The following is a 55399-nucleotide window of genomic DNA, read 5'->3' on the forward strand; positions in this document are numbered from 1 at the left end:
GAACTCACCGATTTCAGCACGAACCCTAGCGTGGATGGCAAGCCGGTCGCCAATCGCGTCGAAGGTGGAAAGCGCCCGCGCTCATCCATGGCGCCAACGATTGTCTTCAATGACAAGGGTGAAGTCGTACTCGTCATCGGTGCAGCTGGCGGGCCGACAATCCCTGTACAGGTTGCGCGTTCTGTTGTGGGGGTCCTCGATTTCGGCATGACCGCTGAGGAAGCGGTGGGCTTGCCTTTGCTGATGGCCTTTGGATCGGTTGCAATCACCGAAGAAGGCAGCGTCGTCGCTGGCATGGTCGATGAACTTAAAGCGCTTGGCCATGAACAAATCCGAGTGATCGCGCCGCGCGGAAAAACCAATGCTCTGCGGCGGATTGAGGGAGGCTGGGAAGCGGCCGGCGACCCGCGCATTGCCGACCTTCTGTCCTATGTTCCAGCCGAAGAAGGTCCGCAAGAAAGCGGAGCAAACGCGCCTTGAGCAAACGCACCATGCCTTGCCGCGCTACCTTGTCGTGGTGCCAATCATCGCTTATTTCGGATTTTGAGAGAGAATTGAGCGTTTCGCCCTAGTATTTCCAATACTTTGTCGCGGCGCTGCTGAGAGGAGCAAAATTCTGTGAACGCACCCTATGCGCCGCCAGTCGTTGATCCCAATGACGATCCGATCTTGCAAGACATTGATCAGGCAAAAAACCTTGTCGAACTGTTCCTGAAACGCGCCGATGAAAAAGGCGACGCGCCGTTTCTTGCCCAAAAAGTCGGCGGCGAATGGACCACGCAAAGCTGGAGCGAGGTGGCAGATGCAATGTGTTTGCTCGCTGAGAGCCTTCGCCGGATTGGCCTGAAACCCGGCGACCGGGTGGCGCTGGTTTCGGAAAATCGCCCTGAATGGTGCATTGCAGATATTGCGATCATGGCAGCAGGGTGCATTTCCGTCCCAACCTACATCACCAATACACAGCGCGACCACGCACACATCCTCGACAATTCCGGTGCACGCGCGGTGATTGTTTCTAATGAGAAGCTGCTTGCTCCATTGGTCGGCGCGATTGCAGAGACCGGGAACACCGACTTTGTCATCGGGATTGATGATCTCAAACGCAAACAAGCCAGCAGCTTTGAATACCATAGTTGGGAAGACTTGGCTGCGGGCGACGCCCGAGCAGCCCGCAAGGCTGTGGATGCGCGTATCGCGAATATTGGCCGCAACGACACCGCCTGCCTGATCTACACCAGTGGCACCGGCGGCGCGCCGCGCGGAGTGATGCAGCATCACGGCGCGATTCTTTGCAATATATCGGGCGCGGGCGAGATTCTGCTGACCGATTTTGGCATCACAGACGAACGCTTTCTATCCTTCCTTCCGCTCAGTCACGCTTACGAACATTCGGCAGGACAATATCTGCCTATCGGTGTCGGAGCGCAGATTTACTATGCCGAAGGCTTGGAGAAGCTCGCATCCAACATCGAAGAGACTCAGCCCACCATCATGGTCGTGGTCCCGCGCCTGTTCGAAGTTTTGCGCACTCGGATTATGAAACAGGTGGAAAAGCAAGGCCGCGCCGCCAATTTCATGATGGATAGCGCGATTAAGATCACGGAGAAGGCGCGCAAAGGCAAAAAGCGCCTGCGTGACCGGCCGCTTGATCTGGTGGTTGAGAAGGCCCTCCGCCCCAAAATTCGCGCAAAGTTTGGCGGGCGCTTGAAAGCTATGGTCTCTGGCGGCGCGCCGCTGAACCCGGAAGTCGGCAATTTCTTCCAAGCGATGGGTCTTACCATGCTGCAAGGATACGGTCAGACTGAGGCTGGACCTATTATGAGCTGCAACCGCCCCAAAACGGGCCTGCGCATGGACACGGTTGGCCCGCCGATGCGCGGGGTTGAGATCAAGATTGCCGAGGATGGTGAGATCCTGTGCGCGGGCGAGCTCGTGATGCATGGCTATTGGCGCAACAAGGCAGAAACCGCGCGCACTATCCAAGACGGCTGGCTCCACACAGGCGATATCGGCCTGATCGATGAAGGTGGCCGGATCAAAATCACCGACCGCAAGAAAGACATGATCGTCAACGACAAGGGCGACAATGTCGCCCCGCAAAAGGTAGAGGGCATGATGACCCTGCAACCTGAAATTGCTCAGGCGATGGTGAGCGGTGATAACCGCCCCTATGTGGTCGGCCTGATCGTGCCGGATGCCGAATGGGCATTGGAATGGGCGCGGGCAAATGATGAGAAATTTGACCTAAAGGCGCTGCAAGACCTGCCTGCGTTCAAAAACGCAGTGCGCGCGGCGGTTGATCGGACGAACAAAGACCTCTCCGTGGTCGAAAAGGTCAAGAGCTTCGCCTTTGCGGACGAGGCCTTCTCAATCGAGAACGAAGAGATGACGCCGAGTATGAAAATCCGGCGCCATAAGATTCGTGATCGCTATCAAGAGCGGATTGATGGAATGTACCGGAGGTAGTAGGCAAGAGGATGCCTGTTGGTAAAGTTGTGATCCTGAACGGTGTCTCAAGTTCAGGAAAATCCTCGCTTGCTTTTGAAATTCAGAGGATCTCGCGCGTTCCTTTTCTGAGGTGCTCGCTAGATGCCTTCTGGGATATGACCCCTGCGAACATTCCCGCTGGATCTCACAGCTTCCCGCGAATGAAAGAAGCAATGGCGAAGTCCGTCGCCGCTCTGGCATTGACCGACTGCAATGTGGTGGTCGACGTCATCCTTCGAGGAAGGGGCGATTGCGACGCATTCCTTGCGCATCTCAACGCTATCGACTTGATGTTAGTGAAGGTCAAATGCAACCGTGAAGAACTGGCGCGACGCGAGATTGCTCGTGGTGACCGCAAACACGGATTGGCCCTTTCACAGCTTGCAACGACACACCAAGGTGTTGACTACAACCTTATAGTCGACACCGCTTCAACCAGCCCTCACATGGGAGCGCAGAGTATCCTTGCGTCGCTAAATGCGTAGCGGGCTCAAGCCACCTCAACATCTTTGACATATTCGGACATCAATCTTTGACCTCAAGCGAGGCGATCTACGCTCCTGCGCAATTGACCCAATTGTTGAGAAAGTGATGCAAAGCTGTGCTGCAACTCCTCCTCAAACATATGAGCCTCTTGCCTGTCGAGCACCCAACTTTCTTCAATCGGGGCATTGGCTTTGAAGCGGGTGAGATCAAAACGCGCATGCCAATTGCTCCGTGGATCAAGAAGCGTCGTTAGCTCACCATGCGCCAGAAAAGCACGTTTTGGCTCGATATCGCACCAATCCTTGATCGTCTTTGCGGCTGCCTTGTGCTGCTTCTCAGTGCCAGACATGGTGTCAAACAAGGTCTGTGCTTCGCGCAAACGCGGGCCCGCCATCGGGCTCAGCTTAACCAGGTGATCACACTTCAAGGCCTCTTGCAATGTCTTTGAAACGGCGCGCTCGCCTCTGGCGCAAAGATCAATACAGCGTCCGCGCCACGCATCGATTTCATCGCGGGCGAAGGAATGTGGGTTTGCTAGTTCAGGATTGTGCGCGTTCACGCCGCCTCAACATCCTCGACATATTCCGGCATAAAGTTCGGCTGACGCTCTGACCATGCGGGGGCTGTGGCTGCGGCTTCGCTCAAGGATTGCAACAGCAGTTTGCGGTGATCCGGGCGGATGAGTGGCAATGCCGCTGCGGCGCAGAATACGCTTGGCAGATAGGGGCGCACTTCGGCACCTAGCAAGCGCTCATAGAGGAAACGGAAAGCAGAAAAGCTCTCGATCCGTTCTTGACCAAGATCAAAGGCCGCGATGCGGATGCATTTGCCGACAAAGCGTTCAATCTCGCCAATGCCGCTGTCTTGGGGGATTAACCCGCGCAAAGAACGAAGGTCCTGATAAGCGACATATTGCCGGCGGATCGCGACGTTCTCATCCTCGCTGCGGCCCCACAGGCGGAACGCATCACAGCGCGAAAGCCCGATATCGAGGCTGCGCTTGATGTAACGCTGCTCGCTGGGGGTGAACCCGGCAAATTCGCGCATTTCGCCAATGGTCAAGGTCGAGGTGCTGGCAAGTGTCATTCATCGTCTCCTGACTTCAGAAGACGGGTGTGACGGCTTATGGTTAATACGTAGTAACCAAGGCTGAGGATTTACAATTCGCTCAGCATAATTGCGCGCTAGATCAGGCTTATCAGATGAGACCGGCAAGCGGGCTTGAGGGATCAGCATACTTGCGCCGCCCCATACGGCCCGAAAGATAGGCTTCGCGTCCACCTTCGACCGCCAGCTTCATTGCGCGGGCCATGCGAATAGGGTCTTTCGCCTCGGCAATGGCGGTGTTCATCAAGATACCGTCGCAACCAAGCTCCATGCCCACCGCTGCGTCCGATGCCGTACCAACGCCAGCATCGACAAGCACAGGCACCGAAGCACCTTCAACGATAAGGCGGATGGTCACTTGGTTTTGGATACCAAGGCCCGAACCAATCGGCGCGCCCAAAGGCATGATTGCAACCGCGCCCGCATCTTCCAATTGCTTGGCGGCAATCGGGTCATCGACGCAGTAAACCATCGGCTTAAACCCTTCCTTGGCAAGCACTTCGGTCGCCTCAAGGGTCTCTTTCATATTAGGGTAAAGCGTGCGCGCTTCGCCCAGCACCTCAAGCTTTACGAGGTCCCAGCCCCCCGCTTCGCGCGCCAGCCGCAAGGTGCGGATCGCGTCGTCGGCGTTAAAACACCCAGCGGTGTTGGGAAGATAAGTGGTTTTCTTTGGGTCGATAAAATCGGTGAGCATCGGCGCGTTGGGGTCTGTCACATTCACGCGGCGCACGGCCACGGTGACGATCTCCGCTCCGCTCGCCTCGACGGCAGCGGCGTTCTGTTCGAAATCCTTATACTTGCCGGTCCCGACAATCAGGCGCGAGGTGAAGGTGTGGCCCGCGACAGTCCATGTATCTGTTTGGTGGTCGCCCCCGCCTACAAAGTGCACAATCTCCAAGATGTCACCATCCGTCAATGGAGCCACTCCAAGGGTTGAGCGCGGCACAATTTCGCGATTGCGCTCTACCGCCACTTTGGCAGGCTCCAATTCAAGCTCACGCACTAGCGCAGCGATTGTATTGGCAGAAGTCTGGCGGGGTTCGCCGTTCAGGGTGATGGAAATCTGATCGCTCATAGTGTCTCAAATAGAGGCCTTGCGCAGCCGCGCAAGCCTCCCTTGCATCCCGCACCATGCGCTTTGCCGCAATTGCACTTGCTTGCGCGGGGACCAGCGCACATTTAGAGCCGCGTTATGGCCACAACCACGCATTCTCCAGCGGCTTCAGCTCCGTCAACAGCACCGCATCGTCCTAAAGCGCTTGCACGCTGGCTTGAAGCGGTAGCGATTCTTGTGGTGCTTATTGTACTGGTGGGCGGTATCACACGCCTTACCGAGAGCGGCCTTTCGATAACCCATTGGAGCGTGGTGACCGGCATCCTACCCCCGCTTACGGAAACGGCTTGGCAGGCGGAGTTCGCGCTGTACCGGGAAACCGGCGAATACAAATTTGAAAGCGGTCCGGCCGGAATGGACCTCGCGAAGTTCAAAATTATCTATTTCTGGGAATGGTTCCACCGCATCCTTGGCCGGGTGATTGGGCTTGCCTTTTTGCTGCCTATGGCATGGTTTTGGGTGAGAAAGTCCATCCCGCAAGAATACAAACCGCGCCTGTTGGCGATGTTCGCCTTGATTTGCGGGCAAGGGGCATTGGGCTGGTATATGGTGAATTCCGGTGTTGGCACAGACCTCACCGATGTAAGCCACTTCCGCCTTTCTGCTCATTTGCTCACTGCGCTGTTCCTGCTTGGCGGGCTGATTTGGACCGCGCGTGATCTTCGCAGCGCGAGCACAGCCAAACTTACCGTGCCTTCTGCTCTTGTGGCGGGCGTGCTCTTTATCCAACTGTTGCTCGGCGCTTGGGTAGCGGGCCTTAATGCAGGACATGCAGCCTATGATTGGCCGCTCATGAATGGACGCTTGGTGCCTGAGATGGATTTCTCTTCAGGGTTCTTTGCAACGCTGACCAGTGATCCCTTCCTTCTCCACTTCCTCCATCGCTGGTGGGCATGGATCGCAGTCGCAGCTCTCGTTTATCTTGCAAGACGTGTGCGCCAGTTCGACCGCGCAGCATCAATCGCGCTTCACAGCGCCTTTGGCATTATGGTGTTGCTAGGAATTGCCACTGTCATGAGCGGAGTAGAGCTTTGGATTGCAGCAGCGCACCAACTTACCGGAGCGCTTCTCGTCGCAAGCGTCGCTTGGGTGATGCATTCCGACGGCAAGCCCAAGGCCGCCGCATGACCGCGGAGACGAAGGCTGCGTTGGTGTGGTGCCCCTTCTGTGATGCCGAGAGCGCGCGCACGATCGCAGGTACATTGCTCGAAGAAAAGCTCATTGCTTGCGCCAATATTATGCCTGCGATTGAATCGGTGTTTGAATGGCAAGGGAAAGTCTCCAGTGAGAGCGAAAGCGCCGCGCTGTTCAAGACAACGGCCGAACATCTGGACGCGCTAACTAGGCGGCTGGAGGAGCTTCATCCCTATGAAACGCCGGCCATTGTGGGTTGGTTAGTCGATAAAACACCGCCACGGACCATGGAGTGGTTGAACGAGACGCTGAAATAGCATCAGTTGAGCATGCGGTATTATTTTACCACCCTCGAAACCCCCGGATTTGCTTGACTTGAGCGCCTATCGGCGACAAATGCGCCTCTCTCAATCGATCAAATCCGTTTGGTTGGTCGCGTGATTCGCACGTTCGAACCATGCAACAGTTTTCGCAAACCCTTGATTTAAGGACGCATCAGCCATGAAGGGCTTAAGCAAACAGACCGCGTCGGTGAAACCGGCAGAGGTCGAAAAGAAATGGCACATCATCGATGCCGACGGCCTTGTGGTCGGCCGGCTCGCCTCGATTGTCGCCAACATCCTGCGCGGTAAGCACAAGCCAAGCTATACGCCGCATGTCGATTGTGGTGATCACGTGATCATCATCAATGCAGGCAAGGTGAAATTCACCGGCAAGAAAAACACCGACAAAATCTATTACAAGCACACCGGTTACCCCGGCGGCATCAAGCAAACTACGCCTGAGAAGATTCTCGAGGGTCGTTTCCCTGAGCGTGTGCTTGAAAAAGCAATTGAGCGCATGATTCCCCGTGGTCCATTGGGCCGCGATCAAATGCGCGCTCTGCACCTCTACGCTGGCACTGAGCACCCACACGACGGCCAAAAGCCGACCGTGCTCGACGTTGCTTCGATGAACCGCAAGAATAAGGTCTCCGCATAATGGCTGACGAAAACAACACCGTCTCCGATCTCGCAGATCTCAAAGACATCGCCGCTGATGCGCCTGCTGCAGATGCAGCGGAAATCGCGCAAACCACTGCGAACAACCCAGCAGCACCTCTGCGTGAGCAAGAGCTCGACGCACAAGGTCGCGCTTACGCAACCGGTCGCCGTAAAGACGCAACGGCTCGCGTTTGGTTGAAACCTGGCACTGGCAAGATCACCGTCAACGGTAAGGATCAGGAAGTGTACTTTGCACGTCCAACTCTGCGCCTCATCATCAGCCAGCCGTTCGTTATCACAGACCGCGTAGGTCAGTATGACATCGTCGCAACCGTCAAAGGCGGCGGCCTTTCGGGTCAAGCTGGCGCGGTTAAGCACGGCATCAGCCAAGCTCTTACCAAGTACGAGCCTGAGCTTCGTAGCACTGTGAAGTCTGCTGGCTTCCTCACCCGCGATAGCCGTGTGGTCGAGCGTAAGAAATATGGCCGCGCGAAAGCACGTCGTAGCTTCCAGTTCTCGAAACGTTAATCGAACTCTTCTCCGATGCCTTTGCGCGTCGGCTAGAACAAAAAGGGCGGCACCCGTTGTGGGAGCCGCCCTTTTTTACCTGTGGCTGATTTCGCTTAGCGCTGAAGCAGCATAATGCCCCAGCCAAGGCCGCTGCCGCAGATAAAGACGGGCCAAGACCAGAAGAAGCGAAGGCCATCGATTGTGATCGCATAAATCGCCAAAGAGCCGCCACTGGTCCCTTGCGAGCCAATCACCAGCGCTATGCAGAGCGTCAGCAGAGCGCTCATTCCCATCGCTTTGAACAGGTCCATCGACCACCCTCCTACCAGAAATCTACGTGATTATCGGTATATAGGCGTTAAATACGCACCTCTAAGAAAGGTTAAATTTGGTGAGTATGAGGTAAACGTCAGCCCTGAGGAAAGTCCCGGATTTCGACTTCAATCGCACGCCCCTTCGCGCAGGTCAGCACATTATAAGACGCCGGGATACCGCCGCGCAGCCGAGTTGAGAGCGTGCCCGCCCCAATCACATGCGTACGCCAGCCCGGTCCGGAACGGACTTCTGAAAAAGGCTTGTGAATGTGCCCCGAAAGGACCGCACTCATGCCATTCATGGCGAGGTTCGTCATCGCTTCATCACCGCGGATGGTTGCATTGGGCCCTTCAATCTTAGGACCATGCAAGGGGTGGTGGGCTGTGACTATAAGGTGGCGCGGGTCACTCTGGAAACGCGCTAGCTCCTTACAAGTGCGAGCTTCGGAAGCCTTAGTCACATGCCCATCGGACCACGGCCAACGATTTTGTGACCTCACCGTGCTCTTGAGTGGGATCAGGACGAGATCATCGGTTTCAAAACGCTCAACCGCTACCGCTTTGCGCAAGGCATTGTGCCGATCGTAAGGCCGAGTAAAGCGCTCCCACAGATTATGATAGGGCATATCGTGATTGCCTGGATCAATCCAAACAGGCACATCAAATTGCGAAAACCAATCTGCGGCCGCCGCATATTCTTCCCGCGTGGCACGCTGTGTCACATCGCCGGTGCAAACAAGCGCATCAGGCCTTTGCTCGTGAACGGCATTAGCGACCCGTTCCAAGGCAGCGGAATTCTCCACTCCAAAATGAACATCGCTGATATGAAAAAGTCGGGTTGTCATACCAATAAGCCCCAAGCGGCAACACGGCGCACATGCAAGCAAAAAAGGCGTATGCCTTGAGCATGGCAAGCCATCATTCTGAGAGTCCATCATATCCGTCACATTGGCAATAGGCCGTGCAAAAGCCCGATTCGGCGCCCAAAAACCAAAATACGACCTGAGCAAGAATATAACGCCGGTGACCCAAACGACATATGACAATTTCATGTAAACGCTCGTCCTTTGAAATATGTCGTTCGTCAGCAAGACTTGGACATCCGTCTTTTTTCACGCTGCCAATCGACGACTACAAGCGGTTTCGTCGAGCATCAAATGACCTCGCCCAACGCATTGGGTACTTAATGATCACAGCACGGCGATCGGCATCCCCGGTTCGGTCCCCTTCGAACTCCGTCGTCGATGCTTTCATGGAGAGTAGAAATGAAAACCCGCAACATCGCCGTAATGGCCACCGCAACACTTGCCCTCGCCTTTTCAACCGGCCCCGCATTCGCAAACCCCGGCGAAGTTCAAACCAAAAGCATCGCCTTTGCCGATCTCGATCTGAACTCACCACAAGGCCAAGAACGGCTTGAGCGCCGTATTGAAGCTGCTGCTCGCAGCGTTTGCAGCGCTCATGAAAGCCACCTTGGCACCCGCCTGCGCTCATCGCAGCATAACGCCTGCATTGCCAACGCTCGTGCGCAAGCCAAGAAACAGATCGCAAGTGCAGTATCCAATCAGCGACGCGGCGGTTAATCCGCGTTCACTCCTGCGCTCACCCCAGAGCGCAGACACTACGGCCCGAACCCTACTCAGTCCCGGGGTTCGGGCCGTCTCTTGTTTGATTCAGAGCAAACATAGAAAATAGGGGCTTTGACAAATTCTGCTCGCCGCAATTGTCACACGCAAAAAGTGCCGTGAGCTTAGCGACCTGCCATTGCTTTGACCTTGGAAAGATAGGTCCGGCCAATCCTCAAAGCTTCGCCATTTTGCAATTCTGCAGACCAGACCCCCAGCCCATCATGACGCAGCCCGCGAATATTGTCGCGGCGAAGGATAGTGGATCGATGAATGCGAATGAATTGTTCTGGGTCTAACCGATCTTCAAGTCCGGCAATGGTTTGAAGCAGGAGATAAGAGCGGCCATTCTTAGCGCCCTCGGCCGGATCACCTACATGAAGACGCACATAGTCGCGTTCGGCGTCAATCTGATGCACCTCACTTACCGCAATGCGCAGTAATTCTGAACGGTGCGGGACCCAAAGCTCATCGAGCCATTTGCTCGTCGGCGCCTTGCGCTCGCCTTTGCGTGCGACCGCGCGTTCTATTGCGCGGTCCAACCTTTCAGACGACACCGGCTTCAAGACATAGTCGATCGCCTCAAGGTCAAAGGCTTCCACTGCAAAGTGATCATGGGCCGTTACAAAGATCACCGCCGGAGGGGATTCTTCGTCGGCAAACTTGCGTGCAACACCAAGCCCATCAAGCTCTGGCATAGTCATGTCGAGAAGGACGAGATCAGGTTCGAGCTTTTCTGCAAGACGCAGCGCTGCTGCCCCATCGCTTGCGGTGCCAACAACATTGATAGCAGGCAATTCGGCGCAAATAACTTGGATCCGCTCCACCGCCAAGGGCTCATCATCCACGATTAATGTCCGAAGTCTAACCGGGGAATCGTCGCTTTCAGCTATCGCCAAAAAATCACCTCTTGCTTGAATTTTCTCTGGGCCTGGACAGCGGAATACGAATTTGCGTTCGATAGCCGCCCGGAATGGGGGTTGAAGTGAAAGCAATATCCGAACCAAAGCGCGCTTCCAAGCGATCACTTACATTTGCAAGGCCAATTCCAAATCCATGCGGTGCCCCCTCGGGCACGCCCGGGCCGTCATCGCTGATTGTTATGACCAGCCGGTCGAACTCTTCATGCGCTGCCACAGTGATAGTCACAGGGCGTGTTACAGCAGACACCGCATATTTGACCGAATTTTCAACCAAAGGCTGAAGGATCATGCCGGGCACACGGGCCTCTTCCAACTCTTCAGGCAAGTCAAAAACCGGCTTCAACCGCTCCGGAAAACGCACCGCTTCAATGTCGAGATAGAGCTTTTGCAGATCAAACTCGTCCCTGAGCGTGACATCGCTTGTAGGCTCATCTGCGAGACTATGACGATAGAAGCGGCTGATGGTTTGAATCATTCGTTCAGCTCGGTCAGCCTTGCCGGTCATCACCAGCGCAGACAGGGAATTGAGCGTGTTAAACAGGAAGTGCGGGTTCACTTGATAGCGCAGAGACCTTAGCTCTGCAGCTTTGGCAGCGGAGCGGAATTGTTGTTCGCGCCTTTCGGCAACGCGCGCCTGTATTACGGCAAGAAGCGCAAAATAAGTCGATGCCCAAGCGAGCAAAAGAAAATATCGGCCAAGCGCGATTTCCAAAACCGCTCGCCACGATCCTTTCGTTTGCTCAGCGGACACAATCAACAGCGATTCAGACTTATCAAAGGAGTTGAAACCCTTCGGGCCGGGCGGCTGAACCGATGCGCCTTCGGGGAGGTCGTAAACAAGGTTGCCTTGGTCATCCAAACGAAAGCCCCGCTCCTCGGCAAATTTCTGTTCCAGTTTCGATTGAACATCCTGAAAGGCAAAGTGGTTTATTTGGCCAATCGCCACCGCGACGGGGATCGCAAACAGGCTTGCCGCAGTGATCTTGATCCAAATCGCCTTGCGATCGACGAGCCTCAAAATTGCCCACAAGACAAGCGTAAGCCCCATGCCTGCCAGCGTCACCAAGAAGCGCCTCGCAGCCATCTCCACCTGCATGTCTAACTCAAAGACATAGGTACGCAGGGTGATCAGAAGGAAATACGCACCCCACAGCACAGCCACCGACACGAACACTGTGCGGAACGGTACGCTCGTCGAGCCTTGATTGGCGGGCATCTCTGGAGTTTGGCTTAAATCCATAGTGAATAGCCGAGATAGCGCTTTGCGAACAAAAGCGCCAACCGGTCGTCGGCGCTAGAGGTCGTTTGGTCGATTGATGCGCAACGTTGAACGACTGTTACAACATCGCGTAAGAGGTCGTCTATCAGGCCCGCGGCTTGATCATCTCTGCAGGGACCACCCACTGAACAAACTGTTCTTCAGTAAGAAGGCCAAGCTCAAGCGCGGCTTCTTTAAGGGTCGTACCGTCTGCGTGAGCTTTCTTGGCAATCTTGGCCGCATTGTCATATCCGATATGCGGGTTAAGCGCGGTGACCAGCATAAGGCTTTCATTCATCAGCTGATCAATGCGGGCGGTATTTGCCTCAATCCCGACAACGCAATTGTCGGCAAAGCTACGCGACGCATCCGAGAGCAGGCGCACCGATTGCAGCACATTGTAGATCATCACCGGTTTGAAGACGTTAAGCTCAAGGTGCCCGTGTGAACCAGCAACGCTGACCGTCGTGGCGTTACCCATGACCTGCGCGCAGACCATGGTAAGCGCCTCACACTGGGTTGGATTGACCTTGCCTGGCATAATGGACGAACCCGGCTCGTTGGCTGGGAGGGCAATCTCGCCCAATCCAGAACGCGGGCCAGAGCCGAGAAGGCGGATGTCATTGGCGACTTTCATCAAGCTAACAGCCGTTGAATTCAATGCGCCTGCAATTTCAACCAACGCATCATGCGCGGCGAGCGCTTCAAACTTGTTCGGCGCCGTGACAAAAGAATGGCCTGTAATATCGGCAACCTGCGCCGCAAACTTCTCAGCGAAACCAGCTTTGGAATTGATGCCGGTGCCAACGGCAGTGCCGCCCTGGGCAAGTTCAAGGACACGAGGCAGAGCATTTTCAATTCGCGCTATCGAATATTCGACCTGCTTGGCATAGCCCGAGAATTCCTGTCCCAAGGTCAAAGGCGTTGCATCTTGCAAGTGTGTGCGACCAATCTTGACGATATCGGCATAGGCCTTGGCCTTGGCATCAAGCGCACCGTGCAGATGTTGAAGCGCTGGGATAAGCTGTTCAATCGTCTCACAGCCTGCCGCAATATGCATAGCCGTTGGGAAAGTGTCGTTTGAGCTTTGCCCCATATTACAGTGATCATTGGGGTGTACTGGCTCCTTACCCCCATGCACGCCAGTCAAGATCTGGTTCGCGCGGCTCGCAATCACTTCGTTGGCATTCATGTTTGACTGCGTGCCCGAACCCGTCTGCCACACGCTAAGCGGGAATTGATCGGCAAGCGTGCCGTCAATCACTTCGCCGGCGGCCTCGACAATTGCATTGCCGATCTCCTCAGCCAGCACACCCAGCTCCATATTGGCGCGGGCGGAGGATTGCTTTTGAATTCCCAATGCTCTTACCAGCGGCGCTGGCATCGTCTCTGTGCCAATAGCGAAATTGTACAGGCTGCGCTGGGATTGCGCACCCCAATGTGCATCGATGGGAACGGCCACTTCGCCCAAAGAGTCGGTCTCAATGCGCACTTCACCGGTAGCACCAAAGATGGAACCGTCATTGTGCACTGCGCGCGCATCAGAATTGGGCATGTCACTCATCGAATGTCTCCATTGTTCGGTCGATCTAGGGTCCTGCTCAACAGTCCTAGCGAATACGTAGCGCTCCATATGACGCCAAAGTGCGACAGGTCAAAGGGAAGCTCACGCAGTTTGACCTATTGACTTGCCTATTCACTTGGAAGTCTTGGCTACCGTGTTTAAGTAGGGTTGACGAGCTGTATTATGGAGATAGTACAGTAGTCCAAGATATTTATGAGCGATACCATCATGTCACTTACTGAGACCGCCAACACCGAAACAGCACGCAAAGCGATGATCGATAGCCAGCTTCGCACCAGCGGTGTAAACGAGGAGTTTGTACTTCGCCGTATGAACACCGTCCCTCGCGAGGCATTTCTTCCGCAAGACAAGGCAAGCCTTGCCTACATTGATCGCTCCGTTCCAATCGGGCCCGACGCTCACCTGGCGTCACCCCTATTCTATGGCAAGCTCTTGCTTGAAGCAGCGCCAACCGCTTCTGACCGCGTCCTGATCGTCGAAGGCGGGACCGGTTATATGGCCGAACTCGTGCGCCCATTGGTTTCTGAGATGACTGTCATCTCGGCCAAGGATGCTGCCGAAGGCTCCGCACTCAAAGGCACCTATTCGATGATCCTTGTCGATGGCGCGATTGAGGGTCTTTCTGACGGTTTAATCGACGCACTTGAAGAAGAAGGCACGGTAATCACAGGCCTAGTCCTTCGCGGCGTCACACGCCTCGCCTCTGGCCGCAAAGTGGTGGGTCACCTCTCGCTTGAGCCTGTCGAAGACCTTGGAATTCCTGTGCTGCGCGCATTTGAAAAATCCAAAGGATGGACCTTTTCGTGACAATCAAAGCCCGTTCTTTCCAGGCCATCAAAGTCGCCTCTTGCACAAGCGCCCTGGCCCTGTTGATGGGAGCGAGTACCGCGCACGCAGACACGCTGCGTGACGCGTTGGCGTCGGCCTATAACACCAACCCAACCCTTGAAGGCGCGCGCGCCACACAGCGCGCTGAAGATGAGAATGTACCGATCCAACGCGCCCCGGGTCTTCCCAGTTTGAATGCAACAGCAACCCACATTGAATTCTTACGTCAATCGGCAAACTCATTTAACGCGCCAACGCGCAATTTGGGCGTAAATGCGCTTTTATCAGTGCCAATTTACTCTGGCGGAGCGGTGCGCAATGGCATTCGCGCAGCGAAAGAGCGCGTCGAAGCGGGTCAAGCTGACCTAAGAGGCACGGAAAGCTCAATTTTCAGCCAAACCGTCGCAGCCTATATGGACGTGTTGCGCACCGAAGCCTTAACTCAACTCGCCACCAATCAAGTCGAAGTGCTCGAAGTGACCTTCCAGTCAACAAGCGACAGGTTTGAAATCGGTGACCTTACGCGGACCGATGTTGCTCAGGCGGGTTCTCGTCTCGCGGTCGCACAAGGCGATTTGCGCACCGCCTATGCAAACCAAGTCAATGCTCGTGAAACCTACATTGAGCTTGTTGGGCGGGCGCCAACCGAACTTGAAGCGCCGCCGCCTCTACCGGGTCTTCCCGAAACGGTTGGCATGGCCGTTGTGACTGCGCTTGATAACAACCCTGATCTGATTGCTGCAAAAGAGCGCGCCATAGCCGCGGGATATGACACAGAAGTCGCAGGCTCAGGACGCCTTCCGACAATCGGCCTTTTTGCCAACGGAGATTACAGCAACTTCTTCGGCACACTTGGCGGTCCAGTCGCAGCCCAGTTTGCGCAAAACGAAACCACCGCCAATGCCGGTGTCCGGCTCACCATTCCCTTATTCCAAGGCGGCCTTACCGCCGCCCGTCAACGCCAAGCTGGCGCGCGCGAATCCGCTGCGCTTGAGCAAGTGATTGCTGCAGAACGCAATGTGATCCAACAAACACGGTCTGCTTATTCAAGCTGGCAGGCCTCCAACGCAGTGATCGAAAGCTCGAAAGCCGCCGTCGAAGCTGCGGAAGTCAGCCTTGAGGGCGTACGCGCCGAAAATTCGATCGGGAATCGCACAATCATCGACGTTCTCAATGCCGAGCAGGAGCTCTTGTCTGCACGGGCCAACCTCGTGACTGCACGCCGAAATGCCTATGTCGCAGGGTTCACGCTCCTTGCCGCTATGGGCCGAGCAGAAGCACGCGATCTTAACCTTGATACAGGCGGGCCACTTTACGACCCGCAAGTCAATTACGAGCGAGTGCGCGGCAAGTTTTGGGATTGGGACCGCGACCCAGAACCCGAACCAAAATCGACGAGAACCGTTGACATTGAGGCCGCTGAAGCTTTCATAGGGCCAGTAATAGAGCCTAGCGAGACGCCGTAATCCGCGATTCGTAATGGTTAACGCGAAAATTGGGGCAAGAACTTGGGTAAGAACGGCGAACCTTCGGTCGAAGAGATCCTTGAATCGATCAAAAACGTGATGGAGCGTGACAGCCGCGCCTCCAACGCTGATGCCAAGCGTCGCAAACGCGATGAAGCGGAAGAATTGACGGCAAACCCCGCCAGTGGCGAAACAAACACCGCATCCAAGGATGAAGTGCTCGATCTGGGTGAACTTGAGTTGGCCGATGTTGTCGACTTTGAAGACTGTGAAAGCGATTCTCTAATTGCCGAAGAGACACGCGGCGCGATGCAAGAAAACCTCGCGGCCCTCGCCATGCTGGCAGAACCCCCTGCAAAGCCGCAAATCGTTCGTTCTGGCGAAACATCGCTTGAAGGAATGGCCCGTGAATTGATGCGCCCAATGCTCGCAGAATGGCTTGATAAGAATTTGCCTGGCATGGTCGAAAAGCTTGTACAGGCAGAAATCGCTCGGATCGCGGGTAAACGAAACTAAAGATCGCTATTCGGAACTTCGGTTTCGCTGGAAACCTTTGGGTAATGGCGTTAGCCTGCGGCCCATGGGACTGATCAAAAAATCGCGCCTTTTATGGGCTGCTCCGCTTCTCCTTACCGCTCCGCTTGCAGCTGACAATCACGCTGAGAACAACACCGTGCTCGGCTTAACCAAGCCAGCCATGTCGGCGCGCGATTTGATTACAATGCCGCGCCTTGGTGCACCGACCGTCACACCACTTGGGCGGTATGCAGTCTATTCAGTCACGTACACTGATCCAAAAACCCTGGAGAGAGCGCCCAAGCATTACCTCCTCGACCTTGAGAACCCCGGTTCTGAGCCGGTTAAAATTGAATTGGGTCTTTCTGGTCATTCATTGAGTTTTGGGCCTGACAATTTCCTCTATTTCCTAAGCTCCAATCATACTGACGAAGATGCAGATCCCCGCTCACGCCTTTGGCGGGTGGCACTCGAAGGGGATGGCAATGTCACCGGCCCGATGCCGGTCGCCGATCTCACAGGGACCGATATCGCCGGTTTCAAGATCGCCCCTAGCGGCGACAAGATCGCGCTTTGGGCCGAAATTGGCCGCGATTGCGATCAGTTTGGGTGTGCCCCACAGGATGGAACAACCGGGTCGGGTCGCCTTTATCAAGGTGATGGCGGTTTCTACCGCCACTGGGACCATTGGGTTGAGCCAGACCTCCTCAGCCGTGTCTTTGTATTCGGCCTTGAGGAAGGTGAAGTCACAGGTGACGGCGTTCCAGCCGATGGCGGGATAGGCATTGGCAACACGCCAACAAAGCCGTTTGGTGGCGGTGAAGATATCGCTTGGGCACCGGATGGTTCGGGTCTCTACTTCGTCGCGCGCAGCTCCGATGCCAAAGAGCCAACCTCGACCGACCTCGATATTTATTGGTCTGACCTTTCCGGCGGCGCTCCAACCGATCTAACCAAGGCCAATGAAGCACACGATTCGAGCCCTGCGCCATCGCCTGATGGAAAGCATCTGGCCTATCTCGCGATGGCTCGGCCCGGCTATGAATCCGATCGTATGGTCGTTCAACTCCGCGATCTAGAGACAGGGGAAACCCGTGCCCTCACGGCGGAAACCGATTTATCGTTTGGCGGGCTTACATGGAGCAAGGATGGAATGTCGCTTTTCGCGACAGCCACCGATGTACTCGATGTGCCGGCTTATCGCATTGATCCAAAGAGCGGGGCGGTGACTGAGCTCAACCTGATCGCAGGCAATGAAGCGCATATTGGCGCCCTCACCCCAATCATGGGCAATCGCCTGTTGTTCACGCGTGATTCCATTGGCTCCGCAAAAGAGCTGTTCATCGCGGCAGACGATACAAAAGCGATACCGCTTACCGATATTGTGACATCGCGAATGGGTGACATGGCTTCGACCGTTACAACGCGGTTCAGCTTTGAAGGCGCGCAGGGCGACACAGTTTGGGGCCAGATTACCCGTTTGGAAAATCAAGAAGGCCCCATTCCGGCAATTCTTTACATCCACGGCGGGCCGCAAGGCTCTTTCCTTGATGGCTGGTCTTCTCGTTGGAACCCGCGCGTTCTTGCAAGCCAAGGTTACGCCGTTATCTCCGTCGATTTCCATGGCTCATCCGGATATGGGCAGGATTTCATGGACTCAATCAATGGAGATTGGGGCGGCAAACCTTTGGAAGATTTGCAAAAGGGCCTGGTCGCTGCGCTTAAGCTCGACGAGCAAATCGATGGGAAACGCACCTGCGCCATGGGGGCCAGTTACGGCGGCTACATGGTCAATTGGATCGCTGGCAATTGGCCAGATCGGTTCGATTGCCTCATCCAGCACGATGGCCTGTTCGACATGCGCAGCTTCTATTATTCTACCGAAGAGTTGTGGTTTCCGCGCTGGGACTTTGGTGGCTCTTATGCAGAAAACTTGGAAACCTACGAGAAGTGGAACCCCGTCAACCACGTCGACAAATGGCAAACACCAATGTTGGTGGTAACGGGAGAACGCGATTTCCGCGTGCCTTACACGCAAGGATTACAAAGCTTCACAGCTCTGCAAGAGCGCGGCATCCCATCGCAATTGCTGGTTTACCCAGATGAAAATCACTGGGTACTAGGCGCAGCAAACTCGCTGCAATGGCACGAAACTGTATTTGCTTGGCTTGATCGCTGGTTAAAACCGGCCGACGCGACCTCGGACGAAAACTAATTTTCGTCCTTAGGCGACCACAGTTCATCAGGGTCAGGCAGGCGGTTATCGACCGATTCGTCGTGGCCTGTTCCGTTTGATAGAAACGCCAAGCCCATCAAGCCGCCGCCCAGAAGCATTGTAAAGCTAATGCCAAGCGCGGTTGCGATGTAAAAATGGACGGAAATCGCGCCATTATAGGCATACAAAAGGCCGACTGCGATCAAGACAGTCACAATTGTCGCTAACATCAAAACACGCATAATCCGGCGGTAGCGCGCCCAAGCGTGAGCTGCGTTTTGAGGGTCATCGAGAGGGGACTTATTGGCCATTTCAACTCCATGCTCCCGACCACGGGCCATTGCAATGGTAGAGGTACGAAGAGGCTCACAATTAGGTTTAAACCCTAGTGGACTGGCAATTTCAGCCAATTGATGGCATTTTCTTGAGGTGAAGAGGAGGCGACCATGACAATTGCGAAAATCATTGGTGATCGGGATGGAACGGACATTATCTCCTGCGATGTGATGACACCCGTCAATGAAGTCATTGGTATGCTTGCAGGAAAGAGGATCGGCGCTTTGCCTGTCCTGCGCGGTGGAAAGGTCGCAGGAATCGTATCTGAACGCGACATCATTTACCGACTCGCAAGCGTAGGTCCGGCGTGTTTGGATGGTCCAGTCGAAGCGATAATGACATCGCCTGCGGTGACGATTGAAGCATCGACAACAATTGACGATGCATTGGCGCTTATGACCAAACGCCGTTTCAGGCATTTTCCTGTAGTCGAAGGAGAAGCGCTTGTGGCGTTTGTTTCCATCGGCGACTTGGTGAAAGATAAGATTGACGAAGTTGAGCACGAAGCAGCGGCTTTGCGTGACTACATTCAAACTGTCTGAGCCTGCAGACCGTTTAAGCGGGAAAACCGTCTAAACTGATCCCTACCCTTGAGGATTGGCCCCGCGAGACTTAAGTGTTGCTTATGGCTCAAACACTCACCCTTACCTCTGCAGCGGCAAAGCGCGTTGCTCTGATTGCGCAGAAACAGACGAAGCCTGCAATTCTGCGGCTTTCTGTCGAAGGGGGCGGGTGCTCGGGCTTCCAATACAAATTTGATTTGGCGGACGGTGCGGACAGCGATGATAGCATCAGCGAAACCGACGGTGTGAAACTTGTGGTTGATCCGATTAGCCTCGATTTGGTCGGCGGAAGCATCATTGATTTTGTCGAATCTTTGGGCGGCGCGGCGTTCCGTGTTGAGAACCCAAATGCGGCGGCCGGCTGTGGCTGCGGGTCGAGTTTCGGCATTTAATCTGCGTTCGAGTAATGGACGAGGCGCCGCTGATCCGTCATGGATAGGCGCATGAAAATTGCCACTTACAACATCAACGGCGTGAAGGCGCGCCTACCCAGGCTCAAGGAATGGCTCGAAGAAACGCGGCCGAGTGTCGCCTGTCTTCAAGAGATAAAGAGCCAGGATAAAGATTTCCCCGCTCATGAATTCGAAGCGCTTGGTTATTCGCTTATCTGGCACGGGCAGAAATCGTTCAACGGCGTCGCCATCCTTGTTGATACCAATGCCGGATATTCGCTGAGCGAGGTTCAACGCGGTCTTGGTATTGATGGACCCAAGGACGGCGAGGGCGAGCAATCTCGCTACTTGGAAGCAGATGTGACCAAAGATGGCGTGACGGTGCGCATTGTGTGCATCTACTTACCCAACGGAAACCCCCTACCCGGACCCAAATTTGATTACAAACTTGCGTGGATGGAAAAGCTGCGCACCCGCATGGCCCAGATCTGGTCAGAGGAAGTACCCGCAGCCATTTTGGGAGACTACAATGTTATCCCACAAGACGATGATGTTTATGCCGTGAAAGCCATGGCCTCGGATGCCCTAATGCAACCGGAATCGCGCGCAGCATACAGCCGCCTTTTGACGGATGGTTGGACGGATGCGGTTCGCACACTCAATCCGCGCGGCGGGGTGTGGACCTATTGGGATTATCAAGCAGGTGCATGGCAACGCGATCACGGCTTTCGCATTGATCACATCCTGCTTTCACCTGAATTGGCCGACCGATTGGACGCAGTTGGCGTCGACCGCGAACACCGTGGGCGCGAAAAGGCAAGCGATCACGCGCCAACATGGGCGATTTTGCGCGACTAGAAGAGAACAACAAAAGGACCCCGCCCTCGGGGGGTGAGGACGGGGCCTTAAGCCATCAGCTGATGCAATGATCAGCGATAGAATACGTGTGTGTCGATCTGCGTAACGCGGGTTTTCTTCCGGCTCCACGCAGGGCGCACATATTTTGCATGGAAATAAACTGCTTCATTCGCCTCTGATTGCCAGAGGTTTTCATGAGCAATGCGCGCGACAGCCTTGGCACGATGCCAAGTGGCTTTCGACGTGTTGATTGCAGGCATTTTACCGCCGCGAACGAATGAGAATTGCGCGCGTTGATGAACGACGCCGCAATAGCTTGCGGGCCAACGCGAATCTTGGGCGCGGTTGATGACAACTTCTGCAACAGCAAGCTGGCCATCGAGCGGCTCACCGCGTGCCTCGAAGTAAACAGCGCCCGCAAGGCAGCGCAGCTGCTCGGTTAGCTGAGCATCTTTATCCATACCCGAGACAAGCTCGCGCAAAGAAGACCCTTCAACATTTGCCGCAGTCAAAGGCTCAGCAACCGGTTGGACCACTTCATTGGTCACAAAAGTGATTTCTGGATTCGTAGAGGTTTGAGGTACGATCTCAATCGTATCAGCCTCTGTTGTCTGGCCTTCGACAACCACGTCGCTCTCTTGAGTAAGAGCGTCTTGTGCGATGGCCTCAGCGCCGTCAGCGCTGGAGAAACTCAATCCGGCGACCGCAACAATGGCGAGCGCGCTGTATGAATAAGTCTTCCGACTCATGTACTTATCTTTTTGTGCGGTGAGCGAGCCCAGACGCAGGCGGAACCTGAAGTGCGATTATATCGCGAGTTTGGAGAGATGGTTCAAAAGCCTGCCGGCTGACCCCCCGTCTGCGTGCCATTGACTGAGCTGAATTGCTCTTACCAAGGCCTGCGCATCTGGAAGCTGAGGGCCAAATAGTGTCAAACGAAACCATGTCAAGTTAACGCTGCATCACTTCGGCAAAAGCGCGATGAACCGTTCTGGATTGTCGATATCCACCTCCAAGACCCAAATATCTGGGTCTTGGCTGCGCCTACGTGAAATATACTCATCGAATTCTTTCGGTTTTTCAATGTCTTGTGATTTCGTAAGCACGAAAGGCCGTGTTCCATCCAATTGCGGCATCCTTTCGTAAAGCCGCGTATCTTCCCCGCGAAACATACTTACAATGAGGATAGTACCTGCATCACGCTCACCTTTAGCCAGAACCATAGCAAAGCCGCCATTTGTTTCGGCAAGACGAATCATACTGGAGATTTCAAGATGAGCAGGGAGCCTTTCGCTCATCCCGCGCCTCAGCTCACATATCCGGGCAGGCTGGATAGCGGGATGCGCGAACGCATAAATGTGCCGGTTCCGCGGCCAATTTCTTCGCCCTCAGCGTCCACCAAGCGCGATTCGGCAACCATCACGCGGCGTTTGCCGCTGACCCATTTGCCTTCGGCCACAACTTCGCCATCGCGCACAGGTTTTGTAAAGTGCAGGTTGAAGCTGGTTGTGAGAAGGAATGTGTCGGTTGCCAATGTGTTCGCAGCGTAAAATGCTGCATCATCAAGCATCTTGAAATAGATCGTACCATGCGCCGCGCCCGCCGCGTGGTAGACGTCTTTTGAGATCGTGAAAGTCAGCCTTGAGGCGCCTTCACTTGCGATTTCGAGCTTTGACTTGAACAGGGAGTTGACAGGAGCAGAGGTATAGAGCCGCTCGAGCGCACGGTAATGTTGCTGCGCTCCAGCGTGCTTGGTTCCTGTCTCCTTAGGCGGCATCACGGCCTAGGAATTGATTGGTGAGTAGCGCATAAATTGCTTCAGAATCAGGCGCTTCACCAAGCGCATTAAGCATGTTTTCATCACGCATCAGTCGCGAAATCGCAGCCAAAGCGTGAAGGTGTGTTGCGCCTGCATTCTCAGGGGAAACAAGTCCAAAAGCGATAGTCACAGGCACCGCGTCTGCCGCTTTAAAGTCCACTGGATGTTCGAGCTTGAGCACAGCCAATGTCGGACGCGTTACTGAGGAAAGACGGCAATGGGGAATGGCTACACCGCGGCCAAAACCAGTGCTGCCCAACGCTTCACGCTGTTCCATACCATCAAGCACATCGCCCCCATCTAATCCGTAGACAGAGGAAAATAGGTCAGAGATGTGGTTTAGTATCTGTTGGCTGGATTCAGCACGTGAAAGCGCAATCGCTTCGGGCTGAACTGTAATATTCACGTCCATGTACTTCTCAAAAAATTGTGTGCTCCCTCCCCCAAGAGAACAGTGAAATCTGTCAATAACGAGCAATAGTGCCGCAATTATGGCGCGCGCTTCGGCCCACATTTTTGGTTTGGATCATCTGATATTCAAAGCGGATCCTAACCGCCTTTTTCAGATTTCCTGGTATTCTACCTGAATATCCTACCTCAAAGATCTTAGTTGGGTTCAACCCATCCAATCGACCCGTCGGCGCGGCGATAGACCATATTATGTCGTCCAGTTCCAGCATTTTTAAAAAATAATGCAGGTGTATTGCGCAAATCGAGCATCATCACGGCATCTGCGACACTGCTTTCTGGAACATCGACACTTGTTTCAGCAATAATAGGCGGAGCGTCGACAACGACTTCTTCAACCTCATCATCAACAGCAAAGATGGTGTAGGCCGCCTCTTCTTCTGCTCTTGCGTGAAGCGCTTGTTCGTGGCGATCTTTGAGGCGCCTTTTGTATCGGCGCAGCTGTTTCTCAATCTTTGTGGCTGCATCTTCCAAGGCTTGATGCGCATCATGAGCGCGACCTTGCGCCTTTAGGATCAGACCCTGCATCACATGCAAGACGATGTCGCAGGTGAAAGCACTTCCTGGACCCTTGCCAAAGGTCACATGGGAAGAAAGGGCGCGATCAAAGTGCTTTTCAACAACCCCACCGAGCCTATCAGATGCATGTTCTTGGAGGGCGGCACCTGTTTCGACCTGATGGCCTGAGATACGCATTTCCATTTTCGCTGATCCTCCAATTTGTTGTTCAATTCATTGCGTCCAGATCGCTTCCTTGATCCCGGCGACAAATTCCTCATGACGCGCCAATTCTACGGCGCTCGCAGTGTGAGGGCGGGGCTCTCTTCGTGGGCCCTTTGCCTTGGACGCGACCACAGTATTGTGCGCGTTGTCAGGTCCATCTTGTTCTTTCAAATCTTCGGCTTTGGCAGCCAATTCAAGACCGATCTGGCGCCCGCCGTTGAGTTCAACATAGACTTGAGCGAGTAGCTCTGCGTCGAGCAACGCCCCGTGCTTCACCCTGTGACTGCGATCCACGCCGTAGCGCGTGCAAAGAGCATCAAGCGAGAGCTTGGCGCCGGGGTGTTTCTTGCGAGCGATGGCAACCGTATCAACCATCCGATCCATCGAAATCGGCTCACGCCCAATCCGCTCAAGCTCTGTGTTAAGAAAGCCAAAATCGAATGCGGCATTGTGGGCCACAAGTGGGGCATCACCGAGAAACTCAAGCAATTCGTCAGCAGTTTCAGAGAATAACGGCTTTCCCGATAGGAAATCCGCCGAAAGCCCGTGCACCGCCTCGGCAGCAGCAGGCATATCGCGTTCTGGGTTATAATAGGCGTGATAGCTATTGCCGGTTTCAACCCGGTCTATCATTTCAACACAGCCAATTTCGACCATGCGATCCCCGGTTTTGGGGTCCAGACCGGTCGTTTCTGTATCGAATATCACTTCGCGCATTTGCATGACTATCGTCCCAAGAGAGTGATTGCGCAAGGGCTTTGGGTGAGGGAGTTTAGATCAAGCAGTGAGCGCCTCAATTAAGGCGCGCACTTGCTGCCTTGTTTCTTCAAGGCTTAGCCCGGTGTCGATAATATGATCGGCTCGTTCGCGCTTCTCTGCATCAGGGGTTTGAAGTCCCAAGACGTGCTCAAATTTCTCCGGCGTCATACCGGGCCGGGCTAAAACCCGTTCTCTTTGAACATCTGCTGGTGCAGAAACCACCACCACGTGATCTACAATCGCATGACCGCCGCCTTCAAAAAGAAGCGGGATGTCAAAAAGAATCAGCTCAGTTTGTGCATGTTCCTCCAAAAACTGCGCCCGTTTGAGACCGACCGCAGGATGAACAATTGCCTCTAATGTGGCGAGCTTCTCCTTATCGGCAAAAACGAGCTTGCCGAGAGCATCTCGGTTCACGCCTTCTGGGCCAGTTGAGCCTGGAAAGGCCGTTTCGATGGCAGGCACAAGATCCCCGCCGGGCCCCTGAATCGCGCGCACCTCTGCATCGGCGTCAAAAACCGGGATGCCAGCACGTTCAAACATGGCGGCGACCGTTGATTTGCCCATTCCGATTGAACCGGTGAGACCAATGATTTTGGGTCCAGACGAACTGTTCTTCATGCCGTCAAAATTTCCATCAATTCAGCATCGTATTCGCGAGGAGGCGGTTTGCCAAAGAACTTTTCAAACGCAGTTGCGGCCTGGCCAATGAGCATCGCATAGCCATTAATCGTCTCAAAACCTGCATCGCGCGCATTCTTCAGGAATTGCGTATCAAGAGGGCTGGTCACAATATCATAGGCAACACTGCCCGGCGGCGCATGACTCCAATCAAAGGCAAGGGGCGGGTTCCCCAACATTCCCAAAGGCGATGCATTGACGACAAGGTCAAAACACTGATCCCGATCATCGAAGGTGAAATCGGTCGCTTGTGCAAAATGATCGAGAGATATCGCATGATGCTCTCCCTTGGGTGCGAGCTCATCGAGAAGGTCTCGCGCCTTATCGGGATTGCGGCCGGCAACAACCAATGTGAAGCCTTGGTCTGCCAAACCTGCGATAATGGCTCTGGCTGCGCCGCCTGTCCCTAGAATACGCGCCATGCGGAACAAATGTTGTTTTCCAAGCACTTCGCGCAAAGGCTCCAAGAAACCATCCGTATCGGTGTTGTAGCCCACAAGCGCGCCATCTTTGGCCCGGACCACTGTATTCACCGCGCCCAATTTTTTTGCCAATGGGTGAAGCCGGTCCAGTAATGGGATAATTGCCTGTTTGTGCGGCATCGTGACATTGCTGCCTATCCATCGCGGGTCGGCTTTCGAGGCGGCAATATATTTGGCGAGCTCTTCAGAGGTCACATGCACGCGCACATATTCCGCGGCAATTCCGAGTTTTTCGAGCCAAAAACCATGGATGAGAGGTGATTTGGAATGGGCGATTGGATCGCCAATCACATGGGCTCGCGGGGTCATGAGACTCATGCAACAAGCAGCCCTTGCTCGCGCAAAGCGCCCAGCACTGCGAGAAGGGGCATGCCCAGGACTGTGAATTGATCGCCTTCAATGCGTTCAAACAATTGAACCCCCATGGCCTCTATCCGGAAACACCCCACAGTATAGCCAATTTGAGGCCATTCTGCCTTTAGATAGTGTTCGATAAATTCAGGCGACAACTCGCGCACCTTCAAGGAGGCGCAATCTTGATGGCTCCATTCGCATCCGCCACCGCGCACCAATGCAGCAGCGCTGTGCAGTTCGATTGTTTTGCCGGAAAAGAAATTGAGGTGTTCGCGGGCGTTCTCGCGCGAGGATGGTTTATCAAAACGCACCCCATCGACAACCACAAGTGAATCGCTTCCAAGAACGACGCTTTGCGGGTGATCTTTTGCAACATCTGCGGCCTTCGCAACGCTAAGCGCTTCGGCAATTTCGGAGGGAGAGGAGGCTTTCAAACCCTCTTCAATGCCGCGCTCATCAACATCTGCTGGGATCGCTTCATAGTCTACGCCTGCAGCATCAAGCATCGCCCGGCGTGAAGCTGATTTGGATGCGAGTATTAAATTGGTCATATCGGCCCAATCATATCGGCTTGCTAACCCCGTCGACCCGGCGGTCTTTACGTTGCCGCTCTTGCACAAGGCGAATGATCGCAGCCGCGCTTTCTTCGATAGAACGGCGGGTCACATCAATGACAGGCCAACCATTGTCGGCAAACATTCGGCGCGCAAAGGTCAGCTCATCCTTCACCTTGTCATTATCGACGTAAGAAGTCTTTGTGCCTTCATTGAGCGACAACAACCGATTGCGGCGGATCTGAACCAATCGTTCTGGCGCGGTGGTAAGACCGACAACAAGTGGATGGCGCAAACCAAACAGGGCTTTTGGTGGGGGGCTTTCGACAACAAGCGGAATGTTGGCGGTCTTATATCCGCGATTGGCAAGATAGATGCTGGTTGGGGTCTTTGAACTGCGCGATACGCCAGCGAGGACGATATCGGCTTCTTCCCAATTCTCCCATCCCACTCCGTCATCGTGAGCAATCGTGAACTGGATCGCATCAACCCGTTTAAAATAGTCCTCATCCATCAAGTGCTGACGACCGGGACGCCCATGGGCTTGTTGACCCAATTGCGATTCAAGCGCAGCGGTAACTTGGTCCAAAACCGGCACCGCAGGCAGACCAAGGTGCCTGCAATGCTCTTCTAGCCGGGCGCGGGTATCCGGATTGACCAGAGTGAACAAAACAAGGCCCGGATTATCAGCCAGATCTGGCACAATGCGGTCCAAATGCTGGCGCGATCGCACCATAGGCCAAAAATGCCTGCTCACATCCGGATCATCAAACTGCGCAAGCGCAGCTTTGGCGATCATTTCGAGCGTTTCACCCGTGGAATCTGAGACTAAATGAAGGTTGAGGCGGCTCATAAGACGATTCGCGTTTGTGCCCGGTGTTGTTCGTGGACGCTGCTTGTGGACAGATATGCGCATAAACCACGGGAGAGAGCCGTCGACAAGCTAGGGACAGGTTTTCCTACCCATTACCGCGATTTTCTTATGGGTATTTCTCAACACAATTTGGCGAATGTGCACAGCTTGGGAAGATTGGGGATAGATTGCGCTTGACCACACAGCTTGGCGGATTCGCAATGAGCAGATCTGATCAAATTATTCCGGCAGTGTAGGGGAAACTCCGGTAATTCCCGATATCCACAGGACCAACAGACTCCATCAATCCTTTTAATAATATTATTTATTAGTTTAGAGGACCCTCATGCCCGGCCCATTGCTCGAAACCCTAAAAGGGAACCGCCAAGAAATCGCCCCTGTTTGGCTTATGCGCCAAGCGGGTCGTTATCTTCCTGAGTATCGTGAGCTTCGTGCTCAAAAGGGAGGCTTTCTCGCGTTAGTTTACGACAGCGATGCTGCGGCTGAAATCACGGTTCAACCTATCAAGCGTTTCGGATTTGATGGAGCGATCCTGTTTTCTGATATCCTCATTGTACCTCATGCGATGGGACAAGGGCTTGAGTTTCTTGCAGGCGAGGGGCCTAAACTTAGCCCGACGTTGCTCGAAACCCAGCTTGAGAGTTTCACGGCGCAATTTGATCGGTTTGATCCCATTTATGAGACCGTGCGAAAGACAAGGACGCAAATTTCGGATCAGGTGACGATGCTTGGTTTTGCAGGCTCTCCGTGGACTGTTGCGACGTATATGGTGGCGGGTGAAGGATCGAAGGATCAGGGCAAGACGCGCCTTTTGGCTTATCAAGATCCGAAGCGTTTCCAAGCAATCTGCGATGCGATTGCCGATGTTTCGATTACTTATTTGCGCGGGCAAATCGATGCAGGGGCAGAGGCGGTACAACTGTTCGACAGCTGGGCAGGGAGCCTTGCGCCCGATGAATTTGAACGCTGGGTCATTGCCCCTAATGCGAAAATCACGGCTGCGATCAAGGAAAGCCACCCTAATACACCGGTAATCGGTTTTCCAAAGGGGGCAGGGGAGAAGCTGCCATCTTATGCGCGCGAAACTGGCGTTGATGCGGTTGGTCTTGATGAATCGCTTGATCCTGATTGGGCCAATGCGCAGCTTCCAGAGGGTATGCCGGTCCAAGGCAATCTCGATCCGCTTTTGGTCGAAGCAGGCGGTGACATGCTGGGCAAGCGTGTGAAAACTGTCCTCAAAGCGTTTGAAGATCGTCCGCATGTGTTCAATCTTGGTCACGGCATCGGCCAGTTTACTCCGATTGAACATGTCGTAACCCTTTTGAAAGCAGTCCGAGGCTGATTTTATGCAAGAGGTGCTTTTGACAATTTACCCATGGCTGACCGCAGGCCATGTGATTTTCATGGTGTTTTGGATGGCTGGTCTGTTCATGTTGCCGCGCCAATGCATTTATTTACACAGCGCAGCCCCTGGATCACCCGAAGAAGCCTTGTGGGCGCATCGCATGGGTCTTTTGAGGAAAATCATCCTTACCCCGAGTATGCTCGTGGTCTGGATCCTTGGCCTCACACAAGCCTTTGCGATGGAGATATTTGCGTCTGGGTGGCTGCATATCAAGATCACACTGGTGTTGGCCTTGACCGGCTATCATGGCTGGCTCGTTGGTCAGACAAAGAAGATGGCACGGGGCGAACGGCCATTGAGTGAGAAGACATTGCGTTTGGCGGGTGAGATTCCCGGAATTTTGCTCATTTTGATTATCGTCGTGCTATATTTGGGGCGGATTTATTTGGCCTGATCCGCCAATTTGCGTTTGTTCGCGATTGGTGGATTGACCGCAGCGCTCTGGGCCCGTATTTCGCTAAGCACTCAACCGGTCAGTTCGCGCCGTTTAAGCGCGGGCAGTCTGCTTTCTCCAAGCCCAGCCTATCGTCTCTTCAATAAGACAAGGCACCTCTTTCAAAGAGGTACTGACAACCGGTCATCCCCTGGCGCATTGTAATCCATGCGTCCTTATGATTTGGAATATTGTTTCTCATGCATCTCAAAGACTTAAAAGCACGCACTCCAGCAGATCTTGTGGCCATGGCGGAAGAGCTTGGTGTTGAAGGCGCCTCTACCATGCGCCGACAAGATCTTATGTTCTCAATCCTGCGCGAGCTTGCCGAAGATGAGGAATATGAAGAGAAAATTATGGGCATCGGCACTATTGAAGTGCTGCAAGATGGCTTTGGTTTTCTGCGTTCTCCCGAAGCAAACTATCTTGCGGGTCCCGACGATATCTACATTTCGCCAAACCAGATCCGCAAATGGGGTCTTCGCACGGGCGATACAGTCGAAGGCGAAATTCGCGCACCTAAAGACGGGGAACGCTACTTTGCTTTGACCAGCCTCAGCACGGTCAACTTCGAAGATCCTGATGCGGTTCGTATGCGCACGAACTTCGATAACCTCACCGCGCTTTACCCGACCGAGAAATTGAGCCTCGATACGCTTGACCCGACGGTAAAGGACAAATCGGCCCGCGTGATCGACATCATTTCGCCGCAAGGTAAAGGCCAGCGTGCACTGATCGTGGCACCGCCGCGTACTGGTAAAACGGTTCTTCTCCAAAACATTGCCAAAGCGATCACCGACAACCATCCAGAGGTGTTCTTATTGGTTCTTCTGGTTGACGAACGCCCCGAAGAAGTCACCGATATGCAGCGCAGCGTTAAAGGTGAGGTGATTTCTTCAACCTTTGACGAACCCGCAACGCGCCACGTTCAAGTTGCTGAAATGGTTATCGAAAAGGCCAAACGACTGGTTGAACACAAGAATGACGTAGTTATTCTGCTCGATTCCATCACGCGCCTTGGCCGTGCTTACAACACTGTGGTGCCATCATCAGGTAAAGTTCTTACAGGCGGTGTGGATGCAAACGCGCTCCAACGTCCCAAACGTTTCTTTGGTGCAGCGCGTAACATCGAAGAAGGGGGTTCGCTGTCTATCATCGCAACCGCTCTGATCGATACTGGTAGCCGGATGGATGAAGTTATCTTCGAAGAGTTTAAGGGCACAGGTAACTCCGAGATCGTCCTTGATCGCAAGGTATCCGACAAACGCATCTTCCCAGCGCTTGATGTGGGCAAATCGGGTACGCGTAAGGAAGAATTGCTGGTCGAGAAGGACAAGCTGTCCAAAATGTGGGTCCTTCGCCGCATCCTCATGCAGATGGGCACCGTAGATGCGATGGAATTCCTCCTAGATAAGATGAAGGATTCCAAAACAAACGAAGATTTCTTCGATACGATGAACCAGTAGGGCAGCGCCCTTGAGATAGGGCCCAAAAGTACAGAAGCGGCGATGCGGGTTCGTCCGGGTCGAGCGATGATGCGGAGCTGAATTGAGGCTTGTCCTAGCCTTTCTTAAGCTGCGCGCCCATCATCTCCCAAACCTTGTTAACTGCTTGGAGTGGGCGGACCATCACTTTGAAATCAGTGATTTTTCCGTCGTCATCAAAGGTGATGATATCGACCCCGTTTACCTGAATCCCTTCCATCACAGTCTGGAATTCAAGCATGGCTGAATGGCCGCTTGCGACCTCGCGAAGATATTCAAAACTCTCATTTCCAAGTGTTTTGCCTGCAGCAGAAAGGTAGGCTGTCGTGATTTTCCGACCCTTTTGCGGTGTGTGAACAACCGGCGAATGAAACACCACATCATCGTGTAGGATTGAGGTGAGACCTTCGATACTGCTGCCCCCAGCAAGAACCTCATGCCAATGCGCAAGGCCGGCAATAGCGGGTGAGGGCTGCTTAGCGGCGGTTTGGGTCATCAATATCTCGCTTGGTCCAATCTAAAGAGAATCAAGCCTAGCCATTGCTTGGCTCTTGATGCAAACCCAAATGTGTTGTTGGCCAAAGCGCAAGAACAGCAGGCCGCGGGAATAAGGGAGAGTGTGATGAAGGTGAACATAGAATTTGATTGCACACCCCAGGAGGCGCGCGAATTCCTAGGCCTTCCTGATGTATCAGAAGCAAACAGCATGTACGTTGAGAGCATCACAAAAGCGATGAAGGGCGTTCAAAACCCTGCACAATTGCAAGAATACGCTTCTGCGTTGGCGCCTATGGGCCAAATGGGTCTCAAGATGTTCCAGAGCTTTGTTGAGGGCGGCATGCGCGGGGCCGGTGTTGGCGGCGGAAAATCAAAAGGCGGCTCTGACGACTGAATTATGTGCGGGTTAGAGTCATTTTGTTAGAACAAAGCTGCTGGGGCGAGTGTCAGTAAGATGAGCGGCGACCTGCCCACCATTTTTGCCATTTCGAGCGGTGCTCCACCAGCAGCGATCGGTGTTATCCGGGTTAGCGGTTCAAAAGCAGGGATTGCTTTGCTGACCTTGATAGGCCGTGATGTTGAACCGCGGCGTGCGTCTTTGGCCAAATTGCGGGATAATGCAGGCGAAACTCTCGATGAGGCGCTTGTTTTGTGGTTTCCGGGGCCAGAGACTGCGACTGGCGAGGATTTGGCTGAACTTCATTGTCATGGAGGCCGCGCTGTCCTTACCGCTGTGTGCGAGGCGTTAGGGACGATGGATGGCCTTCGCCCAGCCCAAGAAGGCGAGTTCACCCGCCGCGCCTTTGCAAATGGACGGATAGATTTGGCGCAGGCTGAAGGGCTTGCGGATCTCCTAGAGGCGGAAACCGAATTGCAGCGCGCGGCCGCCATACGCAGCGTAAGCGGCGCAATTTCGAACAAGGTCGAAGGCTGGCGAGAGCAGGTCTTGCATCTTTCTGCCCAAATCGAGGCCGCGCTCGATTTCTCTGACGAGGACGATGTGAGCGATCTGCCTTCGTCTTTTGCTCAAAACATCGATAAATTGACTTCGTCACTGGAAGAATGGCTAATGCGGCCACGCTCTGAGCGGTTGAAAGAGGGTTTGCGGATTGTCCTTGCGGGACCGCCAAATTCTGGGAAATCTACTCTGTTTAATGCGCTGGTGGAGAGTGAGGCAGCAATCACCTCCTCAATTGCCGGCACAACGCGTGATGTAATTGAACGCAGTGTAGCAATCAGCGGTGTTCCATTTGTCTTCATCGACACTGCCGGATTGCGCTCAGAAGGAATCGATGAGATCGAAACAATCGGTATCCGCCGCGCAAATGATGAGTTTGACCGCGCAGACCTCGTCCTGTGGCTTGGCGCAGAGGGGGAGGGCCCTGATGGTGCATGGGAAGTTGCGGCGCGATCTGATTGTTCAGATTTTGTGGCAAAACCTAGCGCCAATCACCGCGTTTCGGCGAAAACGGGCGAGGGGTTGGCTGATCTGAAGGATGTTTTGGTCGTTTTTGGTCGGGGCAAGCTTCCTAAGCCGGGCGAGGCAACATTGAACGCAAGGCAGCGCAAGAGGTTGATCGAGGCGCATGACGCAGTGGTATCGGCCAAAGCGCAGGGTGATTTCCTCCTAATTGGAGAGGATTTGCGCAGCGTTCGCCTCGCATTCGACCGCCTCATCGGTCGCACTTCGACAGAAGATATGCTGGATGCGCTGTTTGGCCGTTTTTGCATTGGCAAGTAGTTAGACAGCCTTGGCCGTAACACCGAGTTGAACGCTTGTGTTTCACGTGAAACAGTTTTGCGCCATTAGGTCTTTGACGGGGCGGGGGTGAGCCACTATTCGGCAGCCCATGCAGAATTTCGATGTTCTTGTGGTTGGCGGCGGGCATGCCGGTGTTGAAGCGGCCTGCGCTGCTGCGCGCATGGGTGCGCGAACGGCGTTGGTCAGCTTTGACTTGGACGCTATCGGAGCGATGAGTTGCAACCCCGCCATCGGAGGTTTGGGTAAAGGGCATCTGGTTTGTGAGGTTGATGCGCTCGACGGCGTGATCGGCTGCGCTGCGGATGCTGGCGCGATCCATTACCGTATGCTCAACCGGTCAAAGGGTAGCGCCGTTTGGGGACCACGTGTTCAAGCGGACCGGAAACTCTTTAAAGCCGAAGTGCAGCGAATTGTGCGGGCGCAAAGTAACCTCACTCTCGTTGAAGGCGAGGCCGCAGCACTCTCCCTCAAGAGCGGCAAGGTTGCAGGGCTTGAGCTTGCAGATGGTACGACAATCAAGTCCGACCGCGTCATCCTATGTACAGGAACGTTCCTTGGCGGCATTCTCTTTCGCGGAGAGGAGCGTTTCGAGGGTGGCCGCATCGGTGAGAGCGCTGCCGCTCGGCTCGCTGAACAGTTGCGCGGGGCCAAACTGCCAATGGCGCGGCTTAAAACAGGGACACCCCCAAGGCTCGATGGGCGCACGATTGATTGGTCCAAGCTTGAAGAACAGCATTCCGACGCTGACAATTGGACCATGTCGGCCATGGCAAGAGACCGTGTGAACCAGCAGGTCTTTTGCGCGATCACCCGGACCACTCAATCTGCTCACGATATCATTCGCGAAAACCTCCACCGCTCCCCTCTCTTCTCCGGAGCAATTGGGGCCGCAGGTCCGCGCTATTGTCCGTCCATTGAAGACAAAATCCACCGCTTTGGCGATCGCGACGGCCATCAGGTGTTCTTGGAACCAGAAGGGCTCGACACTCATTTGATCTATCCCAATGGGATCAGCACCTCACTCCCAGTTGATGTGCAGCACGACATGCTCCGTCAAATGCCGGGTCTTGGCGCGGTGGAAATGGCGGTGCCTGGCTATGCGGTGGAGTACGATCATATTGATCCGCGCGCGCTAACCCCCGATTTACAACTACGTGCAATTCCCGGCCTTTATTGTGCTGGGCAAATCAATGGCACCACGGGATATGAAGAAGCTGCCGCACAGGGCTTGGTCGCTGGTTTGGAGGCCGCTGCGGCTAGCTTGGGCCGAGCTGCTCCAGCGCTCGATAGGGCGAACTCCTACATTGCAGTGATGATCGATGATCTAACGTTGCAAGGAGTGTCAGAACCCTACCGGATGCTGACCTCACGCGCGGAGTACCGGCTTCGCTTACGAGCCAATAATGCATCGACGCGGCTGACTCAGCTCGGCATCGATGTGGGTTGCATCGGTGAGGAGCGGGTGCAGTGGTTTAAGGCACGCGGTGTTTCACGTGAAACAGTGCGTGAAGCCTTTGTTATGAAAGTCCACTCACGCGAATTGGCTGATGCAGGTTTCAACGTGCGTAGGGATAGCGGCGAGAAACCTGTAGAAGAATGGCTCAGACATGGCGGTGTCGACCTAAAAGCGATGGCTCCGTGGCTTCAAAGCTTGGAAGGGGTTGAACAGGATCTTCTCGATGAAGTCGCGGAAGATGCAGCCTATGCACCCTATCTCGCACGGCAGGAGGCGGAACTGCGTGATTTGCGGGCGAGCGAAGCACTCGGCCTTTCGGCTGATTTTCCATACGATCAGGTGCCGGGCCTTTCCAATGAGATGGTGGAGCGGTTGACGAAGGCTGCGCCTGTCAATCTAGCAGCAGCGGGCCGTGTATCAGGTATCACCCCCGCCGCACTCTCAGCATTGCTTGTGCACGCGCGTCGTTGGCAAGGCGCAGCATGAGCCAGCAGGATCATCTCTTGAGGACAGAGGATGAGGCGCGCCTTTATGCAAAGGGCCTTGGTGATGATAAGGCCGGTGAGCGTCTGGAGCAGTATGCGAGCTTGCTCTTGGATGAGAACCAACACCAAAACCTAATCAGCAAACCCAGTGAGGCATCCCTTTGGGTGCGACATATCGCAGATAGCGCCCAACTTCTTGAACACATCAACCATGCTTCCGGTGTTGACGATGGGGGACATTGGCTCGATCTTGGGAGTGGTCCGGGCCTTCCTGGGTTGATCATTTCAATTCTCCGTCCCGAAATGACTGTGGTTTTGGTTGAGTCACGCGCGCGGCGAGTTGAATTTCTCGATCATTGCGTCTCTGAACTGGGTTTGGGTAATTGCACTATCATTGGTGAGCGTTTGGAGCGTGTTGAGCCCTTTGATGCCCGTGTCATTTCGGCACGCGCCTTTGCTCCTTTGGAAAAGCTCCTCCGCTTATCCTCACCCTTCTCCACAAAGCAAACACGCTACCTCTTGCCCAAGGGGCGGTCGGCGTCGCACGAACTTGAAAAGGCAAAACCGTCGATTCGGAGCATGTTTCACGTGAAACACTCGTTGACCGACGCAGATGCAGGCATCATCGTGAGTAAATAGCTCCGAAAAGGCCAACCAACGAGGGAGAGCGTTAGTGCTTACGATTGCCATTGCAAACCAGAAGGGCGGGGTGGGTAAAACCACAACTGCTATCAATATGGCCACAGCAATGGCAGCGACGGGCTGGCGGACGCTTTTGATCGACCTGGATCCGCAGGGAAATGCTTCGACTGGCCTTGGGGTTGAAGCTTCAACCCGTCATGTGTCGAGTTACGACTTGCTTGTAGAGGGTCTTCCCCTTGCTGAAGCGACGATGGAAACAGGTATTCCGGGGCTCGATATTGTACCAGCAACCGTTGACCTCAGTGGGGCCGAGGTGGAGTTGGTATCTGTCGAAGAGCGAACCGAGTGTTTACGCAAAGCTCTGGCTGGGCACACTGAGCACGAAATCTGCTTTATCGACTGCCCGCCATCGCTCGGTCTTTTGACGCTGAACGCTTTGTGTGCGGCGGATTCGATCCTTGTGCCGCTGCAATGTGAGTTTTTCGCGCTTGAGGGTTTAAGTCAGCTTTTACAAACAGTTGAACGGGTTCAACAGGGTTTCAACCCAGAGCTTAACATCATTGGCGTTGCTCTTACCATGTATGATCGGCGCAATCGTTTGACCGATGAGGTGGCGGATGATGTGCGCGAAGTGCTCGGCAATTTGGTGTTTGAAACTGTTATTCCGCGCAATGTGCGCCTTTCCGAGGCGCCAAGTCGCGGGCTTCCGGCATTGGTTTACGATCACAGCTGTGTCGGCAGCCGGGCCTATATTGCATTGGCGCGCGAATTGATTGGACGATTTCCTCCTGAAAGGCAGGTTGCAGCATGAGCGGCAAAACAACAGAACCCATTCGTTTCTCCGCTCCGCAGCGTACGCCTGCTGATCGTAAAAAGAAGCTAGGCAAGGGGCTGGGCGCCTTATTGGGTGAGACCAAGCGAGAAGAGCCTTTGGTCAAGACCGATGTCGGCACTTCCGGTGCTGGCGGGGATCAAGATTCGCAAGGATCAATCGGTTCGAGTGATTCTTCGCTTAAATCGTTATCGATTGCCTCTATTTCGCCTTTGCCCGGCAACCCGCGCAAACATTTTGATGAAGGTGCGCTTGAGGAGTTAGCCGCATCGATTGCCTCTCGCGGTGTTATTCAGCCCATTATTGTGCGGCCCAAGGGTAGGGGCCGTTATCAACTAGTTGCGGGTGAGCGCCGTTGGAGAGCTGCACAAAAGGCCCGTCTGCACCAAATCCCCGCGATTGTGCGCGAGTTGAGCGAGCGCGAGGTTATGGCGCTTGCGCTTATTGAAAACCTCCAGCGCGAGGACCTTAACCCGGTCGAAGAAGCGCGAGCTTATCAGCGCTTGGCCGATGATGAAGGTATGACCCAAGCGGAAATTGCTCGCATGGTTGAAAAGTCGCGCAGCCATGTCGCGAATATTCAACGTCTGTTGGGCCTTCCAGAAGCTGTGCTTGATCTGGTTGAGGGCGGTAAGCTCTCTATGGGCCATGCGCGCGCTTTGGTTGGTCACGAAGACGCAGCTGCGCTTGCGAAGCAGGCGGTGAATGACAAACTTTCTGTGCGAGAGATCGAGAAGCTCGTTCGCAAAGTTGCCAAGCAGGTAAGCGGGCCAACGGGCCCCAAGCCAACAATCACTGCTGCAGGTGATGACGCAGACATCGTAGCTGTCCAACGCCACCTTGAGGAGTTTTTGGGCCTCAAGGTCCGGATTAAGGCTGATGCTGATCCTCGATCTGGAGAGATTTCCATCAAATATGGCTCTCTCGATCAACTAGATCTGTTGTGTCAGCGCCTAACAGGCGGTGATTTTTAAGAAGGAATTTTTTAAACTAGCGGGCTAAAAAATCCTGATTTTCAATGATTTACTGGCCCCAGAGTGCAAATCCTACTGCGCTGTTAACCATACCTAAAAACGAAAGCGGAACCTCGGACATCTACTTAGAGTTGGCGAACGGGGAAAAACTCGTTCGGTTAGGGTGGATCGGTGCAGTGATTCGCATGGGTTGCGAAAGCGCGGTGTCCTTCATCCTGACTACGGGAAAAAGAATTTTCAGAAGGACCACAATATGACCAAGATGTTTCGCACTGCCGCTGCTGGTGTTGCACTTTTCGCTGCTGTAGGCCTCGGCTCTACAGCTCACGCACAGGTTACTGAAAGCGCTGACGCGACTGCAGAAGTTCTTGCTGCACTTCAACTGACCAACGATGCTGGCCTCGACTTTGGCGCGATCGTTGTCAACGCGGGCTCAACTGGTGGCACTGTGGACATGCCAGCAAGCACTTTCCGCTCATGTAGCGGCGACGTAATTTGCGGCCCAGGCGGCACCGAGCAAGCTTCAGCCTTCACCGTAACCGGTGCAGCTAACACGAACGTCGATGTTTCTGTGCAAGACCTCGTTGCAAACCCTGTTGTTCTTACTCACACTGGTTTTGCTGGTTCAACCAACAACGAGCACGTGATTGAGCTGACAGCTCTTGACGACGGTTCGCTCGGTGGTTTCCCACTCTTCAGCGGTTCTGAAACATTCAACGTTGGCGGAACAATTTCCCTCGACGGTTCTGAAATCGCTGGCACGTATGAAGGTTCGTTCGACGTAACCGTTCAGTACCAGTAATCTCTTATCGGTGAGCGCCGCCCTTAGAGGGTGGGCGCTCACTTAGAGACCAGATCAAGAAGCCGCACCCTAACCATGGGTTGCGGCTTTTTGCTTATGGGTTTCAAGGTTTTGAGAGGGTGATCTTTAACCAATCTTAACCCTATTTGCTTACCACCTATACGTGAAAACGCGTGGAGGCTCGGCTGGTGATGAGCTTCCATTCAAGGGAGCTACCGGTACCATGCCACTGAAGTCATTTGAAAAAACAATAAAAACTGCTGTTTGCGCTGCTGCTTTGGGGGTTGCCTCACTGTCTGGGGTCATGTCCACAGCTGCGCAGGCGCAAGGGGATCTTCTGGTCGCTCCGACACGAGTGATCCTTGATGGCTCACGAGGGACAGAAGTCATCCTCAGTAATATTGGATCAGAAGAAGCGACGTACCGCATCGGCCTCGAGCTTCGCCGTATGACCGAAAAGGGGCGTTTGGTCCCGGTTGAGAAGAGCGAAGCCAACGGCGTTGAAGAGGCGTCGCTTGGTATGATTCGTTTCGCCCCTCGCCGCATCGCTCTTCCCCCAGGTCAACCACAAGCTGTGCGCCTTGCCGCGCGCCCCGGTGCAGAACTTCCTGATGGTGAATATCGCGTCCACATGTCGTTCAAAGCGATCCCGCGTCCACGTGAGGTTACTGAGGAAGAAACACAGTCTGATGCGGTCACTTTCCGTCTTGTGCCAATTTATGGAATCACCATTCCTATCATCGTGCGCCATGGCCGGGTGGAAGCGCAGGTTGCGCTTACCCAGCCGAGCATCGTCACCGGCGAAGATGGTCGTCCAGAACTTGCAATGACGATCGAACGTTCGGGAGAAAGCTCAACTTATGGCGTGCTGAGCGTTGTGAAGCCTGGAGTGGATGAACCCATTGTTCTCGCAGGAGGCATTGCTGTTTACCCCGAGATTGGCACACGAGAGGTGCGCATTACGCTGACAGATGAACAGCTTACCCAAATCAGGGGTCCTGGCCGGATTGAGTATCGCGAATTACCAGAGCAGGGCGGTGCGCTGATCGCCGCTATTGATGGGATGATCGGCTAAGCCTGGCCGGATCAATCGGGACAAATTCCCGAATTTATTCCTATGACTGCACTACGCCAACGAATTCTAAGCGCCGCTGCGATTGCCGCAGTGGCGCTTAGCTCGTTTGCGTCTGATGCGCCGGCCTATGCCCAAGAAAGCAGCGCGGGCCAAAGCAGCTGGCAGGCGAATGAAGACGATTATCTCCTGCTTCAGATGAAAATCAAAAACTACAACTTGAGTTACGAGGTTCGCGGCTATCAAACGGACCGCGGCGTTTGCCTGGATTTCGCAGATGTTGTGCAATCTCTCGACCTTCCGATCCGCATCGATAAGAAGTCGCGCCGCGCAACTGGTTGGTTGTTCGCGGAGGATCAGGAAATCACAATTGATCGCGCCTCCAACACGGTACAAAACGTGAACAGGGGGCCGGCACCTCTTGCAAACGACATTTATGACACGCCTGAGGGATGGTGTGTTGATACACGGGCGCTTTCAAGGTGGTTTGGCGTCGATTTCACGCCCGATCTGTTCAATGCAGCGGTGAAGCTCGAATCCGAGATCGAGCTGCCGTTTATGCAAGCGATTGAGCGGCGTAAGCGGGCTGAACGCATTAGGCCGCGCAATGTAAGCTTCGATCTTTCGCAATACCCGTCTTCCAAACTGGAATATCGCAACTGGCGTACACCTTCGGTGGATGTGGTCGCCGATGTAGAGGCACGTAATAATAGCGGTGTCGCTGGCCGGGTTGAGTTTTTTGCCGCTGGCGAGGCGCTTGGCGCGAGCTATACGGCCCGAATCAGCACAGATAACAGGCTTCGTCCTCAAGCTGTTCGGGTCCGGGCTTATCGCAGCAATGCTGAAGGCGGCCTTTTAGGCCCTCTTGATGCAACAGATGTCGCGATTGGTGACGTAGAGACAATTCCAGGCAGACTTGTGGGGCAAACCGCAGTGGGCCGCGGGGCATTCGTCACCAACCGCCCCTTGAATCAAACATCGCGCTTCTCAACCACGGTTCTTCGCGGCACTTTGCCATCGGGTTGGGATGCTGAGCTTTATCGCAACGGTCAGTTGCTCGCCTTTCAGGGGTCGCGGCAGGATGGCCGGTATGAATTTGTCGATATCGAACTGTTCTTTGGCCGTAATGACTTCGAAGTGGTTCTGTATGGCCCTCAAGGCCAGATCAGACGAGAACGATCATCCATTCCCGTGGGTGTCAATCAGATTGAACCGGGCCAGACCTATTATTGGGCTGGTGTGGTTCAGGACAACCGGGATCTGATCCAACTCGAACCCTTGACTGCAAGGGACGAGGAGATTCCACAAAAGTGGCGATGGGGCACAGGCGTAGAGCGCGGGCTTAGTAAGAGGACCAGCGTCGGTTTTGGTGTTCACAATTTGTTCCAAAATGACGCCCGGCATACTTATACTGAGGCCACTCTAACGCACTCTTTGTCGTTCGCACAGTTTGAACTGGCGGCGGCGCATGAGTTTGGGGGAGGGGTTGTAACTAACTTCAACACGCTTGGACGGGTTGGAAACGTCAACTTCGGCGCAAATGCACGCGTTTTCATCGGTGATTTTTCTGGAGAGTTTGCGGATAATGACATCGATTATATTGGCGGGGTCAATTTCTCGACCTCATTGCGCATGGGCAGGCTTTCGCTCCCTATTCAGGGCGCGGTGAGCCATGCGAAACGATCCAATGGCGAATCTATCAATGGATTCAATCTGATAACATCAGTATCTGCGGGTCGCCTGTCGCTTTCCGCGCAGATCGCCCATGAACAGGACAGCGGCCGGCCGCAAAATGACAATACAGAGATCACTTTGATTGCCAATCGTCGTTGGCGTGACTTTAGATTGCGTGGAAACGCAACATTCCGCGCTAACGGTCCTGACAAAGGCCTTGAATCTGCGACTGTACGGGTCGAATCGGACATTGGCGAGGATGGCGCTATTCAAGGCGACCTCGATTACACGTCGAGGAATGACGAATTCCGCCTTACGGCTGGATACACCCATCGTTTCAAGGAGTTTTCCCTTCGCGGTGACGCCTTTGTAACGACAAGCGGCGGCGTTGGCGCTGGTATCCAAGCTGCCTTCAGTCTCGGCCCTGACCCGGTTTCGGGCGGGGTTCGTGTCACGCATTCCAAATTGGCGCGCAATGGTCAGGCCGCCGTCACCGTATTCCGCGATGACAATGGCAATGACCGCCGGGATGCAGGTGAGCCTGTGCTCGAAAACATCATGGTCGAAGCTGGACTTCGCACCACGGATGCTGTGACCGGCGCGAATGGCAAGGCCATTGTCGATGAATTGCGTCCATTCCAACCCGTTTTAGTGGGCATTGATGAAAGCTCGCTGGAAGATCCGTTCCTTGCGCCATCTTCCAAAGGGATTGTGGTAACACCGCGTCCAGGGGTGGCTGCGCAGGTGGAACTCGCCGTTTCACCGACTGGTGAGATTGAAGGGTCACTCCTTAGTGTGACTGGCACCGAGCAATCTGGGGTCAGGCTCCAACTGATCGATGAAAGGGGAGCGGTCCAAGCGGAGACCATCAGTGAGTTTGATGGTTTCTTCCTGTTCCAGCGCGTGCCTTACGGCCAGTATCGTTTGCGAATCTCAGATGAGGCGGCCAAAGCGCTTGATGTAAAGCCAGCGCTTTCGCTTAAAGATGGTCGCTTGGTCTTTAGGCTCGATCGGGACGAGGATGTCATCCGCTTCGGCACTATCAAATTAACCCGTACAGATGCACCAGACCCACCAAGCAATCAGCCAGCGGGTCCAGTTATTGCTGCTGTAAGCTCCGAATAATCGGTCTTAATTGCCCTTGATGAAGCGCGGTTTGCCTTTGATTGGGCGCGGCGCCGGTTGTGGGGCCACTGGTTGAGGTGCGGGCGCAGGAATTGTCCGGCGAGCTCCTGGAATGACCTCTTCACGTACGGTCTCTCGCACAATCACACGCTGACGTTGCTGGTATTCAACCGGCACATAGGTGATTTGCTGCGGCGGTTGATAATAATATTGTGGCTGTGCGTAGCTGTATGCTGGCGCTGCATAAACAGGAGCCGCGTAAACAGGAGTAGGGGCCGGAATTGTCCGCGCCGCAATCCGTGTGCCGCCATGCGCATATTGCGATAGATAGGCGTCAAGTGCCGCTCCGCAGTCATATTCGCCGCGATCATTGCGACCACCACCAATCAGACTACCCAAAAGAGCGCCGCCGATCCCGCCAACTCCTACACCAAGCAGAGTACCGCCAAGCCGTTCACTATCAAACACACGGTTGCCGATGATCCCGCCAGCAATTGCGCCGAGTAGGCCTCCAATAATCCCGCCTTTGCCTTTACCGCTATGACCATCGGTCCGGCGTTCGCACTCTGCGATCCATTGTTCACGCTGAAACACCTGTGCGCCTGGTGCATAGGTCTGCGCATATTGCTGCGCGTAGGAAGGGGCATATGTTGGATGGCTATGCACCTGACCTTGAACATGCCCGCGCGGAAGAGGGGGGAGTTGCGCGTCATACCCGTCTTGCCTCACATGTTGCGTGACCGATTGTGGGTAAGGAGCAGACCGGGTGATACGCCGTGTGCGAGTGATCGTCTCAACACCATCAGCGCCGATCGTTGTTTCAGAAAGCGGTGCATCTGTCGTTGGAGCTGATTGCAATTCAACCGGCAAGCTGCGCGTTTCCTGAGCGCTAAGCGGCTGAATATCAGGTATAAAATCTTGCGCAGATGCCATTGTTGGAACAGCCATCGCGGCAGTGGCCAAGCCAATGCTGGTCAAAGTTGTGCGGGTGAGAGCAGTGAAAGTCATTGTCGGTCCCCTCTTGCGCCAAACACAGATCACAGCCTTAGCGAATCGCGCGCGCCTAAGAAAAATACTTAGCAAATCGTTACCATTGGGTCCCGCCGCACGACAAACAGGCTAAAACACCGTGTCTCGAAACGGGGCGACTATCGCGGCAATGGTAAGAGGGGTTAGATCCGGTCCGACAACATCGCGGCGAGGCTCTCAATTCCCGCGGCATCTTCCTGAGTGAAGCGCCCTTTATTGGGACTGTCGAGATCGATAACCGCAATCACCTTCCCATCACGGATGATAGGGGCAACGAGCTCAGACTGGCTTGCTGCGTCGCAGGCGATATGTCCGGGAAAAGCGTGAACATCCTCGACAAGCTGCGTTTCACCGGTCTTGGCCGCAGCGCCGCATACACCAACACCGATCGGGATGCGGATGCAGGCCGGCCTTCCGGTGAAAGGTCCGAGCACAAGTTCATCCTTGCCTGAAGCACCCTCGCCCATACGATAAAACCCTGCCCAATTGAGGTCAGGCACAAATTCCCAAAGAAGCGATGCAACATTGGCCATATTGGCGATGCCGTCGCTTTCACCTTGGGTGAGCGCGTCCGCCGCATTGTGCAATTGGCGATAGTTTTCCGCCTTTCCTTGCGCCGGATCCGGTTTGAAATCGAACATTTTACAGGTTTCCTAAGAGGCGGGTCTGAATGTTGGTAGCGCTATTGGGGAGGACGGGCTGAATGGCAAGTGCGGTTGAAGGCAAGGTGCAAGGTTGTCACATGCCGGGTGCTGGCTTAATGCGCCGACATGGGTATTTTTCGAAAAGTCGCGATTGGCGCAGTCGTTTTTTTTGTCATCGTAGGTGCTGGCCTGTTTTACCTTGCCCAAGGTCAAACCGCCGAACTTAATATTGATGAGGTCACCGGCACTGATCCTATCTTGGCTGAGCCTTCGGCCGAAAATTTCCCAACTGTAAAGATTGCACAGCCGGTTGGCTGGGAAGAAGGCGATGCGCCGGTGGGTGCGGCTGGTTTTGTGACCAATCGCTTTGCCGAAGGGCTCGATCACCCGCGCGTGCTTTACGCGCTGCCCAATGGCGATGTGTTGGTGACTTTAACACGGGCACCTGCACGCCCTTCGGATAGCGACGATCAGGGCATCTTTAACAGCGTCTATAATTGGGTCGCCGACTTGCTCTTTGCCCAAGCGGGCGCTGCCGGCGCGGCTGCCAATGAATTAGTCCTGTTGCGCGATGCAGATGCTAACGGCGTTGCCGAGGTCAAGGAAGTGCTGCTGAATGCCGACGATGGTCTCGATTCCCCGTCAGGCATCAGCTGGAATGACGGCATTCTATATGTTGCCAATCATAACGCGCTCCTTGCCTTTGATTATGAGCTGGGCGCGGATGCGGCTTCTGGTGAGGCACGCAAATTGATGGATCTGCCCGGCGGCGGCGGACATTGGATGCGCAACATCGAGGTGAATCCCGACGGTGACCGGATTTATATCGCGGTTGGCTCTGTTTCGAACATTGGTGAACAGGGAATGGCAGTCGAAGAAGGCCGTGCCATGATTTGGGAATACAACCTTGAAGATGGTAGCGCGCGCCCGTTTGCCGCGGGCCTTCGCAATCCCAATGGCCTGGATTTCAGCCCATGGTCCGGCGAACTTTGGACCACAGTAAACGAGCGCGACATGCTGGGCTCGGACCTTGTGCCAGACTACCTCACCAATGTGCCGGTGGGGTCGCAATATGGTTGGCCATGGCTCTATTATAAGAACAATGTCGATCGTCGGGTTAAGACGCGTATGCCAAACTTCCATGTGGAATATACGCGGTATCCTGAATTTGCGATGGGCCCGCATGTTGCGGCGCTTGGCTTGGTCTTTACTGTCGAAGGTCACCGGATGGGCGATGAATTTGCCAGCGGCGCATTCGTGGCGCGCCATGGATCATGGAACCGCAAACCGCCTTCTGGATATGACGTGGTCTATGTCGCATTTGATGAGCGCGGCAATCCTCAAGGTAAGCCACTTCCGGTTCTAACCGGTTTCCTCAATGAGGATGGAAGCACCAAAGGGCGTCCAACCTGGGTGGAATGGGCAAATGATGGTTCGCTTCTTGTCTCAGACGACACGGCGGGCATCATTTGGCGAACACTGGTTCCTGACAGTGAAACGGGCGCAGGTATCGCCAGGGTTACCGGAGAGCCGCTGTCTCCCCAACGAGAGCTGGTCGATCCTCGCGCTCAATTCGAAGAGGAATTTCTGCGCGAGCAAGCAGCAGAAGAAGCGGGCAATTGATCCCGCCTTACGTACGTAAGATTTAGAGGGCTAATCCAGCACGCCCTGCAATCTCGCAGGCGAATTGATTGGCTGTGCGCCCCGAGCGATTGCCGCGGGCAATCGCCCAACTTTGTGCTTCAACCTCATCAAAGGTAAGGCCGAGCGGTTCGCAGTAGGAACGCACTATCTCGATATAATCCGCTTGATCACATGGATGGAATGCGACGGTCAGACCAAAGCGGTCCGCAAGGGCAAGAGCGTTGTCGCGTTCATCGCGTTCATGAAGGGCGCTTGGCGTTGCGGCCTCTCTTTGAACAATAGCGCGGCGGTTTGAAGTCACAGCGATGCGAATATTGGCAGGCCGGCCCAGCGCGCCTCCGTCCAATAGGCTGCGTAATGCAAGATTGGCCTGCAATTCATCGTCGCCAAATCCAAGGTCGTCGATAAAGAGCACAAAGGTCCGCGGCACATTGGCTAGCTCATCAATCAGATGCGCGATGCTATCCAAGCCATCTGCGGTGACTTGGATGAGGGCGATGTCCGCACTCTTTTCTTGCAAGGCATAAACAGCAGCGCGGATCAGCGCCGATTTGCCCATGCCGCGCGCACCCCAAAGAAGCATGTCGTGCGCCGCAGCGCCATTGGCAAGCCTGGTAAGATTGTCGCAAAGGCTGCGTTTTTGCGCGTCAATTGCGCGCAATCGGTCCAGCGGTAATGCGTCCAGATTTTTGAGGCCATGCGGTGCAGTGCTCGACCAAATATAGGCCGGGTGCCTTGTCCAATCTACCGGCGGAGCAGTCTGCGGTGCCAAACGCTCAAGGCTTTTGGCAATCCGTTCCAGAATATCACGCTGTTGCGACACCTAACCCGCCAATGCCTCAGGCGAGAGTGTGTAGAGGTCCTCTGCCCCTGCAGTTGCGCTTGCTTTGAGGCCTGCTGCCTCGGGTACAATCCGATCGAGGAAGAAGCGCGTTGTCACCGGCTTGGTCGCGGCTAAAGCCGGCGCGGCACCTGCCGCCACTGCTTCGCTCTGTTTCAGCATCTGCCAGCCAGCAACAGCAACCGATGCCATAGTGCAGAAGGGAACACTTCCCGCTAATCGATCATCAAGGCTTGCCCCATCACGCATCCACTGCGCAATTCCCGCGCAATCTTGCGCGAGCGCTGCAAGCGCAGGTTCGCTGGACGCATCGCGCGCAATATCTGCGAACAGAGCGAGCATCGCCTCGCCGCCTTCCATGGAAAGCTTGCGGGTCACAAGGTCGGCGGCCTGAATGCCATTGGTGCCTTCATAAATCGGGGCAATGCGCGAATCGCGCCAGTGCTGTGCTGCGCCCGTTTCTTCGACAAAGCCCATCCCGCCGTGAATTTGAACGCCAATGCCAGAAACCTCGACGCCCACGTCAGTTCCCCATGCTTTAAGCAGCGGGACAAGGATTTCTGCGCGAGTCCCTGCGTCGCTTTCGCCAAGCGTTCCACGATCCACTTGCCCAGCGCAATAATAAAGAAGCGCCCGCGCGCCCTCGGTCAACGCCTTCATGCGAAGGACCATTCGCCGAACGTCGGGATGTTCGATAATGGCAACAGGCGTCTTGTCCGGCGACCCGGCGCGCGCCGACTGCACCCGTTCGCAGGCATAGGCAATTGCTTGCTGTGTTGCGCGTTCGCCGATCTGAACACCTTGGTTGCCCACATTGATCCGCGCGTTGTTCATCATCGTGAACATCGCCATCAGCCCGCGGTTTTCCGCGCCCACCAACTCACCGATGCATGTGTCATTGTCGCCATATGACATGACGCAAGTGGGCGAGGCGTTGATGCCAAGCTTGTGTTCAAGACTGACCGGGCGAAGATCATTGTGGGGCCCAAGCGAACCATCGGCGTTCACATGGTACTTTGGCACCACAAACAATGAGATCCCGCGTGTGCCCTCAGGAGCGCCGGGAAGACGTGCGAGCACGAGGTGAATGATGTTTTCTGCCAGAGTGTGATCGCCCCAGGTGATATAGATCTTTTGACCTTTGATCTTGTATTTGCCGGCATGCTCACCTTCCGTGATCGGTTCAGCCGTGGAGCGCAGCGCGCCCACATCGCTTCCGGCGGCAGGTTCGGTGAGGTTCATGGTCCCTGACCATTTTCCGCTGATGAGATCAGGTAGGTACATGGCTTGCTGCGTTTCGCTTCCGTGATGCTCCAACGCCTCAACCGCGCCGACCGAAAGCATCGGAAGCAGATTGAACGCCATATTAGCTGCGCCCAAGTTTTCGAGCACGTTACAGGCCAGCGTAAACGGAAGACCTTGACCGCCAAAGTCGGTGGAGCTTCCGATGGAATTCCACCCTTGTTCGACATATCCTTGATAAGCTTCTTTAAATCCGTCAGGCAGGCGAACTACGCCGTTTTCCAACTTTGCCCCTTCTAGATCGCCGATGCGGTTAAGCGGGGCAAACTCGCCAGCGGCAAACTGCCCAACCCCATCGACAATTGCTTCGACCAGATCATTCTCAGCATGAGCGAATTTCTCCGAAGCCGCGAGCTCTTCAATGCCAGCGTTTACGCGAATGGCGAGCAATTGGTCTTGGGTTGGCGGTGTAAAAGGGGTCACTGGATTGGATCCTCTTGAAGGATTGCGAGACGTTTTTGCGCAATGTGTGCTTGGAAATTTGACTTATCAGATATAGCGCGAGGCCATGGCCCGCAAGAACGTTACGGAACAGCTGCAACCAAATGATGCAGGTCTCGCGCGCGCGGCTGAGATTCTTGTGTCAGGACACTTGGTCGCAGTCCCGACCGAGACGGTTTACGGCCTTGCCGCACGCGCAGACGCAGCAGAGGCGGTTGCAAGGATTTACGCAGCCAAGGGTCGGCCAAGCTTCAACCCGCTTATTGTCCATGTGAAGAATTTGACACAAGCAGAGATGCTCGCCCGGTTTGACGCGAATGCTCGCAAGTTGGTTGAACGGTTTTGGCCCGGCCCGTTGACCATGGTTCTTCCTTTGCGTGATGACGCAGGTCTCGCTCCGGCTGTCAGTGCAGGCCTGTCAACGATTGCCCTTCGTCAACCTGCACACCCCACTATGCGCGCATTGCTCGACCAGCTGGACTTTCCCTTAGCGGCCCCGTCCGCCAATCGGAGCGAGGCAGTAAGCCCTACAAAACCCGAGCATGCCATGGCGTCACTTGGTGGGCGATGTCCTGCCGTTGTCTGTGACGGGGCAACCGATGCCGGGTTGGAGTCCACGATTGTTGCTTTGCGGGATAATGGCGCTTGGTCGCTTCTTCGGCCGGGACCCATCACAAAAGAACAGCTCGAAGCGGAGCTTGGCCCCGAAGCGAAAACCACATCGGGCAAGGTCGAATCGCCTGGTCAGCTTGCTAAACACTATTCTCCTGGCAAACCGGTGCGTCTCAACGCGCTGCAAGTTGCGCAAGACGAGTTTTGGATTGGCTTTGGAGAAGTAGAGGGGGACTACAACCTTTCGCCGATCTCTGATCTCAATAACGCAGCAGCACGGCTTTATGGCGCACTGCACCTCGCGGGGGCATCAGAAAAAGCCTGCATCGCAGTCGCGCCCATCCCTGATGAAGGCATAGGCCAAGCGATCAATGATCGACTAAGCCGAGCGGCGGCCAAATAAAGTTAGCGCGGCTCAAGCGGAACTTGTGGGACAAGCTCTTCGATCTCTTCTCGGGTCTCGCGGGCATCTGAGCAAGCACCGCGGTCCCCGTCGGCGCAATCTTCGCTTTCCTCGCGAAATTGCCTCTCAAGCTCGGCAAGTCTGGCTTCGCGGCGGCGGATTTCGCGGCCACGGTTTTCATCCGCTTCCGATTGACTGGTGGTGGCGAGATCCACCGCCTTGCTCGCCACGCGCACGGGTGCGGTCACGACATTTGCCGCGGTCCGCACAAGGCAGCCTGAAAGCGTGAGCGAAAGACCCATTAGGGCAATAGTGAGATGGGGGGTAATGCGCATGGTTCCAAGTGTGCGTCTCAGCGCTGCAGAATGCAAGTTAGGGATCGCACCTCGAACCATTTATTCAACCCATGAAGTGCTCAGATCACCCCGGTTCGTTCAATTATTCTGATAGCGCGAACAAGCAGGGCCAACATAAAAGGGCCGCCAATCGCGGCGACCCTTTCAAATGTTCGATATCTGAACGGAGAGCTTAGCTCTCTTCAGTGCTCTCATAATACTGAGGGGCGTGTTCACGCAGCACTTCGAGGATTTTCTCAAGAGCGGTCGCTTCGTCGGTTTCTTCCATCGCGCCAAGCTCACGAGCAAGGCGACTTGATGCTGCTTCGAAGATCTGACGCTCAGAATAGCTTTGCTCTGGCTGATCGTCTGGACGGAACAAGTCGCGCGTCACTTCGGCAATCAGGACGATTTCGCCTGAGTTGATCTTCGCTTCATATTCCTGCGCCCGGCGTGACCACATGGTGCGCTTCACCTTGGGCTTGCCTTTGAGCGTTTCCATCGCCTCTTTGAGCGTCTTGTCGCTCGAAAGTTTGCGCATTCCGATGGACTCCACCTTATTGGTCGGCACTCGAAGCGTCATGCGCTCCTTTTCAAACCGCAGGACATACAGTTCTAGCTGCATACCGGCGATCTCTTGATTCTCGAGTTCGATTACGCGGCCAACGCCGTGTTTTGGATACACAACATAATCGCCAACAGTGAAGGCGGGTGCATTGCTTGCCATGCGAATTCCTTTCTTTGGGCCCCAGCAAAAGTACCAAAAAGGGCCCTAGTCCCAATTTTTGATCCAAGGGGGATTCGACAAGAGCTTTTGATCTCCAGCACCAGCATCGAAGAGATGCGGGTACTGTGAACAGGCTGATATCAAATTGTAGTTGCTGGTATGTGGCCTTTCCAATTGTCACACCCTCCGCCGAGCATGGTCATACGACATTCCGACGTGGTTGAGTGCTCATATAGCATACTGGCAACAAAATTGCGAATCAGGGCAAGGAAGCCCTCAAAGACGGTGCGAATCAGTCGCCTTCGCCGGGCGCTTCGGAAAAGTACTTCTCGAACTTGCCTTCTTCGCCCTTGTGCTCATCAGCGTCGGCGGGCGGATCTTTCTGGCTCGTGATATTGGGCCATTCAGCAGAGAATTTGGTGTTCAGCTCAAGCCATTTTTCAAGGCCATCTTCCGTGTCCGGTAAAATTGCTTCCGCCGGGCATTCGGGCTCACATACGCCGCAATCAATGCATTCTGCAGGATTGATGACGAGCATATTCTCGCCTTCATAAAAGCAGTCCACTGGACACACTTCCACACAGTCGGTGTATTTGCATTTGATGCAGTCATCAGTGACGACGTAAGTCATTAATGCGTCTTTCGTTTAAGCAGTGCGGCCCAAATAGTGCATCTGCATGAATCAAAGGTTTCGCGCTGCTAGTGGCAAGTGGGCCCATCGGTCAAGGCTACCCATTCAGGCTACTGCTGGGTGCCGCGATCATACTCGAGGTAGAAGGTCCTTGCCGATGCCGGCGAAGCACGCCGCTTGGGCAAAGCCAATATCTCAATGACGCGCACCTCGCCGCCCACCGCCAAAGTCAGCACATCGCCAATAGCGATCATCTCGCTGCTGCGCCGCACATGCTTTCTATTGCGTCGCAAAGATCGACCTTCAATCATGGAACGTGCTGCAGAGCGAGTGCGCGCAAAACGCAGGTAAACGAGCAACCGGTCGAGCCTCAGACCCTGCTTTGTGTTATCGCCTTCACCCATCAGCAGCCTATTGCCATTGGCGTCTGACTACCTGAGCAGGTCTGCGAGCTTGTCAAAGGCACCGCTTGCCCGCGCTGGGCCAAAGTCTTGCTTGGGCTTGCGCCTACCAGAGTGATTCGGGTCAGAGTGATTCGGGCCAGAGCGATTCGGTTTGCCACCCTGTCGCTTCTGATCCTGCGGTTTTCCTTTACCCTTTGCTCCATGCTTTTGGCGATTTTGGTGCTGACCCTTGCTTTTGCCAGCTCCTTTTCGCCCCTGTTTACGCGGATCGCCGCGCCGATTAGAGCGATTCTCTCCGGCCCTGCGCGGACGCCAGCTCCAAGTGTCAGGCAATACTGGTCCCTGAGCCCCTTCGCCCAGAGGTTTTGCGCGTTGAACACGGAAACCTGCGGAGCCTAGGAGCCGGCGAGCGTTCTCTTCTTCAAGACCGATTGAAACAGGCAGCGCCAGGTCGAGGGCAAACTTTGCATGGATGGGTCTACCGCCCGATTTGCCTCCCGATTTTTCCTTTGGATTGACCTGCTTAGATGGTGTGTTTTCAGTCTTCGCTTCGGCTGCGACCTCCGGGGTGTCCAATTTCGTTGCATCTGCGGCAGGCGCAGATTCAGAAGCGGTTTCAGAAGCGGTTTCAGCGGTTGGCGTTTCTTCTTTAGTGGGCGCGTTTGATACCGCTGGCTCAGCCGCTTTGGCGCGAGTGTCGAAAGCTGAGCGCAAAATCTTCTCGGCCAAATCGACCCGGATAACTTGGCTCCCCGCAAGACGATAACCAGCAGGGATGTCCTTGCTTTCTCCAATCACGGGAAGCATCGCCTCTTGAAGTGGCCGTTTGTCGAGGCCGAGCGCATGGAGCAGTCCACGCGGGGCTGGTTTCAGCAAATCGCGCGCAAAGATATCGAGTGCGCCAAAAGTAACGCCAAGTTTGCGCAAGAATGGGCGCATTTCTTTGGGCAAATGCTGGAGCCCTGCGTTCTCACGCGCCACAACGCCGCGCGCATCAATCAAAGTGACAATCAGCGCGCGCGCTTCGCTTCCGGCATTTGGATCGCGAGCGGCTTCGGACAATTTGCGAAGCGGTTCCAGCGGCGCGAGCTTACCTTCAAGCCATGCGGTGAGGCCCGTTTCCAATTTCTCGCGCGCTGCATCTGGCAAAGCTGCAACCTCGCGCGGCAAGGTCAATCGCGGTGTTCCGAAATCATCGGGAATAGTGATGTCGGCAAGCTTTTGGTCCTGCCATTGGATAGCGCCGCCTTCGATTGTCAAATCATCGAGACCCGCGGCCAGCAATTGTTCAGCGCGCTGCGACAAAATTCCGGGAAGCGCTTTTTCACCTGCGGCAAGCAGCATTTTGCGATCGGCAAGACCGGCCTGCGGATCGACGGAGAAACGGAACCCATCGAGGCGTCCGATTGTCTCACCCTCGACACTAACCCGGCCATCAGGCTCGAGCGTCACTGGAAGAGCGCCGCCATCTTGGCCCAGAGATTTCATCAAAATAGTCGTCCTTCGATTCACAAAACGTTCTGTAAGGCGCGCATGTAGCGCATCCGATAGCCGCGCTTCCACCCCTCTTGCGCGCGCGGCCATTTCGTCGCGGGCAAGCACCCAGTCGGGTCGCTGGCAGATATAGGCCCAGGATCGGATCGCGGCTATCCTTCCCTGCAAAGTATCAATATCGCCGCCGGTGCGGTCGAGTTCGGCAATTCGCGCCGCAACAAAGTCGGCGCCGATATAGCCTTCTTGAAGATCCTGCCATAGCCGCGCCACAAATCTCGAATGGGGGTCAACGCCAAGTTGGCGAAAATCGGGAAGCGAACACGCTTCCCAAAAACGGCGAACACTCCCGTGCCCTTTGACGGTGTCAGCAATGGGTTCACTTGCAAGCCGCTTGAGAACGGCAAGGTCAATCGCTTCAGGCGCCGCGCGAAGCACTTCGTTCTGCGGCTTGCTCTCCAAATCACCGATAAGGACGGGGAGTGTGTCAAAGCGCGGCTCTGCCTCACGCCAATACAGCTTGGTAAGAGGCGCAAATTTGTGCTCTTCAATCGCGTAGATCTCTTCCTCGGCAAATTCGAGTGGTGCGCCGCTTCTGCTTCCCCCGCCTGTCAGCACACCAAAGCTGCCATCTGTTTGATGGCGGCCCGCGCGCCCGGCAATCTGCGCCATTTCGGAGGGGGTGAGGCGGCGTTTGCGCATGCCATCAAATTTAGTGAGCGCTGCGAATGCCACGTGATGAAGGTCTAGGTTGAGCCCCATACCAATCGCATCGGTGGCAACGATGTAATCGACCTCGCCGTTTTGAAACAGCTCAACCTGCTTGTTGCGCGTCTCCGGCGAGAGCGCGCCCATGACAACCGCCGCGCCCCCGCGAAACCGCTTCAACGCCTCGGCCATGGCGTAAACCTGTTCAGTCGAGAAAGCGACGACAGCGCTGCGGGGAGGAAGGCGGGAAAGTTTGGCTTCGCCTGAATGGGTGAGGGTAGAGAAACGGGGGCGCTCGACCATTTCTGCGCCCGGGATCAGTTTCTTGACGATGGGCTCAAGCGTTGCCGAACCCAAGATCATCGTCTCATCGCGGCCGCGTGCATGCATCAACCGGTCGGTAAAAATATGTCCGCGTTCAGGATCTGCGCCGATTTGCGCCTCATCAATTGCAACAAAGGCGTGGGGACCATTTGTGCCCATTCCAAGGCGGTCCATCGCTTCCATTGTGCAACAGAAATAGCGCGCCTCGGGCGGTTCGATCCGTTGCTCACCTGTAATGAGGGCAACCGACTTATCACCCTTGATAGCGCGAACCCGGTCATACACTTCGCGCGCCAACAGACGCAGAGGGAAACCCATCATGCCGCTCGAATGCGCGCACATCCGTTCAATCGCCAGATGGGTTTTGCCCGTATTCGTCGGGCCAAGAACGGCCCGAACCCTGCTGTCTCTTGGTGGTCGATGAGGGATTTGAGAGGTCACTGGGTCCGCTGTGTCAAACCGAGCGGCGAGGGGCAATGATTATTGCCGGATTTATCGCGCAAAAAGGCCCGATTGCATGCTGACCTTATACGCAAAACACCTTATCGCATCTGCGACTCCTTTGGCCGCGTGTTAAGTTTACATTTACCATGATTAGCCATGGAAGGAGTTCAGCAGTTTGGCTGCTTGCTAAAACTAAGGTTCGAAGCAGGTAGTTAACTGGGGGCATTGGGAAGGCTGAATTGGACAATACAGGCGACATTCCTAAAGATTCCTCGGGGCCTCAAGGCTCTTCGGGAGACGAACCGGGTTCTGACGAGCCGCGGCAGGGATCGTTTGCGCTCACCGATTTTGACGCTGCCAAAGGCGGCATGGACGAAGAAACAGCGCGCAGCTTTGCCCCTGTTCTCGCCAATTCCATGAAAGCCGCGCCGCCCACGGGCTCTCGTAAAATGAAACGGCAAGTTCTCGCCCGCGTCCAAGGCTGGCGCGAACGCTATGACGAATGGAAGCTTGGCATAAGCGATAAGTTCGAGAGCTTCGATCTTGCACCGGACCTTGCCGAAAACATCGGGAGTCGCCGCTGGTTTCGCGGGCTTGGCACGATGGTGCTTTTGGGTGCCGTTGCGCTCGCCTTTTGGCCAAGCCTCACTCCATTGGAAGCGCGCGCCGCAATCCCTGAAGGCGAGGATATTCGCGACGAATTTCGCAGCCAGATGATAATGCCCTTGGCTCTTGGCGCTGACAGTGGCCGGCGTATGGGCCCAACGGCGGCGGTTACGCCTTTGGAAAGCGCGCCCGAACGCCCGCAAATCACGCTGGTAACGACCCTTGCCAAAGGCGACAGTTTTGCAACCATGCTTCGCAGAGCAGGGGTGTCTTCAAGCGATATTGGCCGTGTGAGCGCTCTGATCGGTGACGCAATGCCGCTGTCTGACATTGAGTCTGGGACCGCGATGGACATCATCCTTGGACGCCGGCCCGAAGAAGGGGCACCGCGCCCGCTTGATGCTCTATCGTTCCGTGCGCGCTTTGACCTTGAGCTCGAAATCGAACGCCAAGGCGGTGACATTGAAACGGGCGACCTAGGAACCTTATCCCTCGCACGAAAAGTCATTCGCGTGGATGATACACCATTGCGGGTACGTGGCCGCGTCGGCTCCAGCCTTTATCGTTCAATGCGGGCGGCCGGTGTTCCAGCAAGCGCAGCGCAAGATTACCTGCGCGCCCTTGACGATCAGATCGAGCTTGAGCGCGAAGTTCGCTCTTCTGACGAGTTTGACATTATTATCGCCTATCGCCGCGCTGCCACTGGCGAACGTCAGGCGGGCAATCTGCTTTACGCGGGGATCGACCGCGATGGA

59 protein-coding genes (2 of these 59 only partly in view) are annotated in these 55399 nt (G+C 54.9%); 30 read left to right on the forward strand and 29 right to left on the reverse strand.

The genetic code is table 11. The features are described from left to right. The 3 genes from ggt to ABJ205_RS09020 form a co-directional block, all read left to right on the forward strand. Nucleotides 1-480 carry the 3' portion of a gamma-glutamyltransferase gene (ggt, locus tag ABJ205_RS09010; RefSeq protein ID WP_348154813.1) on the forward strand. It extends 1278 nt beyond the left edge of the window, so 480 of the gene's 1758 nt are visible here — the last part of the coding sequence; its start codon lies off the left edge, out of view; its stop codon occupies nucleotides 478-480. 138 nt (nucleotides 481-618) lie between these two features. Further along, entirely contained in the window at nucleotides 619-2466 is a 1848-nt protein-coding gene (locus ABJ205_RS09015; protein ID WP_348154816.1) for a long-chain fatty acid--CoA ligase, read from the forward strand. 11 nt (nucleotides 2467-2477) lie between these two features. Continuing rightward, on the forward strand, nucleotides 2478-2972 hold the full coding sequence (locus ABJ205_RS09020; protein WP_348154818.1) for a hypothetical protein: 495 nt from the start codon (nucleotides 2478-2480) through the stop codon (nucleotides 2970-2972). Between the two features lie 53 nt (nucleotides 2973-3025). Here ABJ205_RS09020 and ABJ205_RS09025 read toward each other — a convergent pair whose 3' ends face one another. The 3 genes from ABJ205_RS09025 to thiS form a co-directional block, all read right to left on the reverse strand. Next, nucleotides 3026-3532, reverse strand: a complete 507-nt coding sequence (locus ABJ205_RS09025) for a hypothetical protein (protein WP_348154820.1) — start codon at nucleotides 3530-3532, stop codon at nucleotides 3026-3028. Continuing rightward, on the reverse strand, nucleotides 3529-4059 hold the full coding sequence (locus tag ABJ205_RS09030) for a hypothetical protein (protein ID WP_348154822.1): 531 nt from the start codon (nucleotides 4057-4059) through the stop codon (nucleotides 3529-3531). Before ABJ205_RS09030 ends, ABJ205_RS09025 begins: the two co-directional genes overlap by 4 nt. A 112-nt stretch (nucleotides 4060-4171) precedes the next feature. After that, complete coding sequence (thiS, locus tag ABJ205_RS09035) at nucleotides 4172-5155, reverse strand: sulfur carrier protein ThiS (protein ID WP_348154825.1); 984 nt, start codon at nucleotides 5153-5155, stop codon at nucleotides 4172-4174. A gap of 117 nt (nucleotides 5156-5272) precedes the next feature. Between thiS and ABJ205_RS09040 the strand changes: the two genes are divergently transcribed. The 4 genes from ABJ205_RS09040 (at nucleotide 5273) to rpsI (ending at nucleotide 7839) form a co-directional block, all read left to right on the forward strand. Next, nucleotides 5273-6322, forward strand: coding sequence for a COX15/CtaA family protein (locus ABJ205_RS09040; RefSeq protein ID WP_348154827.1), 1050 nt, complete (start codon nucleotides 5273-5275; stop codon nucleotides 6320-6322). Beyond that, nucleotides 6319-6645, forward strand: coding sequence for a divalent-cation tolerance protein CutA (gene cutA / locus ABJ205_RS09045; protein ID WP_348154830.1), 327 nt, complete (start codon nucleotides 6319-6321; stop codon nucleotides 6643-6645). The genes ABJ205_RS09040 and cutA overlap by 4 nt, the downstream gene beginning before the upstream one ends. A gap of 184 nt (nucleotides 6646-6829) precedes the next feature. Next, a complete protein-coding gene (gene rplM / locus ABJ205_RS09050) occupies nucleotides 6830-7309 on the forward strand; it encodes a 50S ribosomal protein L13 (RefSeq protein WP_348154832.1) in 480 nt (159 codons plus the stop codon). Beyond that, complete coding sequence (gene rpsI, locus ABJ205_RS09055; protein WP_348154835.1) at nucleotides 7309-7839, forward strand: 30S ribosomal protein S9; 531 nt, start codon at nucleotides 7309-7311, stop codon at nucleotides 7837-7839. Before rplM ends, rpsI begins: the two co-directional genes overlap by 1 nt. 95 nt (nucleotides 7840-7934) lie before the next feature. On the opposite strand, the gene ABJ205_RS09060 is transcribed toward rpsI, so the two are convergent. Both ABJ205_RS09060 and ABJ205_RS09065 read right to left on the reverse strand, forming a co-directional pair. Then, nucleotides 7935-8132 carry a hypothetical protein gene (locus ABJ205_RS09060; protein WP_348154837.1) on the reverse strand — a complete coding sequence of 66 codons (198 nt, stop codon included), beginning with the start codon at nucleotides 8130-8132 and terminating at the stop codon, nucleotides 7935-7937. A 98-nt stretch (nucleotides 8133-8230) separates the two neighbouring features. Then, nucleotides 8231-8980, reverse strand: coding sequence for a metallophosphoesterase (locus tag ABJ205_RS09065; protein ID WP_348154840.1), 750 nt, complete (start codon nucleotides 8978-8980; stop codon nucleotides 8231-8233). Between the two features lie 420 nt (nucleotides 8981-9400). Between ABJ205_RS09065 and ABJ205_RS09070 the strand changes: the two genes are divergently transcribed. Then, nucleotides 9401-9718, forward strand: a complete 318-nt coding sequence (locus tag ABJ205_RS09070) for a UrcA family protein (protein WP_348154843.1) — start codon at nucleotides 9401-9403, stop codon at nucleotides 9716-9718. A 167-nt stretch (nucleotides 9719-9885) separates the two neighbouring features. Here the strand turns inward: ABJ205_RS09070 and ABJ205_RS09075 are convergent, their stop codons facing one another. The 3 genes from ABJ205_RS09075 to fumC all read right to left on the reverse strand — a co-directional run bounded on the left by ABJ205_RS09075 (nucleotide 9886) and on the right by fumC (nucleotide 13496). After that, on the reverse strand, nucleotides 9886-10653 hold the full coding sequence (locus ABJ205_RS09075; protein WP_348155043.1) for a LytTR family DNA-binding domain-containing protein: 768 nt from the start codon (nucleotides 10651-10653) through the stop codon (nucleotides 9886-9888). A 10-nt stretch (nucleotides 10654-10663) separates the two neighbouring features. Beyond that, on the reverse strand, nucleotides 10664-11923 hold the full coding sequence (locus tag ABJ205_RS09080; RefSeq protein ID WP_348154845.1) for a histidine kinase: 1260 nt from the start codon (nucleotides 11921-11923) through the stop codon (nucleotides 10664-10666). 124 nt (nucleotides 11924-12047) lie between these two features. Beyond that, nucleotides 12048-13496, reverse strand: coding sequence for a class II fumarate hydratase (fumC, locus tag ABJ205_RS09085; protein ID WP_348155046.1), 1449 nt, complete (start codon nucleotides 13494-13496; stop codon nucleotides 12048-12050). A 222-nt stretch (nucleotides 13497-13718) separates the two neighbouring features. Here fumC and ABJ205_RS09090 point away from each other — a divergent pair, with 222 nt between their 5' ends. From ABJ205_RS09090 to ABJ205_RS09105, 4 genes are all read left to right on the forward strand, one after another. Beyond that, entirely contained in the window at nucleotides 13719-14333 is a 615-nt protein-coding gene (locus ABJ205_RS09090; RefSeq protein ID WP_348154847.1) for a protein-L-isoaspartate O-methyltransferase, read from the forward strand. Next, nucleotides 14318-15820, forward strand: a complete 1503-nt coding sequence (locus ABJ205_RS09095) for a TolC family outer membrane protein (protein ID WP_348154849.1) — start codon at nucleotides 14318-14320, stop codon at nucleotides 15818-15820. Before ABJ205_RS09090 ends, ABJ205_RS09095 begins: the two co-directional genes overlap by 16 nt. A gap of 42 nt (nucleotides 15821-15862) precedes the next feature. Continuing rightward, nucleotides 15863-16336: a DUF2497 domain-containing protein gene (locus tag ABJ205_RS09100; protein ID WP_348154852.1), complete on the forward strand. Its 474-nt coding sequence runs from the start codon at nucleotides 15863-15865 to the stop codon at nucleotides 16334-16336. 64 nt (nucleotides 16337-16400) lie between these two features. Continuing rightward, nucleotides 16401-18551 (forward strand): S9 family peptidase, encoded by a 2151-nt coding sequence (locus ABJ205_RS09105; RefSeq protein WP_348154855.1) that lies wholly within the window; start codon nucleotides 16401-16403, stop codon nucleotides 18549-18551. Here the strand turns inward: ABJ205_RS09105 and ABJ205_RS09110 are convergent. Further along, nucleotides 18548-18862 (reverse strand): hypothetical protein, encoded by a 315-nt coding sequence (locus tag ABJ205_RS09110; RefSeq protein WP_348154858.1) that lies wholly within the window; start codon nucleotides 18860-18862, stop codon nucleotides 18548-18550. The two genes, ABJ205_RS09105 and ABJ205_RS09110, sit on opposite strands and share 4 nt — an antisense overlap. A 135-nt stretch (nucleotides 18863-18997) precedes the next feature. On the opposite strand from ABJ205_RS09110, the gene ABJ205_RS09115 reads away from it, so the two are divergent. The 3 genes from ABJ205_RS09115 (at nucleotide 18998) to xth (ending at nucleotide 20700) form a co-directional block, all read left to right on the forward strand. Continuing rightward, entirely contained in the window at nucleotides 18998-19429 is a 432-nt protein-coding gene (locus ABJ205_RS09115; RefSeq protein ID WP_348154861.1) for a CBS domain-containing protein, read from the forward strand. A gap of 83 nt (nucleotides 19430-19512) precedes the next feature. Next, complete coding sequence (gene erpA, locus ABJ205_RS09120; RefSeq protein WP_348154863.1) at nucleotides 19513-19842, forward strand: iron-sulfur cluster insertion protein ErpA; 330 nt, start codon at nucleotides 19513-19515, stop codon at nucleotides 19840-19842. A gap of 51 nt (nucleotides 19843-19893) precedes the next feature. Further along, nucleotides 19894-20700 (forward strand): exodeoxyribonuclease III, encoded by an 807-nt coding sequence (xth, locus tag ABJ205_RS09125; RefSeq protein WP_348154866.1) that lies wholly within the window; start codon nucleotides 19894-19896, stop codon nucleotides 20698-20700. Nucleotides 20701-20771: 71 nt separating this feature from the next. Here the strand turns inward: xth and ABJ205_RS09130 are convergent, their stop codons facing one another. From ABJ205_RS09130 to ABJ205_RS09175, 10 genes are all read right to left on the reverse strand, one after another. After that, nucleotides 20772-21449 carry a cell wall hydrolase gene (locus ABJ205_RS09130; protein ID WP_348154868.1) on the reverse strand — a complete coding sequence of 226 codons (678 nt, stop codon included), beginning with the start codon at nucleotides 21447-21449 and terminating at the stop codon, nucleotides 20772-20774. A gap of 213 nt (nucleotides 21450-21662) precedes the next feature. Further along, a complete protein-coding gene (locus tag ABJ205_RS09135; protein WP_348154871.1) occupies nucleotides 21663-21998 on the reverse strand; it encodes a DUF1491 family protein in 336 nt (111 codons plus the stop codon). 8 nt (nucleotides 21999-22006) lie between these two features. After that, the gene (locus ABJ205_RS09140; protein WP_348154873.1) at nucleotides 22007-22477 is read right to left on the reverse strand and encodes a PaaI family thioesterase; all 471 of its coding nucleotides are present in this window, start codon (nucleotides 22475-22477) and stop codon (nucleotides 22007-22009) included. Further along, on the reverse strand, nucleotides 22467-22931 hold the full coding sequence (locus ABJ205_RS09145; protein ID WP_348154876.1) for a PTS sugar transporter subunit IIA: 465 nt from the start codon (nucleotides 22929-22931) through the stop codon (nucleotides 22467-22469). The genes ABJ205_RS09140 and ABJ205_RS09145 overlap by 11 nt, the downstream gene beginning before the upstream one ends. A gap of 194 nt (nucleotides 22932-23125) precedes the next feature. Continuing rightward, nucleotides 23126-23689, reverse strand: a complete 564-nt coding sequence (gene raiA, locus ABJ205_RS09150) for a ribosome-associated translation inhibitor RaiA (protein WP_348154879.1) — start codon at nucleotides 23687-23689, stop codon at nucleotides 23126-23128. Between the two features lie 30 nt (nucleotides 23690-23719). Beyond that, nucleotides 23720-24427 carry a DNA polymerase III subunit epsilon gene (gene dnaQ, locus ABJ205_RS09155; RefSeq protein WP_348155049.1) on the reverse strand — a complete coding sequence of 236 codons (708 nt, stop codon included), beginning with the start codon at nucleotides 24425-24427 and terminating at the stop codon, nucleotides 23720-23722. Nucleotides 24428-24487: 60 nt separating this feature from the next. Then, on the reverse strand, nucleotides 24488-25090 hold the full coding sequence (coaE, locus tag ABJ205_RS09160) for a dephospho-CoA kinase (protein WP_348154881.1): 603 nt from the start codon (nucleotides 25088-25090) through the stop codon (nucleotides 24488-24490). Then, a complete protein-coding gene (aroE, locus tag ABJ205_RS09165; RefSeq protein ID WP_348154883.1) occupies nucleotides 25087-25950 on the reverse strand; it encodes a shikimate dehydrogenase in 864 nt (287 codons plus the stop codon). The genes coaE and aroE overlap by 4 nt, the downstream gene beginning before the upstream one ends. Further along, a complete protein-coding gene (locus tag ABJ205_RS09170) occupies nucleotides 25947-26537 on the reverse strand; it encodes a nucleoside triphosphate pyrophosphatase (RefSeq protein ID WP_348154886.1) in 591 nt (196 codons plus the stop codon). The genes aroE and ABJ205_RS09170 overlap by 4 nt, the downstream gene beginning before the upstream one ends. A 10-nt stretch (nucleotides 26538-26547) precedes the next feature. Beyond that, on the reverse strand, nucleotides 26548-27393 hold the full coding sequence (locus tag ABJ205_RS09175) for a pyruvate, water dikinase regulatory protein (RefSeq protein ID WP_348154889.1): 846 nt from the start codon (nucleotides 27391-27393) through the stop codon (nucleotides 26548-26550). Between the two features lie 346 nt (nucleotides 27394-27739). Between ABJ205_RS09175 and hemE the strand changes: the two genes are divergently transcribed. The 3 genes from hemE (at nucleotide 27740) to rho (ending at nucleotide 30718) form a co-directional block, all read left to right on the forward strand. Continuing rightward, nucleotides 27740-28756, forward strand: coding sequence for a uroporphyrinogen decarboxylase (hemE, locus tag ABJ205_RS09180; protein ID WP_348154892.1), 1017 nt, complete (start codon nucleotides 27740-27742; stop codon nucleotides 28754-28756). 4 nt (nucleotides 28757-28760) lie between these two features. Beyond that, on the forward strand, nucleotides 28761-29213 hold the full coding sequence (locus ABJ205_RS09185) for a CopD family protein (protein WP_348154895.1): 453 nt from the start codon (nucleotides 28761-28763) through the stop codon (nucleotides 29211-29213). Nucleotides 29214-29452: 239 nt separating this feature from the next. Further along, nucleotides 29453-30718 (forward strand): transcription termination factor Rho, encoded by a 1266-nt coding sequence (rho, locus tag ABJ205_RS09190; protein ID WP_348154897.1) that lies wholly within the window; start codon nucleotides 29453-29455, stop codon nucleotides 30716-30718. 94 nt (nucleotides 30719-30812) lie between these two features. On the opposite strand, the gene ABJ205_RS09195 is transcribed toward rho, so the two are convergent. Then, a complete protein-coding gene (locus ABJ205_RS09195; RefSeq protein ID WP_348154899.1) occupies nucleotides 30813-31232 on the reverse strand; it encodes a nuclear transport factor 2 family protein in 420 nt (139 codons plus the stop codon). A gap of 126 nt (nucleotides 31233-31358) precedes the next feature. On the opposite strand from ABJ205_RS09195, the gene ABJ205_RS09200 reads away from it, so the two are divergent. The 9 genes from ABJ205_RS09200 to ABJ205_RS09240 all read left to right on the forward strand — a co-directional run bounded on the left by ABJ205_RS09200 (nucleotide 31359) and on the right by ABJ205_RS09240 (nucleotide 42058). Beyond that, nucleotides 31359-31628, forward strand: a complete 270-nt coding sequence (locus tag ABJ205_RS09200) for a DUF6489 family protein (RefSeq protein WP_348154902.1) — start codon at nucleotides 31359-31361, stop codon at nucleotides 31626-31628. A gap of 60 nt (nucleotides 31629-31688) precedes the next feature. Continuing rightward, nucleotides 31689-32975 (forward strand): tRNA uridine-5-carboxymethylaminomethyl(34) synthesis GTPase MnmE, encoded by a 1287-nt coding sequence (gene mnmE, locus ABJ205_RS09205; RefSeq protein WP_348154905.1) that lies wholly within the window; start codon nucleotides 31689-31691, stop codon nucleotides 32973-32975. A 109-nt stretch (nucleotides 32976-33084) separates the two neighbouring features. After that, complete coding sequence (gene mnmG, locus ABJ205_RS09210) at nucleotides 33085-34938, forward strand: tRNA uridine-5-carboxymethylaminomethyl(34) synthesis enzyme MnmG (protein WP_348154908.1); 1854 nt, start codon at nucleotides 33085-33087, stop codon at nucleotides 34936-34938. Then, nucleotides 34935-35576, forward strand: coding sequence for a 16S rRNA (guanine(527)-N(7))-methyltransferase RsmG (gene rsmG / locus ABJ205_RS09215; protein WP_348154910.1), 642 nt, complete (start codon nucleotides 34935-34937; stop codon nucleotides 35574-35576). Before mnmG ends, rsmG begins: the two co-directional genes overlap by 4 nt. Nucleotides 35577-35610: 34 nt before the next feature. Beyond that, nucleotides 35611-36390, forward strand: a complete 780-nt coding sequence (locus tag ABJ205_RS09220; RefSeq protein ID WP_348154912.1) for an AAA family ATPase — start codon at nucleotides 35611-35613, stop codon at nucleotides 36388-36390. After that, on the forward strand, nucleotides 36387-37385 hold the full coding sequence (locus ABJ205_RS09225; protein WP_348154913.1) for a ParB/RepB/Spo0J family partition protein: 999 nt from the start codon (nucleotides 36387-36389) through the stop codon (nucleotides 37383-37385). The genes ABJ205_RS09220 and ABJ205_RS09225 overlap by 4 nt, the downstream gene beginning before the upstream one ends. Nucleotides 37386-37638: 253 nt before the next feature. Beyond that, nucleotides 37639-38187: a DUF4402 domain-containing protein gene (locus ABJ205_RS09230; RefSeq protein ID WP_348154916.1), complete on the forward strand. Its 549-nt coding sequence runs from the start codon at nucleotides 37639-37641 to the stop codon at nucleotides 38185-38187. Between the two features lie 223 nt (nucleotides 38188-38410). Beyond that, nucleotides 38411-39262 carry a molecular chaperone gene (locus ABJ205_RS09235; RefSeq protein WP_348154919.1) on the forward strand — a complete coding sequence of 284 codons (852 nt, stop codon included), beginning with the start codon at nucleotides 38411-38413 and terminating at the stop codon, nucleotides 39260-39262. A gap of 42 nt (nucleotides 39263-39304) precedes the next feature. Next, entirely contained in the window at nucleotides 39305-42058 is a 2754-nt protein-coding gene (locus tag ABJ205_RS09240) for a carboxypeptidase regulatory-like domain-containing protein (protein ID WP_348154922.1), read from the forward strand. A gap of 6 nt (nucleotides 42059-42064) precedes the next feature. On the opposite strand, the gene ABJ205_RS09245 is transcribed toward ABJ205_RS09240, so the two are convergent. Together ABJ205_RS09245 and ABJ205_RS09250 are read right to left on the reverse strand one after the other, a co-directional pair. Continuing rightward, a complete protein-coding gene (locus ABJ205_RS09245) occupies nucleotides 42065-43066 on the reverse strand; it encodes a hypothetical protein (RefSeq protein ID WP_348154924.1) in 1002 nt (333 codons plus the stop codon). Nucleotides 43067-43230: 164 nt separating this feature from the next. Further along, complete coding sequence (locus ABJ205_RS09250) at nucleotides 43231-43728, reverse strand: GAF domain-containing protein (protein ID WP_348154927.1); 498 nt, start codon at nucleotides 43726-43728, stop codon at nucleotides 43231-43233. Nucleotides 43729-43857: 129 nt separating this feature from the next. Here ABJ205_RS09250 and ABJ205_RS09255 point away from each other — a divergent pair, with 129 nt between their 5' ends. Continuing rightward, nucleotides 43858-45354 carry a PQQ-dependent sugar dehydrogenase gene (locus tag ABJ205_RS09255; RefSeq protein ID WP_348154930.1) on the forward strand — a complete coding sequence of 499 codons (1497 nt, stop codon included), beginning with the start codon at nucleotides 43858-43860 and terminating at the stop codon, nucleotides 45352-45354. 22 nt (nucleotides 45355-45376) lie between these two features. Here the strand turns inward: ABJ205_RS09255 and ABJ205_RS09260 are convergent, their stop codons facing one another. Both ABJ205_RS09260 and ABJ205_RS09265 read right to left on the reverse strand, forming a co-directional pair. After that, nucleotides 45377-46198, reverse strand: a complete 822-nt coding sequence (locus ABJ205_RS09260; RefSeq protein WP_348154932.1) for a DUF815 domain-containing protein — start codon at nucleotides 46196-46198, stop codon at nucleotides 45377-45379. Continuing rightward, nucleotides 46199-47941 carry an acyl-CoA dehydrogenase gene (locus ABJ205_RS09265; protein WP_348154935.1) on the reverse strand — a complete coding sequence of 581 codons (1743 nt, stop codon included), beginning with the start codon at nucleotides 47939-47941 and terminating at the stop codon, nucleotides 46199-46201. An 85-nt stretch (nucleotides 47942-48026) separates the two neighbouring features. Here ABJ205_RS09265 and ABJ205_RS09270 point away from each other — a divergent pair, with 85 nt between their 5' ends. Next, nucleotides 48027-48974, forward strand: coding sequence for an L-threonylcarbamoyladenylate synthase (locus tag ABJ205_RS09270; protein WP_348154938.1), 948 nt, complete (start codon nucleotides 48027-48029; stop codon nucleotides 48972-48974). A gap of 2 nt (nucleotides 48975-48976) precedes the next feature. On the opposite strand, the gene ABJ205_RS09275 is transcribed toward ABJ205_RS09270, so the two are convergent. The 5 genes from ABJ205_RS09275 to ABJ205_RS09295 form a co-directional block, all read right to left on the reverse strand. Then, nucleotides 48977-49309, reverse strand: a complete 333-nt coding sequence (locus ABJ205_RS09275; RefSeq protein WP_348154940.1) for a hypothetical protein — start codon at nucleotides 49307-49309, stop codon at nucleotides 48977-48979. 193 nt (nucleotides 49310-49502) lie between these two features. Then, nucleotides 49503-50036 carry a CarD family transcriptional regulator gene (locus tag ABJ205_RS09280; protein WP_348154943.1) on the reverse strand — a complete coding sequence of 178 codons (534 nt, stop codon included), beginning with the start codon at nucleotides 50034-50036 and terminating at the stop codon, nucleotides 49503-49505. A gap of 292 nt (nucleotides 50037-50328) precedes the next feature. Further along, a complete protein-coding gene (gene fdxA, locus ABJ205_RS09285; protein ID WP_348154946.1) occupies nucleotides 50329-50667 on the reverse strand; it encodes a ferredoxin FdxA in 339 nt (112 codons plus the stop codon). Nucleotides 50668-50777: 110 nt separating this feature from the next. After that, complete coding sequence (locus tag ABJ205_RS09290) at nucleotides 50778-51071, reverse strand: S4 domain-containing protein (RefSeq protein WP_348154949.1); 294 nt, start codon at nucleotides 51069-51071, stop codon at nucleotides 50778-50780. Nucleotides 51072-51098: 27 nt separating this feature from the next. Then, nucleotides 51099-53936: a helicase-related protein gene (locus ABJ205_RS09295; protein ID WP_348155050.1), complete on the reverse strand. Its 2838-nt coding sequence runs from the start codon at nucleotides 53934-53936 to the stop codon at nucleotides 51099-51101. Between the two features lie 341 nt (nucleotides 53937-54277). Between ABJ205_RS09295 and ABJ205_RS09300 the strand changes: the two genes are divergently transcribed. Then, nucleotides 54278-55399, forward strand: partial view of a peptidoglycan DD-metalloendopeptidase family protein gene (locus ABJ205_RS09300; protein WP_348154952.1) — the 5' portion only. The gene runs 630 nt beyond the window's last position; only the first 1122 of its 1752 coding nucleotides appear in the window; it begins with the start codon at nucleotides 54278-54280; its stop codon lies beyond the right edge, outside the window.

Origin of the sequence: Erythrobacter sp. (genome assembly GCF_039988855.1) — a bacterium.
Lineage (GTDB): Bacteria > Pseudomonadota > Alphaproteobacteria > Sphingomonadales > Sphingomonadaceae > Erythrobacter.

Excerpts from the sequence above, each read along its gene's own strand:
- ABJ205_RS09175 (WP_348154889.1), bottom strand. The coding sequence starts at position 27,393 with ATGAGCCGCCTCAACCTTCATTTAGTCTCAGATTCCACGGGTGAAACG.
- ABJ205_RS09140 (WP_348154873.1), bottom strand. The coding sequence starts at position 22,477 with ATGCCGCCTAAGGAGACAGGAACCAAGCACGCTGGAGCGCAGCAACAT.
- ABJ205_RS09195 (WP_348154899.1), bottom strand. The coding sequence starts at position 31,232 with ATGACCCAAACCGCCGCTAAGCAGCCCTCACCCGCTATTGCCGGCCTT.
- ABJ205_RS09275 (WP_348154940.1), bottom strand. The coding sequence starts at position 49,309 with ATGCGCATTACCCCCCATCTCACTATTGCCCTAATGGGTCTTTCGCTC.
- rsmG (WP_348154910.1), top strand. The coding sequence starts at position 34,935 with ATGAGCCAGCAGGATCATCTCTTGAGGACAGAGGATGAGGCGCGCCTT.
- mnmE (WP_348154905.1), top strand. The coding sequence starts at position 31,689 with ATGAGCGGCGACCTGCCCACCATTTTTGCCATTTCGAGCGGTGCTCCA.
- ABJ205_RS09185 (WP_348154895.1), top strand. The coding sequence starts at position 28,761 with ATGCAAGAGGTGCTTTTGACAATTTACCCATGGCTGACCGCAGGCCAT.
- ABJ205_RS09090 (WP_348154847.1), top strand. The coding sequence starts at position 13,719 with ATGAGCGATACCATCATGTCACTTACTGAGACCGCCAACACCGAAACA.
- ABJ205_RS09245 (WP_348154924.1), bottom strand. The coding sequence starts at position 43,066 with ATGACTTTCACTGCTCTCACCCGCACAACTTTGACCAGCATTGGCTTG.
- ABJ205_RS09070 (WP_348154843.1), top strand. The coding sequence starts at position 9,401 with ATGAAAACCCGCAACATCGCCGTAATGGCCACCGCAACACTTGCCCTC.
- ABJ205_RS09115 (WP_348154861.1), top strand. The coding sequence starts at position 18,998 with ATGACAATTGCGAAAATCATTGGTGATCGGGATGGAACGGACATTATC.
- ABJ205_RS09235 (WP_348154919.1), top strand. The coding sequence starts at position 38,411 with ATGCCACTGAAGTCATTTGAAAAAACAATAAAAACTGCTGTTTGCGCT.
- xth (WP_348154866.1), top strand. The coding sequence starts at position 19,894 with ATGAAAATTGCCACTTACAACATCAACGGCGTGAAGGCGCGCCTACCC.
- dnaQ (WP_348155049.1), bottom strand. The coding sequence starts at position 24,427 with ATGCGCGAAGTGATATTCGATACAGAAACGACCGGTCTGGACCCCAAA.
- ABJ205_RS09095 (WP_348154849.1), top strand. The coding sequence starts at position 14,318 with ATGGACCTTTTCGTGACAATCAAAGCCCGTTCTTTCCAGGCCATCAAA.
- fumC (WP_348155046.1), bottom strand. The coding sequence starts at position 13,496 with ATGCCCAATTCTGATGCGCGCGCAGTGCACAATGACGGTTCCATCTTT.
- ABJ205_RS09295 (WP_348155050.1), bottom strand. The coding sequence starts at position 53,936 with ATGTGCGCGCATTCGAGCGGCATGATGGGTTTCCCTCTGCGTCTGTTG.
- ABJ205_RS09110 (WP_348154858.1), bottom strand. The coding sequence starts at position 18,862 with ATGGCCAATAAGTCCCCTCTCGATGACCCTCAAAACGCAGCTCACGCT.
- coaE (WP_348154881.1), bottom strand. The coding sequence starts at position 25,090 with ATGAAGAACAGTTCGTCTGGACCCAAAATCATTGGTCTCACCGGTTCA.
- ABJ205_RS09225 (WP_348154913.1), top strand. The coding sequence starts at position 36,387 with ATGAGCGGCAAAACAACAGAACCCATTCGTTTCTCCGCTCCGCAGCGT.
- rpsI (WP_348154835.1), top strand. The coding sequence starts at position 7,309 with ATGGCTGACGAAAACAACACCGTCTCCGATCTCGCAGATCTCAAAGAC.
- ABJ205_RS09130 (WP_348154868.1), bottom strand. The coding sequence starts at position 21,449 with ATGAGTCGGAAGACTTATTCATACAGCGCGCTCGCCATTGTTGCGGTC.
- ABJ205_RS09080 (WP_348154845.1), bottom strand. The coding sequence starts at position 11,923 with ATGGATTTAAGCCAAACTCCAGAGATGCCCGCCAATCAAGGCTCGACG.
- fdxA (WP_348154946.1), bottom strand. The coding sequence starts at position 50,667 with ATGACTTACGTCGTCACTGATGACTGCATCAAATGCAAATACACCGAC.
- ABJ205_RS09170 (WP_348154886.1), bottom strand. The coding sequence starts at position 26,537 with ATGACCAATTTAATACTCGCATCCAAATCAGCTTCACGCCGGGCGATG.
- rho (WP_348154897.1), top strand. The coding sequence starts at position 29,453 with ATGCATCTCAAAGACTTAAAAGCACGCACTCCAGCAGATCTTGTGGCC.
- hemE (WP_348154892.1), top strand. The coding sequence starts at position 27,740 with ATGCCCGGCCCATTGCTCGAAACCCTAAAAGGGAACCGCCAAGAAATC.
- ABJ205_RS09200 (WP_348154902.1), top strand. The coding sequence starts at position 31,359 with ATGAAGGTGAACATAGAATTTGATTGCACACCCCAGGAGGCGCGCGAA.
- ABJ205_RS09135 (WP_348154871.1), bottom strand. The coding sequence starts at position 21,998 with ATGAGCGAAAGGCTCCCTGCTCATCTTGAAATCTCCAGTATGATTCGT.
- cutA (WP_348154830.1), top strand. The coding sequence starts at position 6,319 with ATGACCGCGGAGACGAAGGCTGCGTTGGTGTGGTGCCCCTTCTGTGAT.
- ABJ205_RS09105 (WP_348154855.1), top strand. The coding sequence starts at position 16,401 with ATGGGACTGATCAAAAAATCGCGCCTTTTATGGGCTGCTCCGCTTCTC.
- ABJ205_RS09020 (WP_348154818.1), top strand. The coding sequence starts at position 2,478 with ATGCCTGTTGGTAAAGTTGTGATCCTGAACGGTGTCTCAAGTTCAGGA.
- ABJ205_RS09240 (WP_348154922.1), top strand. The coding sequence starts at position 39,305 with ATGACTGCACTACGCCAACGAATTCTAAGCGCCGCTGCGATTGCCGCA.
- ABJ205_RS09145 (WP_348154876.1), bottom strand. The coding sequence starts at position 22,931 with ATGGACGTGAATATTACAGTTCAGCCCGAAGCGATTGCGCTTTCACGT.
- raiA (WP_348154879.1), bottom strand. The coding sequence starts at position 23,689 with ATGGAAATGCGTATCTCAGGCCATCAGGTCGAAACAGGTGCCGCCCTC.
- ABJ205_RS09230 (WP_348154916.1), top strand. The coding sequence starts at position 37,639 with ATGACCAAGATGTTTCGCACTGCCGCTGCTGGTGTTGCACTTTTCGCT.
- ABJ205_RS09030 (WP_348154822.1), bottom strand. The coding sequence starts at position 4,059 with ATGACACTTGCCAGCACCTCGACCTTGACCATTGGCGAAATGCGCGAA.
- ABJ205_RS09270 (WP_348154938.1), top strand. The coding sequence starts at position 48,027 with ATGGCCCGCAAGAACGTTACGGAACAGCTGCAACCAAATGATGCAGGT.
- ABJ205_RS09250 (WP_348154927.1), bottom strand. The coding sequence starts at position 43,728 with ATGTTCGATTTCAAACCGGATCCGGCGCAAGGAAAGGCGGAAAACTAT.
- ABJ205_RS09065 (WP_348154840.1), bottom strand. The coding sequence starts at position 8,980 with ATGACAACCCGACTTTTTCATATCAGCGATGTTCATTTTGGAGTGGAG.
- ABJ205_RS09040 (WP_348154827.1), top strand. The coding sequence starts at position 5,273 with ATGGCCACAACCACGCATTCTCCAGCGGCTTCAGCTCCGTCAACAGCA.
- aroE (WP_348154883.1), bottom strand. The coding sequence starts at position 25,950 with ATGAGTCTCATGACCCCGCGAGCCCATGTGATTGGCGATCCAATCGCC.
- thiS (WP_348154825.1), bottom strand. The coding sequence starts at position 5,155 with ATGAGCGATCAGATTTCCATCACCCTGAACGGCGAACCCCGCCAGACT.
- ABJ205_RS09060 (WP_348154837.1), bottom strand. The coding sequence starts at position 8,132 with ATGGACCTGTTCAAAGCGATGGGAATGAGCGCTCTGCTGACGCTCTGC.
- ABJ205_RS09280 (WP_348154943.1), bottom strand. The coding sequence starts at position 50,036 with ATGGCAAGCAATGCACCCGCCTTCACTGTTGGCGATTATGTTGTGTAT.
- ABJ205_RS09255 (WP_348154930.1), top strand. The coding sequence starts at position 43,858 with ATGGGTATTTTTCGAAAAGTCGCGATTGGCGCAGTCGTTTTTTTTGTC.
- erpA (WP_348154863.1), top strand. The coding sequence starts at position 19,513 with ATGGCTCAAACACTCACCCTTACCTCTGCAGCGGCAAAGCGCGTTGCT.
- mnmG (WP_348154908.1), top strand. The coding sequence starts at position 33,085 with ATGCAGAATTTCGATGTTCTTGTGGTTGGCGGCGGGCATGCCGGTGTT.
- ABJ205_RS09290 (WP_348154949.1), bottom strand. The coding sequence starts at position 51,071 with ATGGGTGAAGGCGATAACACAAAGCAGGGTCTGAGGCTCGACCGGTTG.
- rplM (WP_348154832.1), top strand. The coding sequence starts at position 6,830 with ATGAAGGGCTTAAGCAAACAGACCGCGTCGGTGAAACCGGCAGAGGTC.